The organism is Paracoccus actinidiae (assembly GCF_030863885.1).
GTDB classification, from domain to species: domain Bacteria; phylum Pseudomonadota; class Alphaproteobacteria; order Rhodobacterales; family Rhodobacteraceae; genus Paracoccus; species Paracoccus everestensis.
On the sequence record NZ_CP132956.1, the window covers coordinates 946,282 to 1,001,907 of the forward strand.

Sequence of the window (55,626 nt, forward strand, 5' to 3'; positions counted from 1 at the left end):
CAGTCTTCCTGGCGGCCAGCGAGCGTCGCAGGATTCCGGTGGTCTTCACCTCTACCGCGGCGGTGTACGGCAACATGACGGGGGCATCGTGCCGCGAAGATGACGCCTTGTTGCCGCTTTCCCCTTATGGGGCGGACAAGCTTGCTTGCGAACATCATCTGGGGGCCATGGCGGATATCCGCGGCCTGCCCTCGGCCAGTCTTCGGCTTTTCAATGCTTATGGCCCAGGGCAGGATCCCGCGTCCCCTTATGCGGGGGTGATTGCCAAGTTCTTTTCGAATGTCCTGCACGATCTGCCCCATACCATTCAGGGCGATGGCTCGCAGGTGCGGGACTTCGTCCATGTCCAGGATGTTGTCAGTGCGATCCTGCACGCAGGGGATCTTGCGGCCAGCCGGCCGGGCGCCCATCGTTTCAATGTCTGCACGGGTGCCGGCACCACCGTGGCCGAACTTGCGCAAAAAGTCGATGCGGCGTCCGGCAGGGCGCGGACGGCCGATATTCACGTCCCGGCGCGACCGGGGGATATTCAGGCTTCGCTCGGATGCGGCAAGGCAGCCCGCGACGAACTGGGCTTCACGCCCCGATTTTACGTGGACAAGGGGCTGTCGGATCTTTGGCGGTGGATGACGGAGCGATCGGCCCCTGACAGCCGCTAGGGGCTTTCAAACGGATCCTGCGGATAGCCGACACCGCACAGATACAGCCCGTGCGGCGGGCAGACCGGGCCGCATTCCGACCGGTCACGGGCGGCCAGGGCATCGGCCACCCGGTCTGGCGGCCACGATCCCGCGCCGACCCGCTCCAATGTGCCCACGATCGACCGGACCTGGTTATGCAGGAACGACCGCGCCCGCAGGTGAAATCGGTATTCGCGCCCGTGGGGGATGGGGGTTTCCTCGATCCTGATGTCATCCAAGGTCTTGACCGGGCTTGCCGCCTGGCAGATCGAGGATCGGAAGGTCGTGAAATCGTGACGGCCCCGCAGATGCGCGGCCCCCTTGCGCATGGCGTCTGCGTCCAGAGGGTGCAGAACCTGCCAGGCCAGGCCACGATCATGGGTCGCGGGCGCCCGGCGGGCCTGCAGGCGGAACAGGTATCGCCGTTCGACGGCGGAAAAGCGGGCGTGGAAATCATCGGGAACGCGGGCCGCAACCAGCACCGCCACGGGTGCGGGTTTCAGGTGGAAATTCAACGCCTCGGCCAGGCGGAACGGATCCCAGTCGCGGGCCAGATCGGCATGGGCGACCTGGGCTGTGGCGTGGACGCCCGCATCGGTGCGCCCGGCCGCCGCGATCCGCGCCCCTGCGGCAAAGCCGGGATCCAGGCGGGCCAGCGCGGCCTCGATTGCGCCTTGCACCGAGGGCTGGTCGGCCTGGGCCTGCCATCCGGCAAAGGGGCGCCCGTCATATTCGATCTTCAGGGCAAAGCGCGGCATCGGCGGATCAGCGCACCTTGTCCTGGCCGGGGGTGAGCAGGTCGTCCAGAAAGCGCGCGGCCTCGGTCCGGGGCGGCTCGAGCGCCGCGGGTTCGCTGGCCCGGACGCCTTCCCGCGCCAAACGGTCGCGCAGGACCGATATCTCGATGTCCAGATCGGTGCGGTCGCCTTCCAGCAATCGCCGCGACTTCGCGCTGAAATCCTTTTCCAGATCGTCCAGGAACGTTTCATAGGACGACCGCACCGCCGGATCCTGCGTTTGGCGATACAGATCCGCGAACTTGACCGAGGCATCGCGCGCGCCCATCAGGTAAACGCCCAGGTATCGCCGTGCGGCCGACAGATCGCCGGGATTGCTGCGCACGCGGTCGAACAGGTCTTCGACCGTGGCGGCGAAACGGTTTATCCGTGCGTCCAGCCAGCGGTCGCCCAACTGGCGGATCGCGTCGCGCATCTGGGCCAGATGGGCCTCGGCTTCCTCGATCATCTTCTGGGCGCGTTCCCCCTGAAAGCCGTCGACCCCGTCCATCCCCTTGTCGCGCATCGGGTCGGACCCGAAGGCCAGCCAGTGCAGCGCCAGTCCCGTCACGCCCACCGCCCCGGCGCCGGCCAGGCTGCCGGGTTCCGCGACCCCCAGCCCCACGCCCAGCCCGGCCAGCACGCCCCCGAACAGCTTGCGCGGGATCGCCGGGCGGCGCGCGACGCGGCGCACCTCGTACGCGGCCTCGGCGGCAAGTCCTTCGCGGGTCATCCACATGGCGCTGGCAATCACGCCAAAGGCCGCAAGATTGGCGGCCATGCCTGCCGGATCCTGGAAAAACGCGCTGAACAGGAACGGCACCGCCGCCATGGTTACATATTTCGGGCGCCCGGCCAGCCGGTGGCGGATCGGCGCGTCCGGGATGGGATTCAGATTGCCGTTCTCCAGGGCATCGGGCGAGAACCGCCCGCCAAAGCGTTTCGCCATGGCCCTATCCCGCCCCTAGCGAGGCATAAAGGGTCACCAGAACCAGCAGATAAAAGCCCAGCCGTTGGATGGCGTTCCGCGACATGCCTGTCCTTTCCCCTTGGGCCATCACGGCCCGTCCTGCCCTATATCGGGATTGCCGGGCCGATTGCAAAGATCAGCCACGCGGAAACAGACGGTCAAGCGCCCGGTCCAGCGGCGCGGGGTCGTCAAGGGCCAGGCGCACGGGCAGGGTCATCACCTTGGGCCGGAAGGATCGGGGCAGGCGGGCCGCGTCCTTTTCGGTGGTGACAAGCTGGGCGCCCAGCAACCGGGATTCGGTCTCCAGCCGGGTCAGCAAGGCGGGGGTGAAGGGCTGGTGATCCTCCAACGCCTCGGCCCGGACCAGATCGGCGCCAAGCCCGGCCAGGGTGGCAAAGAACTTCTCGGGGTGGCCGATGCCTGCGAAGGCCAGGACGCGATGGCCCCCCCAGTCCATGCCCATGGGCAGGGGCGCCAAGGCCCCGCGCAGATGCGGCGGTGCCCCCGGCGGGGCGGCAAAGCAGGCCTGCGCGTCAGGGGGGCCGACCGACAACAGCAGATCGGCGCGGGCAAGGCCTGTCGCCACGGGTTCGCGCAAGGGACCGGCCGGAATGCAGAACCCGTTGCCAAAGCCCTTGGCCGCATCGACCACGACCAGCGACAGGTCGTGGGCAAGGGCCGGATCCTGGAACCCGTCGTCCAGGATGATCGCCCCTGCGCCATCGGCCACCGCCGCCCGTGCGCCCGCCAGCCGGTCCCTGGCCACCCAGACCGGGCCGAAGGCCGCCATCAGCAAGGGCTCGTCCCCGGTCAGAGCGGCCTCATGGCGCGCTTCCTCGACCCGAAGGGGGCCAGTGGCGCTGCCGCCATAGCCGCGCGACACCACCTGGGCGGCAATCCCGCGCGTCTGCAGCGCCTGTTGCAGGTGGATCACCGTGGGCGTCTTGCCGGTGCCGCCTGCGTTCAGGTTGCCCACGCAGATCACCGGCACGCCCACCCGCGCCCGCGCGCCGCCCGCCAGCCGCCGGGCGGTGGCACGGGCATAGGCCGCGCCCAGCGGCGACAACAGACGTGCGGCGAGCGTCGGCGGACGCTGATACCAGAAGACGGGCGCGCGTTTCATGGCGTGGCCTTTCCGATGGCGTCCAGGACCGGGGCGCAGATGCGCATGGTCACGTCCGCGCCGCCCGTGCTGACGGTCCAGGCATTGCTGGCAAGCGTTGCGATCAGGTCGGGCTGGGACAATTCGGCGATGGCCGCCGCCAGATCCTCGGGGGTGGCGACCTGCCGCGCGGCGCCCGCGCCGCCAAGCTGCTGCCATTCGGTGGCAAAGCGGTCCGTATGGGGGCCATGGACGATGGCGGAACCCAGGGCGGCGGGTTCGAACGGATGGCGGGCCGCGGCATCGTCACCCCCCAGCGTGCCGCCCAGGTAGGTGACGGGGGCCAGGCGATACCACAAGCCCATTTCGCTCGGACCGTCGGTCAGCATGACATGGACATCATCGGTCGGATCCTCGTCCCAGGACCGGCGGGCGACGGTCAGGCCGCCGGCCTCGATCGCCTGGGCCAGGGGGTCGATGCGGTCGGGATCGCGCGGGGCCAGGAACAGCAGCGCCCGGTGCGATTGCGCAAGCGCCGCGTGATGGGCGGTCAGCACCGCGTCCTCCTCGTCCGGGGGGACCGAGGCTGCAAGCCACGCATGGCGGCCCCGCAGCAACTGGGCCATGACGCTGCGCTCGGCCTCGGAACAGGGCAGGGGATCGCGGATTTCGGCCACCGGGCCGGTCATGGCGACGCGCCTGCGGTCTGCGCCCATGCGCAGGGCGATGGAGTGGCTGGCAGGGTCGGTCACAAGGATCGCGCGCATCTGGCGCAGCAATTCGCGCCGCGCGCTGGCCCGCAGCGTCCAGCCGGTATCCTCGGGGGCAAGCCGCGCTTCGGCCAGGATGACCGGCAGGCCCCGGCGGCTGGCCGCCAGGATCAGGGATGCGGGCAGGTCCGATCCCAGCAAAAGGACGGCGGCAGGACCAGCGGCCATCAGCGTCTCGGCCATGGCGGGGGCGGGATCGCCCGCGTCCAGGATGCGCAGGTCGGGGCGTCCCCGCATCAGGCGGCGCTGCACCTGGGCAAAGGCCGCCCGCGCTTCGGGCGCGACCTGCACCAGCAGCAAGGGGCCGCTGCCCTGCGGGATTTCGGGCGCGGGGGCATCGTCGGGCACGGCCCGGCGGCGTTGTAACCACAGGCCGAACTGCCCGATGCCGGATACCTTGATCATGGCCAGCGCCGAACCTGGGCGATCAGCCTCGGACCTCCAGCTCCTCGGTCGGGCTGGCGGCGGCTTCCTCGTCGCGCAGGCGGTGGAGGTGGGCGATGAAATAACGGGTATGGGCGCTGTCCACCGTCCGCTGCGATTCCGCCTTCCAGGCATCATAGGCGGCCTGGTAATTGGGGAAGATGCCGACGATGTGGATGGCGTCGGTGTCGCGGAACTGGGTGCCCTGCGGGTCGGTCAACTCGCCGCCAAAGACAAGATGCAGACGCTGGCTCATGGGTGTCTTCCCCTGTTGGATGTCGCCCGGACCCTAACGCGGTGGCGCGGCGAGAGGAAGCGGCAAGCCGGGGGTTTCACACCCCCGGGCCCCCGTGGGATATTTTGCCCAAGGCAAAAGCTATAGCCCCGCCAGTTTCATGATCGCGGCCCATTCGTCATCCTTGACAGGCTGGACCGACAGGCGCGAGTTGTTGACCAGCACCATGTCCTTGAGCGCCGGTTCCTGTTTCGCCTGGTCCAGCGAAACCGGGCGGGGCAGGGGCTTCACGGCCATGATGTCCACGCATTCCCATTTCGGATCGTCCGCCGTGCTGTCGGGATGGGCCTCGACGATGACCTGGACGATGCCCACGGCTTCCTTGCCGATGTTGGAATGATAGAACAGGCCCAGATCGCCCGTCTTCATCGCACGCATGAAGTTGCGCGCCTGATAGTTGCGCACCCCGTCCCATTCCTCGCCCGCGTCACCCTTGGCGACCAGGTCGTCCCAGCCGAACACGTCGGGTTCCGATTTGAACAGCCAGAAGGCCATCAGCCGATCACCTTCTTCCATTCGACGACCTCGGTGCTGCCAAACAGCCCGGCGGCCTTGTAGGGATCCTTTGCCGCCCAGTCCTGCGCCGCGGCCAGATCATCGGCTTCGACGACCAGCAGGGATCCGCACATCTGGCCTTGTTCTATAAGCGGGCCGGCCATGCGGACGATGCCGCTGTCGTGCAGATAGGCCAGATGCGCATCGCGCGTATCCAGGCGGGTTTGCAGGGCGCCGGGCTTGTCCCGGCAGATCACGGCGAACAGGGGCATCATTCCTCCTTCAAGGGGCGGGTCATCAGGGATTGGGCCGCGTCGTCCACGGTCATGCGGCCCTCGGCCAGGCGGGCCACCATGGCGGCGATCGGCATATCCTCGCCGATCTGGTGCGACAGGGCCGCGACGGCGCGGGCGGTGGCCGCGCCTTCGACGGTGGTGGTGCTGTCGAACGGCTGGCGCGCGCCAAGCGCCTGCCCATAGCGGAAGTTGCGCGACCCCGCCGAGGTGCAGGTCAATGTCAGGTCGCCCAGGCCCGACAGGCCGGTCAGCGTTTCGGGGCGCGCGCCCAGGCGGGCGGCAAGGCGGGTCATCTCGGCAAAGCCGCGCGTGACGATGGCGGCCCGCGCGCTGTCGCCCAGGCCCGCGCCGATCACGACGCCCGCTGCGATGGCGATGACGTTCTTCAGCGCGCCGCCGAGTTCGGCGCCTGTCACGTCAGTGGTCCGGTAAAGCCGCAGGACCGGGGTGGACAGCGCGTGTTGCAGCGCCTTGCCCACCCCAGCGTTGGCGCAGGCCAGCGTCAGGGCGGTGGGCAGCCCGCGCGCGATGTCAGCCGCAAAGGACGGGCCGGTCAGGACCGCCACGGTTGCGCGCGGACAGGCGTTGGACAGCAGGACGGACGGACCGGTCAACTGGGCAAGGTCGATGCCCTTGGCCGTGCTGACCAGGTGCTTGCCGTCCAGAAGCGCCGCGTGATCGGCCAGGAAGCCGCCAAGCGCCTGGGCGGGCAGGGCCATCAGCAGCGCATCGGCCTGGGTGGCCGTGGGCAGATCATCGGTGATGCGGATGGCATCGGGCAGGGTGACCCCCGGCAGGCGCGGGTTGTCGCGGCCCCAGCGGATGTCGCGCGCCCACAGCGTCACAGGGCCGTTCGCGGACAAGGCCACCGCAAGCGCCGTGCCGAATGCGCCCGCACCCAGGATCGCGATGCTCATGCCTTGGCACCCTTCCTGCCGCTGCCCAGCATCGGGGCCGCGTCCTGATCCAGCGGCCAGCGGGGGCGGGCGGCCAGGTCCATGCCGTCGCGATGACCCAGGGCAAAGCGTTCCGCCCCGGCCCAGGCGATCATCGCGCCGTTGTCGGTGCAAAGCGCAAGCGGCGGGGCAAGGAACCGCGCGCCCGAATCCTGCGCCACGCGTTCCAAGGCCGCGCGGATGGTGCGGTTGGCGGCGACACCGCCCGCGACGGCCAGAACCGGGGTCGGGCTTGCCGCAAGCGCCCTGCGGGATTTTTCGGCCAGAACCTCGGCCACAGCCTGCTGGAACGCGGCACACAGGTCCGCACGGTCCTGTTGGCGCAGGCCTCCCTGGTCCGCGATCAACTGGTCGCGCAGCCGCAGCGCGGCGGTCTTGAGGCCGGAAAACGACATATCGCATCCCGGACGGTCCAGAAGCGGGCGGGGCAGGGCGAAGCGGTCGGGATTGCCGGACGCGGCCTCGGATTCCACGGACGGACCGCCGGGCTGTGGCAGGACCAGCAGCTTGGCCAGCTTGTCAAAGGCCTCGCCCGGGGCATCGTCGATGGTGCCGCCCAGGCGGGTGAAATCCTGCGGTCCGTCCACGCGCAGGAACTGGCAATGTCCGCCCGATACCAGCAGCATCAGATAGGGAAAGCCGATGCCGTCCGTCAGGCGCGGGGTCAGCGCATGGCCCGCAAGGTGGTTCACGCCGATCAGCGGCAGGCCCGCACCGGCGGCGATGCCCTTGGCGCACATGACGCCCGCCATCACCCCGCCGATCAGCCCCGGTCCCGCCGTGACCGCGACCGCCGCCACATCGGACAGCGGGACGCCCGCCTGGGACAGCGCCTGTTCCACGACCAGGTCCAGCCGTTCCGCATGGGCGCGCGCGGCGATTTCCGGCACCACGCCGCCGAAATCGGCGTGAAGCGCGGTCTGGCTGTGGACCACGGATGCCAGGATCCGCCGGTCGCCTGTCACAAGGGCGGCGGCGGTGTCGTCGCAACTGCTTTCGATGCCAAGGAAAATCTGGGTATCGTTCATGCTCTTGCCGGGCGGGGAAATGGCGCTTACGCGTCAGGCCCTAGCATCGGTCACGGGGGATGCCAATGTCCAGCGCCAAGCGGCCTGTCCTGCTGCTGACCCGCCCGCCGCAGGATTCGCGGCGGTTCGCGTCAATGCTGCCCGACTGGCCAGCGGTGATTTCGCCGGTCTTGCGGATCGTGGCGGTGGATCATGACGCCGCCGCCTTGCGCGATGCGCCGGGGCTGGTGTTCACCTCCGCCCATGCGGTGCCCGCGGCCGGGGCGGGGCGGGGACGGCTGGCGCTGTGCGTGGGCGGGCATACCGGGCAGGTTGCGCGCGCGGCGGGATTTGACGTTCGGACGGGCAATGGCTTTGCCGAAAGCCTGCTGCCGCTGATCGAGGCGGCGGGGGTGCCGCTGATCCACCCGCATGGCCGGCATCTGGCAAAACGCCTGCCGGTCCCGGGGATGGTCGTGTATGACCAGCAGGCCGTCCCCTTGACCAACGAGGCGGCGGCGTTGCTGGCGGGAACGGCCCCGGTGATCCTGCCGCTGTTTTCCCCGCGCAGCGCCCGTCTGGTGGCGGATGCCGGGCGGGGGGCAAGGGCGCCGTTGTGGCCGGTGGCGATCAGCGATGCCGCCTGGGCCGCCTGGGCCGCGCCCGCCGCCGGTCATGCCGTGGCCCAGCGGCCCAATGCAGCGGCCATGGCCGCGGCCATCCGCAGCCTGCCTTTGGCGGAACAATGATGCGCAGGGCGGGTTGAGAAGCGCCTCCGGCCTCATTAGGCTGCGGGCCAGGCGCGGCCATGCGTGCTGCCGCGAGACGGGGATACCACGTGAAAAAGCCAGACAAGACCACAAGCGACAGCAAATCCGAAACCCCGCAGGACAAGACCCCCCTGATGCCGAAAAAGGATGCGGCCACGCCCGGCGTGATTGCCCAAGCCGATATCGGTGCATGGGACGGACGTGCCGCATCGGCGCAAGAGGGAGAGATGAAGCCCGTCGAATCGACCCTGCTGGGCGACAAGACCGGCCAGCATCCCCCCGCCGCGCGCAAGCCGGACGCGGCCGGATCCGATGCCCCCCCCAAGGCTGCCATGCCGGAACCCGCGCCGCGCGACATCCCGGTCCAAACATCCGCACCAGCACCGGCGCAAAAGGTCGTGGTGAAAAAGACCGGCTTCTGGCCGGTGTTCCTGGGCGGGGTGGTCGCCGCAGGCCTGGGATCGGCGGCAACAATCTGGGCATTGCCGCATCTGCCGGCGGACTGGCTGCCCGGACAGGCGGTCCCCCAGCCCGTTGCAGCCGCCCCCGAGGTGGATGTGGCTGCAATTCGCAGCGATGCGGTTGCCGCAGCCCAGGCTGCGGCCGCCGAACAGGTCGATGCACTGCGCAGCGAACTGGCTGCGGCACAGCCCGAAGCCGCGGCGGCAGATACCCCCGCCGGTCCTACGCCCGAGGATCTGGCCGCAATGCGCCAGCAGATCGAAGCGCAAGCCGCCCAAATCCAAGAATTGACGGCCCGTCCGCAGATCGACCCCGACATGGCCGCGCGCGTGCAGGCCTTGGCGGCTGAGGCCGATACCCTGGAACAACAGCTCCAGACCGCAGCCCAGGCCGCGCAGGCGCAGATCAATGCAGCCCAGGCCGAGGCGCAGCAGTTGCAGGAAGCCGCCGCCGAAAGCACCCGCCGGGCCGAAGCCGTGGCCGCCGTCGCCGCCCTGCAATCCGCCCTGGACCGGGGCGTGACACCGGAGGAGGCGCGGCAAACGCTGGAAGGCGCGGGGCTTGAGGCGCCCGAGGCCCTGACCCGGGACGTGCCCAGCCTGGACAGCCTGCAAGCCAGCTTTCCCGAGGCGGCGCGCGCCGGCCTGCGCGCATCGCTGCGCGGGGACAGTGCGGCAGGCAATGGCAACCTGCTGACCAATTTCCTGCGGGCCCAGACCGGCGCCCGGTCGGTCGAGGCGCGCGAAGGCAGCGATCCGGATGCGATCCTGTCCCGCGCCGACGAAGCCGTCCAGGCGGGCCGCATTGCGGATGCCGTGACGGAAATCGAAGCCCTGTCCGACAACGCCCGTGCCGCCCCCGCCATGGCCGAATGGCTGGCCGGGGCCGTGTCCTATCGCGATGCGCAGGCGGCATTGTCCGACCTGTCCGCCCCTTCAAACTGAGGTCCGGGCAATGCTGCTGTCCTTGTTGAAAATCCTGTTTTTCTTCGCCGTGGTCCTGGTCGTCTCGCTTGGGGCGGTGCAGTTGTCCGAAACGGGCCAGATGCTGCGCATCGAATATGCCGGCACGGAATACGCGCTGACCCCAGTCAAGGCGGTCGTGGCGCTGCTGGTGCTGATGGTTCTGGCCTGGCTGGTCTTCAAGGCCCTGGGCCTGGTCCTGGCCTTTATCCGCTTCATCGCGGGGGATGAAACGGCCATCGACCGCTATTTCGCCCGGTCCCGCGAACGCAAGGGATACGAGGCCCTGGGCGAGGGGATGCTGGCCGTGGCATCGGGCGAAGGCAAGCTGGCCCAGGACAAGGCCGCCAAGGCCGAGAAATACCTGAACATGCCCCATATCACCAACCTGCTGTCCGCCCAAGCGGCCGAGGTGGCGGGCGACAAGACCCGCGCGGGCCAGGTTTATCGCACGCTGCTGGAAGACGACCGCACCCGCTTTGTAGGTATTCGCGGGTTGATGCGTCAGAAGATGGAAGACGGCGACACGGCAACCGCCTTGCTGCTGGCGCAGAAGGCCTATGCCCTCAAGCCCCGTCACCGCGATCTGCAGGATACGCTGCTGGATCTGGAAATGCGGGAACATGACTGGAAGGGCGCGCGGCAATTGCTGAAGGACAAGCGCCGTCAGGGCGATCTGCCCTCCGATGTGCATATCCGCCGCGATGCCGTGCTGGCCTTGCAGGAAGCCAGCGAGGTTCTGGCCCACGGCAATTCCATCAGCGCCCGAGAGGCGGCGATTTCCGCCAACAAGGCATCCCCGGACCTGATCCCGGCGGCGGTCCTGGCCGCGCGCAGCTATATCGCGCAAAAGGATTACCGCAATGCATCCCGCGTGCTGGAAAAGACCTGGTCGGTGCGGCCCCATCCCGACGTGGCCTCGGCTTATGCCGAGATCGTGCCCGATGAGACGCCTTCCGCCCGTCTGACCCGGTTCGACCGGCTGATCGCCAAGAACCCCAACGACGAGGAATCGCGCCTGCTGCGCGCCGAACTGCTGCTGGCGGCCGAGGATTTCCCCGGCGCCCGCCGCGCGTTGGGCGATCTGGCCGAAAAGCATCCGACCGTGCGCACGCTGTCGATCATGGCGGCGGTGGAGCGGGGCGAAGGCGCGGACGACAGCGTCGTGCGCGGATATCTGGCGCGCGCGCTGACCGCCTCGCGCGGCCCGCAATGGGTTTGCGACAAATGCCACAACGTGATGTCGGACTGGGCGCCGGTTTGCGACAGTTGCGGCGGCTTTGACACGCTGACCTGGCGGGAACCCCAGGCAAGGGGCACCGGCGCCATGGCGGCGCCGGGCGCTGAAATGCTGCCCTTGCTGGTCGGCGCGCCAAAGCCCCAGCCATCGGCCCCTGTGGTCGAGGACGCGGTCCGGCAAGACGAGCCGGTCAGGCCGGTCGTGGAACCCGAGGGCAAGACCTCCAAGGTCCGCAGGGTGGAGATCGCCGATGTGGCCCCGGGGATGGTCCCGCGTGAAAGCGACTATGTGACGGTCGAACCCGCCCATACCATCACCACGCCCGAACCGGTGCCCGTCCGGGTCGAGGTCATGGCCGCAGACCCGCAGCCGTTGGTTCGGCCCGCGCCGGCCGTACAGCCCGAACCGACCCTGATCCGTCCCGATGTCCTTCCGCCCGAGGATGCGGACTGGACCGAGGGCAAGACCCGGCCCTGACCGAAGGGGCGCAGAAAAAGTGCTGCGCCCCCTTTTCCCTTGGGCTGGAACCTGCTATCCGGCGCCGCACAACCAGATGCCGCTGTAGCTCAGCTGGTAGAGCACGTCATTCGTAATGATGGGGTCGGGGGTTCGAGTCCCTTCAGCGGCACCATGGTTGATCCAGGAACGGCCGGTCCTTCGGGGCTGGCCGTCTTGCGTTTCCGGGGGAAAACTGGTGCGGGCGGCGGGACTTGAACCCGCACGGGCTTGCGCCCCAGGGAGTTTAAGTCCCATGCGTCTGCCATTCCGCCACGCCCGCGTTCCCTGTCGCTAACCGGCAGGGGGGCAATTGGCAAGGCTTTCAGAAGCTGCGGGTGGGGCGGTCGAAGACCTTGCGGCCCATCAGGCTGCCGACCAGATCGACCATCAGCTTGGCCGTGCGGCCCCGGTTGTCCAGGAACGGGTTCAGTTCCACCAGATCCAACGACGTGACCAAGCCAGATTCGTGGAGCAGTTCCATGACCAGATGCGCCTCGCGGAAGGTGGCTCCACCGGGGACGGTGGTGCCTACGGCGGGTGCGATCGACGGGTCCAGGAAATCCACGTCCAGCGACACGTGCAGCATCCCGTTCGCCGCCGCGACCTGGTCCAGGAATGTCCGCAACGGGGCGACAATGCCTTGTTCGTCCAGCACCCGCATGTCGTTCACCGTGATGTCGATGGCAACAAGGGCGGCGTGTTCGGCCGGATCCACGCTGCGGATGCCGAACATGCAGATGTTTTGGCCCCGCACCGGATGGGGAAAGGACGGAAAGGGATCAAAGCCCGGCAGCCCCAGCGCATAGGCTATGGGGGTGCCGTGCAGGTTTCCCGATGTCGTCGTCTGGACCGTGTGGATGTCGCTATGCGCGTCCAGCCACAGCACGAACAAGGGCCGGCCCGTGGCGTGCGCGTGGATTGCCGCCCCCGCCACGCTGCCAAGCGCAAGCGCGTGATCGCCGCCCATGATGATCGGCAGCCCGTCGGGCAAGGCTCCGGCCACGGCATCCCGCAGCGCATCGGTCCAGGCGATCATCTCGGGCAGGTGGTGGACGGCAGGGTTGGCGCAGGACAGGTCGGGGATGGCACCCGGCAGCACGTCGCCCCTGTCCTGGACCGTGTGGCCCAGGGCCGTCAGGGTTCCCGGCAATCCCGCCACGCGATAGGCCGCCGGTCCCATCAGGCAGCCGGGGCGGCGCTGGCCTTCGTCGACAGGCGCGCCGATCAAGATGCAATGGGTCATGGTCGCGTCTCCTTGGGCCGGGTGACCCGAAAAGAACACGCCTGGCGGCGAAGGTCCACCACCGGGCGCAGGCCGGTTCGCGACACGGGGTCAGAAGCGGGTGGTCAGCCCGATCTTGAACAGGCGGCCATCCTCGCGGTAATCCACCTCTGATTCGGGCTGGTCATCAAACAGGTTGTCGATGCCCAGGTTCAGCGTGGTGTCGTCGGTCAGGTCGAAAGCCGCCGCGACATCGACCAGGTAATAGGCCTTGCTGTTCTGCCCCGCCGGAACAGACGCCTGTTCGTCATCGCCCACCGTCAGCCCCTCCTCGATTACAAAGCCCGCCTGCTTGCCGACATAGGTGACCTGCCCCGACAGGTTCAGGCGGTCGGTGGCCTGCCAGGCAAGGCCAGTGGTGACGTTCCATTCCGGGGTCGTGGCCATCGGATAGGCGGTGTCGAAATCGCCATACTTGAATTCCGACTTGGCGATATGGGTGGCCGAGGTGGTCCAGGCCAGGTTGTCGGTCAGGTCATGTTCGAACCCCGCCTCGATCCCGGCGGTCTTGCCGTAATCGAAGTTGTCGCGCTGAAACAAGGCGGTGTCATCGGGATTTTCAGGATCGGCCGGGCGGATCCTGCGGGCGTTTATCATGTCCTCGACATCGTTGTAAAAGACCGTCACCTCCCAGCTGGTCCGTTCGCCCTGATAGTTCAGCCCGATTTCATAATTGTCCGAGGTTTCGGGTTGCAGGTCGGGGTTGCCGATGATCGTGCAGGGACCGGGATAGGGTTTGCAGCCGTTGCCGCGCGAACCCATCCGATAGTTCGGGTTCAGGTTGCGCAGGCCGGGCGCGACAAAGGCCTGGGAATAGCCCGCCTTCAGCATCAGCGCGTCGCTGATCCGGTAATTGGCATAGATGCGGGGGGTCACATGGGTGCCGAAATCCTCGTGATGATCCACGCGCAGGCCTCCGGTCAGGCTCAGCGCGTCGGTCACGTCCGTGCGAACCTCTCCGTAAAGCGCCGCCGTTGTGGCCGAGCCTTCGATCAGCGCATCCGCCGTGGTGTTCGGATCGCGCAGCTTTTCATGGGCGATCAACCCGCCTAGGGTATAGTCCAGCGCTTGCCCGCCCAGCGTTGCCGCAGACGTATAGCGCGATTCCAGCGTCGTCGCGTCATAATCGATGGCATCGTCGAAATCGCCCGTATCGGTGTTCCGGCTTTTGTTTTCCGACGCCTCGTGGCGCAGATAGCTGGACAGCTGTCCCCCGCCCAATTGCCATTCGTTCGTTAGGCCGATGCTGTGGCGGGTGACCTCGTTTTCCGTCGGGCCATTGTCGGGCGCCAGGTAGTCGTCGACTGAAGACTGCGCCTCGGCCCCCCATTCCATGCCGTCGCCGGGGGTCCAGGTCAGGCGCGCACCCAGGCTCTGGGTGCGGATCCCGTTCGTGGAATATTGCGGGATCAACTCGCCCCGGCTTTCGGTGAAGCCATAGGCTTCGGGGGATTCCGTTTCCGCCAGCTTGCCCCAGGCCGACAGGGAAAGGTTCCTGCCCAGCGGACCCGACAGATAGGCCGAGACCGACCGGCTGTCGGCAGTGGTGTTGTCGTCCGCAATGCCGAAATCGGTCGTGACCGATCCGGTCCAGGCGTCGCTCGACTTTCGGGTGATGATGTTGATCACCCCGCCCATCGCATCCGATCCATAAAGGGTGGACATGGGACCGCGCACGACTTCGATCCGGTCGATGGCATCCAGGGGAACGATTTGCAGGTCGCCTTGGTAATGGCGGGCGAATGTGTTGCGGCTGCTGATGCGCTTGCCATCGACCAGGGTCAGGGTGCGGCTGCTGGACAGGCCCCGGAACGAGACGTTCGAATTGCCGTCATTGCCGCGCGTCAGGTTCAGGCCTGGCACCGTGCGCAGCACGTCCTTGACATTGCGCGCGCCGCTGGCTTGGATCGCTTTCTGGTCGATTACCGTGATCGAGGCTGGCGCGTCCTGGATGGAGGTCGCGATGCCCGACGCGGTCGTGACGACGATCTCCTCCAATACGGTTGGGGCGGCCTGGGTCTGCGCAAGGGCAGCGGCGGGGCCGCACAAGGCAGTGGCGGAAAGAAGAAGGGCCGAAAGGCGAAAGGCAAGAGGCATGATGAAGTCCAGGCATAAATCCTTGATTCTTCCTGAGTTCGCTGTGCCGCATTCGTGGGTATTTCTGTCGGATTAACCGCCCAGCCTTGCTGCCTCAAGTTTTCGCAGGGGATCGAGGGCCTTCCTGTGGCTTGATGGCCACAGGATCCCTGTCAGGTCCGAACGCCCTTGAAGCGTTCTTCCCACTCGGCGCGGCTTTCGTCGCTGATCTTGGCGAACAGCACCTCTGGCACGGAGAAGGCATGGCCGGGCGCCAGCGCAGTCAGGGCACCCGCCACGTCGTCGGGCCAAGCCTCATCCGTGGTTCCCATCGCCTCCAGCATCGACCTGGCGGCAAAGGGGATGAAGGGCGCGGACAGCACCGCATAAAAGCGGATCAGGTTCAGGCCCAGGCGCACCTGCATCGCGGCCTTTTGCGGGTCGGTCTTGTGCGTGGACCAGGGGGCTGCGGATTGCAGGTATTCGTTGCCCAGAACCCAGATCGCGCGCAGTTCACCGGCCGACTTGCGGACCTCCATCGCGGCCATGAAGCCTTCATAGGCGCGGATGCGGGTGGTCAGCGTGTCGATCAGCCGGGTTTCCTCGGGACCGTATTCGCCACCCTCGGGAACCGTTTCGCCGAACTTGGACCGGCAGAACTTGGTGATGCGGCTGACGAAGTTGCCCAGGACATCGGCCAGATCCTTGTTCACGGATTGCTGGAAATTCTCCCAGGTGAACTCGCTGTCGCCGGATTCGGGGGCGTGGGACAGCAGCCACCACCGCCAGTAATCGGCGGGCAGGATTTCAAGCGCATGGTCCATGAAGACGCCGCGCCCCTGAGAGGTGCTGAACTGCCCGCCGTCATAGGTGAGATAGTTGAAGGACTTGATGTAATCGACCATCCGCCAGGGCTCGCCCGAGCCGATCAGGGTGGCGGGAAAGGACAGGGTGTGGAAGGGGACGTTATCCTTGCCCATGAACTGGGTATAGGTCACGTCATCCGCGCCTTCGTCGCGGCGCCACCAGCGACGCCAGTCGGCCTCCGTCTTGCCATGCGCGTCGGCCCATTCGGCGGTGGCGGCGATGTATTCGATGGGCGCGTCGAACCAGACATAGAAGACCTTGCCCTCCATCCCCGGCCAGGGCTGGTCGCCGCGCCTGACCGGCACGCCCCAATGCAGGTCGCGGGTGATGCCGCGGTCCTGCAACCCCTCGCCGTCGTCCAGCCATTTGCGCGCGATCGAGGTGGTCAGGATCGGCCAGTCGGTCTTGCTGTCGATCCAGTCGCTGATCTGGTCCTTCAGCGCCGACTGGCGCAGGTACAGGTGCTTGGTTTCCCGCACCTCAAGGTTGGTGCTTCCGCTGATGGCGCTGCGCGGGTCGATCAGGTCGGTCGGGTCAAGCTGCTTGGTGCAATTCTCGCACTGGTCGCCGCGCGCCTTGTCATAGCCGCAATTGGGGCAGGTGCCCTCAATATAGCGGTCGGGCAGGAAGCGGCCGTCATCGACGGAATAGACCTGCTTTTCGCTGACCTCGGAAATAAAGCCGTTCTCGGCCAAGCGGCCCGCGAAATGCTGGGTCAGCGCGTGGTTCCGGGGGCTGGAGGACCGGCCGTAATGATCGAAGGACAGGCCAAAGCCGCGCGCCAGTTCCGTCTGCACCCCATGCATCCGCGCGCAGTAATCGGCCACGGGTTCGCCCGTCTTGGCGGCGGCCAGTTCGGCGGGCGTGCCATGTTCGTCGGTGGCGCAGATGAACATCACCTCGTGCCCCCGCGCCCGAAGGTAACGGGCGTAAAGATCGGCGGGCAACTGGGATCCGACAAGGTTCCCCAGGTGCTTGATGCCGTTGATATAGGGCAGGGCAGAGGTAATGAGATGGCGGGCCATGGTTGCGTCCTTTGGGTCGCACCGTCTCTAGCCGTCTTGGGCTGCGATGAAAAGTGCCGGGGCTTGCCGCCGCCCGCCAGACGGTGCAGCGTCACGGCCATGATCGACGAATCCGAAATCACCTTTGGCGGCAGCTACCTGGACCGCGCCGACCGGCTGCGCGGCGACGGCGGGGCCATGGCGCGATATCTGGCCGATCCCGCCAGCCGCGTGCTGCCCTTCTGGCAAGGCAAGCCGCTGTTCGATTCGACGGATGCCGGTCCGCGGCTGGTCTGGTGGGGGGCGACCGATCCGGTCGTGGCGGAACAGGCCGATACGGCGCTGTTCCTGGGTCTGGACGACGGCGGCAGCGCGCATTTCGCCATTGACCTGTCAGGCCTGACGCCGCCCGACGGCGAGCCGGCCACCGACCTGGGCCTGCCCGCGTCGCAAGGATTCATCGACCTGCGCGCCGTGCTGGGCAACCTGGATCATCGCGATGCCGCCATCGCCGCCCCGGCCAAGGGCATCTTCGAATGGCGCCGCAGTCACGGGTTCTGTTCCAATTGCGGGGCGCGCAACATCGTCGCCCATGCCGGCTGGCGTTTCGACTGTCCGGCCTGCAAGCGCCCGCATTTCCCGCGCACCGATCCGGTCGTCATCATGCTGGTGCTGGACGGCGACCGCGTGCTGCTGGGCCGCCAGCCCGGCTGGGACGACGGGATGTATTCCCTGCTGGCCGGTTTCGTCGAACCGGGCGAAACGATCGAGGAAGCCGTGCGCCGCGAGGTTCACGAGGAAACAGGGGTCCGGGTGGGTGCCGTCCGCTATCTGACCTCTCAACCCTGGCCGTTCCCCGCATCCCTGATGATCGGTTGCGTGGCGCGGGCCGAAACAAGCGCGATCACCATCGACCCCGTTGAACTGGAAGACGCGCTGTGGGCCGGCAAGGCCGAGATGGCGAATGCCCTGGCCGGAAAGCACGACCGCATCCGGCCGGCGCGCAAGGGTGCCATCGCCCAGACGATCCTGCGCGCCTGGGTCGAAGGCCGGGTGCCGGGCCTTTAATCCGTCTGCACGCAGGACCGGGTGGCGGCGTCGTCCGTGGCATTGGTCAGGCTGGCGTTGCGGCCCTTGGCCCACCATTCGTATTCGCCCGAAACATAGCGCACGCCCGATGCCGCGATCACATTGACGAAGATCCGCTGTTCCCCGTCAATTGGCAACAGCGCCAGGCTGTTCGGCCCGGCGTCAAGGTAGCTGACCTGCACAAGGGCGCCGCCGTCGCAGAAATAAGTGATGTCATCCAGCGTTGCGCCGTCCAGGGGCAGGGACAGGGTGGTCTGCGCCTGTCCGGGACCGGACAGGAGGGCGGTCATGGCAAGGGTCAGGCAAGACAGGCGCATCATGATCAAACCCCTGTGGCAGGCCTTACCGCCGCCGGTCGCGCCGCGAACTCATCGGTTGAAAGGCCACGCTGACATGGGCGTCGCAATAAGGCTTGCCCGCCTGGCTGGGCAATCCGCAGAACCAGAACTTGTCGGTCGCAGGATCGCCGATGGGCCATTTGCAGGTGCGTTCCGTCAATTCCATCAGGGTCAGCTTCTTGGCACGCTTTTCCACCTCGCGGACGGATGCCAGGGTTTCCGGGCTGATCTCGTTGGCGGAAGGCTGCGGCGGCAGGGGCTGGCCCGCCGGCACGATGGGGCGGCGCGGAACGGGGGTGAAAACGGGCTGGGACACGGGTTCTTCCTCGGCGGGAGCCTCTCGCGCGGGGGCGGCAGGCTCGGACGGCTGCTGCGGTTCGGGACGCGGGGCGGCTTGGGCGGCGGGGGCCGGCTTGCGGTCCGCCTTCTTTTCGGCAACGGGCTCCGGGGCGGGCGCGGGGGCAGGCTCGGGTTCGTCGTTGCGGTTCGACAGGCCAAGGCGGTGAACCTTGCCGATCACGGCGTTGCGGGTCACGCCGCCCAGTTCCTTGGCGATGGCACTGGCGGACTGGCCTTCGGACCACATGCGCTTCAGCGTCTCGACGCGTTCATCCGTCCAGGACATGGCTGCCTTTCCGGGCGTGCATCTGCGCCGCCCCATCTTGAAACCTGCGATTGCCCCCGTCAGAAACGGGATGCCGAGATTTAGCCGCCGATGCGCAGAAATTCAAGGACCGCCTGATGCCGCCCATAATCCGCACCGAAACCCCCGCCATGGGCGTGCGCCGTTTCGGCCGCGTCAACTGGCTGGGCTTGCTAACCCTCGCCAGGCGCGAGGTGATGCGCTTCATGGCCGTCTGGCAGCAGACGATCTTTGCGCCCTTGATGACGGCGGCGTTGTTCGTGCTGATCTTTGCCCTGGCCATGGGGCAGGGGCGGGGACAGGTGATGGGCCTGCCCTATCTGGTCTTCCTGGGGCCGGGCATCCTGATGATGACGGTGATCCAGAACGCCTTCGCCAACACGTCCAGCTCGATCACCTCGGCCAAGGTGCAGGGCAACATCGTGGACACGCTGATGCCGCCCTTGTCGGCGGGGGAATTGCTGGCAGGCTATCTGGCGGGGTCGGTCGTGCGCGCAGGCCTGGTGGGCGCGGTGATCGGGACTGGCATGGTCCTGGTCACGGGGCAGGGGATCGCGCATCCCGGCTGGACGCTGGCCTTTGTCCTGCTGGCTGCGCTGATGCTGGGGGGCCTGGGGATCCTGGCCGGAGTGCTGGCGCAGAAGTTCGACCAGATGGCCGCGATCAGCAACTTCATCATCACGCCGCTGTCCTTTCTGTCCGGCACCTTCTACTCCGTCCAGGCCCTGCCCGAGCCGTTCCGCACGCTGTCGCACTGGAACCCGGTCTTCTACCTGATCGACGGCGCGCGATATGGCGTCACCGGGGTCAGCGACGCGCCGGTGTGGCGGGGGCTGCTGGTTTGCATCATGGTTGTCGCGCTGATCCTGTGGCTGGCCTGGCACTGGCTGAAAACCGGCTATCGGATGAAAGCGTGATTGCGCGAGGCCCGAATCGGCGCTATGGCCGATGCCATGATCGCATGGACCGCCTTTGCAGCCCGTCCCCGACGTTGACGTTTCGTCACCGTCCGATCCCGCCTGCCCTCACATTCCGTCCTGCCAATCGTGGAGTCCCCTATGATTTCGCACGTCCTGCCGACCTATAACCGCGCGCCCATCGCCTTTGACAAGGGCGAGGGGGCCTGGGCCACCGCCACGGACGGCAGCCGATACCTGGACCTGGGATCGGGCATCGCGGTGAACGTGCTGGGCCATGCCAACCCTGACCTGGTGGCCGCGCTGACCGAACAGGCGGGCAAGATCTGGCACGTCTCGAACCTTTACCAGATCCCGCAGCAGGAACGGCTGGCCGACCTACTGGTCGAACATACCTTCGCCGATACCGCCTTCATCACCAATTCGGGAACCGAGGCCGCCGAACTGGCGATCAAGATGGTCCGCAAGTACTGGCACGACCAGGGCCAGGACCGCATCGAGATCCTGACCTTCGAAGGCGCCTTTCACGGCCGTTCGACTGGCGCCATCGCAGCCTCGGGGTCGGAAAAGATGACCAAGGGCTTCGGCCCCCTGATGCCCGGCTTCCGCACGCTGCCTTGGGGCGATCTGGATGCGCTTCGGTGCGCCATCAGCGATAAGACCGCCGCCGTCATGCTGGAGCCCGTGCAGGGCGAGGGCGGCATCCGCCCGCTGCCCGACGCCGACTTGCGCGAGATCCGTGCCCTTTGCGACCAATACGGCGCGCTGCTGGTGCTGGACGAGGTTCAATGCGGCATGGGCCGCACCGGCCGCCTGTTCGCGCATGAATATGCGGGCATTGCGCCCGACATCATGATGGTCGCCAAGGGCATCGGCGGCGGCTTCCCGCTGGGCGCGGTGCTGGCCACGGAACAGGCCGCTGCAGGCATGGTCGCGGGCACGCATGGGTCCACCTATGGCGGCAATCCCCTCGCCTGTGCCGTTGGCGCACGGGTGATGGAGATCGTGGCCAATGATTCCTTCCTGGCCGAGGTCAACCGCAAGGCCGCCCTGTTCCGCCAAAGGCTGGAAGGCCTGGTCGCCGCCCATCCCGATGTGTTCGAAGCCGTGCGCGGCCAGGGCCTGATGCTGGGCCTGAAATGCAAAGTCGCGCCCACGGATGTGGTCAAGGCGGGCTATGCCCAGCACCTGCTGACCGTGCCCGCCGCCGACAATACCCTGCGCCTGCTGCCGCCCCTGAACATCACCGATGACGAGATCGCCGAGGCGGTGGCGCGGCTCGACCGCGCGGCGGCAAGCCTTGGCTGACCTTGCACCCAGATGCGGCATCGGCGGCAGGAACCATCCCTGCCACCTGCTGACCCGCCGACGATAATCGCTTCTTCTTCACGCAAATATCCCGGGGGAACGCGCGGCACGCGCGTGGGGGCAGCGCCCCCTCTTGACCGCGGAACGCCAAGCGGGCTTCCTTGTCCAAATCGCGAAAGACGAAAAGATGAAGCATTTTCTGGACATTCACACCACCGGCAAGGCGGATCTGCGGTCGATCATCGACCAGGCGCTTGCCATGAAGACCGCGCGCAACAATCGTCCCAAGGGCATGACCGACGACGAACAGCCCCTGGCGGGCCGCATGGTTGCGCTGATCTTCGAAAAACCGTCCACCCGCACGCGCGTCAGCTTCGACGTGGGCGTGCGCCAGATGGGCGGGCAAACCATGGTCCTGTCAGGGTCAGAGATGCAGCTGGGCCATGGCGAGACCATCGCAGATACCGCCCGCGTGCTGTCGCGCTATGTCGACCTCATCATGATCCGCACCTTCGAGGAAGCGACGCTGCTGGAAATGGCGGAACACGCCACCGTCCCCGTCATCAACGGCCTGACGAACCGGACCCATCCCTGCCAGATCATGGCCGACGTGATGACCTTCGAGGAACATCGCGGTCCGATCGCGGGCAAGAAGGTGGTCTGGGTCGGCGACGGCAACAATGTCTGCGCCAGCGTCATCCATGGCGCGGGCCAGTTCGGCTATGACTTCACCTTCAGCGGCCCGCCCCCGCTGGATCCCGAACGCGAGGCGCTTGATTTCGCACGCGCCCAGGGCGTCCGGGCCGAGATCGTGCGCGACCCGGCCCAGGCGGTCGAGGGCGCCGATCTGGTCATCGCCGATACCTGGGTGTCCATGCACGACCCCCAGTCGGCCAAGGAACGCCGCCACAACCAGTTGCGCGGCTATCAGGTCAACGAGGCGCTGATGGCGCGCGCCAAATCCGACAGCCTGTTCATGCACTGCCTGCCCGCGCACCGAGAGGACGAGGTGACAAGCGCCGTCATGGACGGCCCCCATTCGGTGATCTGGGACGAGGCCGAGAACCGGCTGCACGCCCAGAAGGCCGTGATGCGGTGGTGCCTGGGCGTCTAAAGCGGTTCGGGATTAACCTGCGACATAGCCAGCTGCCTGAAAGTAGTTCCAGCACTCAGCGGGCGTGACCATTCCGCAGATGTGTCGGAGCGCGTTGAACAGTTCGGTAAAGGTGCGCGCGCCGAGCTTGCGCAGATGCGCTTTGAGCTTCGAGAACGCCTGCTCGATGGGGTTCAGGTCTGGGGAGTATGGCGGCAGGTAGAGAAACCAACAGCCAGCCTGCTTGACGGCTTTGGCTGCCTCGAGGTTCCGGTGTGTCGCGAGGTTGTCCAGGATGACAACAGTGCCGGGCATCAGTTCCGGCACCAGAACCTTTTCGACGTAGGCGGCGAAGGCAGGCCCGTCCATCGCCCCCGTGATGACCCAAGGGGCAATCAGGCCGTTCTGGGTCAATCCCGCGATGAAGGTCTGGCTGTTCCAGTGTCCGAAGGGCGCGTCCATGGCGAGCCGCTCACCGCGGGGAGCGCGGCCACGCAAGCGGGTAAGGTTCGTCTTGATGGACGTCTCGTCAATAAACACAAGCCGTTCCGGCTGACGCCGCATTGCAGGCAAGCGGCGCGTCAACCAATCGTGCCGGGCCTGCCTTACCCTTGCGCGGCCCCGTTCGCTGGCCACCAGCGATTTTTTTTATAGGTGAAGCCGAGGCGCGACAGCAGCGCGGCAATGGAGGAATGGTGAACTTCCACACCTTCGCCATCGCCAGGGCGTCGCGCAGTTCGAAGAGCGTGATGTCAGGATCCTGGGTGACCAGTTCCTCGAAAAACGCCTGGAAGGGCGCGAGCTTGCCTCGCCCAAGAGGGCGCCCCTGAGGCGCGGGATGAGCGTGACCGCGTGTCCGGATCAACTGTGCCCACCGTGCGCCTGTTGCAGCTGACACCTTCAAGCGCATGGCTGCGGCACGGCCGCTCAGGCCCTCTTCGATATACCGCTGGAACCGTGTCCGGAGTGCATTCGGCAAAGGTGCTGACATGATCCATCCTCCCCGAACAAGAGGAACACAAACCGTGCCGTGTGGGAATCCCTCTGCGATTCACGTTTTTACCGAAACGCTTTAGGCCGATAAAGCGAACGCCCGCCATTGCCGGGCGTTTCGCCATTCCTTGGCGGTTTCGAAAAACCTTCACACTGCTGACGCATCACTGTCGCACCGCCCGCCTATCCGCTGCCCGACAGGCCATGACCGGCCCCAACGACCAGCCAGGAGAGCGCGATGCGTGACCAGCAGACCCGCAACATCTTTCGCACCAGCAAGCTGGAGGAAGCCGACGGCCCCGGCCTGAACCCCACCGCCAACCGCACCATGGGCGAGATCATCGCGTCCCGCTTTTCCCGGCGCGGCTTTCTGCGAGGCGCAATGGCCGTGACGGCGATTTCCGCCACGGTCAGCCCGATCGCGCTGTTGTCGGCGGGCGACGTGCAGGCGGCGACGGATGCGCAAGGCCGCGTGCCGGGTTCGGCCTTCGATTTCTCGGAAGTGACGGCAGGCGTGGACGCCAACCATCACGTCGCCCAAGGCTATGACACCGACGTGCTGCTGCGCTGGGGCGACAAGGTGTTCGCAGACGCGCCCGACTTCGACCCGCTGAACCAGTCCGAGGCCGCGCAGGAACGCCAGTTCGGCTACAACAACGACTTCGTGGGCTTCATCCCGCTGGACGGCGCCGATGATCGCGGGTTGCTGGTCGTGAACCACGAATACACCAACGAACATCTGATGTTCCCTGGCATCGTTACCATAAAGGACGGCGAGATCCAGATCGCCGCAGCCGACGAAACCCGCGTGAACATCGAGATGGCGGCCCATGGCGGCACGATCATCGAAATACGCCGCGTGGATGGCAAATGGCAGCCGGTGCTGGACGGCGCGCTGAACCGCCGCATCACCGCCAAGACTGCCATGGAACTGTCGGGTCCGGCGGCGGGCCATGCGCGCCTGCAAACGGCAGCCGATCCCTCGGGCCGCAAGGTTCTTGGCACCATCAACAACTGCGCGGGCGGCGTGACCCCCTGGGGCACCTACATCCTGGCCGAGGAGAACATCCACGGTTATTTCACAGGCGAACTGCCCGAGGGTCACGCCGAAGCCACAAACTATGAACGGCTGGGAATCCCGGATTCGACCTATTCCTGGGGCCGCTTCCACCACCGCTTCGATGTGTCCAAGCACCCGAACGAGGCCAACCGCTTCGGCTGGATCGTCGAGGTGGACGTGATGGATCCAACCTCTACGCCGAAAAAGCGCACCGCGCTTGGCCGCTTCAAGCACGAGGGCGCGGAAAGCGTCGTGGCCAAGGATGGCCGCGTGGTCTTCTATCTGGGCGACGATGAACGCTTCGATTACGTCTACAAGTTCGTGACGGCGGGAAAATACAATCCCGATGACCGCGCCAAGAACATGGACCTGCTGGACGAGGGCACGCTGTATGTCGCGCGCTTCCACGATGATGGCCGTGTCGAATGGCTGCCGCTGGTGCAGGGCCAAGGCCCGCTGACCGCCGCCAACGGCTTTGCGACGCAAGCCGATGTCCTGATCGAGACCCGCCGCGCCGCCGACCTGCTGGAAGCGACCCCGATGGACCGCCCCGAGGACATCCAGCCGAATCCGCTGACGGGCCGCGCCTATGTCATGCTGACCAACAACACCAAGCGCGAGGAAGCAAACGGCGCCAACCCCCGCGCGGACAACGCCTTCGGGCATATCATCGAGATCATCGAACAGGACGGCGATTTCACCGCCACCACCGGCACCTGGGAAATCCTGGTGAAATGCGGGGATCCCAGCATTGCCGAGGTGGGCGCGACCTTCTCGACCGAAACCACGGCGAACGGCTGGTTCGGGATGCCGGACAACGCCGCAGTCGATACGGATGGTCGGCTATGGGTATCCACCGACGGCAATTCGATGGAGGACACGGGGCGCACGGACGGGCTGTGGGCGGTGGATACCGAGGGCACCGCGCGCGGCACGTCGCGGCTGTTCTATCGCGTGCCGGTCGGTGGAGAGTTGTGCGGACCCTGCATCACCGAGGACATGACTACCTTCTTCGTCGCGGTCCAGCATCCGGGCGACGGGGGCGAGGACTGGGAAGGCCATGGCCGCCCGTCCTATTACGAGGATCTGTCCACCCGCTGGCCGGACTTCGACGACGCCATGCCGGTGCGCCCGGCGGTGGTGGCAATCACGAAACAGGGCGGCGGCCGGATTGGATAGGTTCATGGTGCGTGCAAGCACGCACCCTACGCAGGGCCAATATCCGGTAGGGTGCGTGCTTTGCACGCACCGCAAGCCGCAAAAGCAAAAGGCCGCGCAATCCGCGCGGCCTTTCCATTCGACTTCGGCGGGCAATCAGCCGATGGCCGCCGCGCGAACCTCGTCGTCAATCGCGCCCAGATATTGGGCGAAGTTGTCGCTGAACATCCCCACCAGCTTGGCGGCCTGCTTGTCATAGGCGGCGGGGTCGGCCCAGGTCTGGCGCGGATCCCGTCGTCAATCGCGCCCAGATATTGGGCGAAGTTGTCGCTGAACATCCCCACCAGCTTGGCGGCCTGCTTGTCATAGGCGGCGGGGTCGGCCCAGGTCTGGCGCGGATCCAGCAGCCTGTCCTCAACGCCCGGCACGCTGACCGGAACCTCGAAGCCGAAGTTTGGATCCTTGCGGAACTGCACGTCGTTCAGGCTGCCGTCCAAGGCCGCCGACAGCAGGGCGCGGGTCGCGGCGATGGGCATCCGCTTGCCTGTCCCGAAGGCACCCCCGGTCCAGCCGGTGTTGACCAGCCAGCAGCTTGCGCCGTGCTGGGCAATCTTTTCCTGCAAGAGCTTGCCATACACTTCGGGCCGGCGCGGCATGAAAGGCGCGCCAAAGCAGGTCGAGAAAGTCGGGATCGGCTCGACGATTCCGACCTCGGTGCCCGGCGTCTTGGACGTGAAGCCCGACAGGAAGTGATACATGGCCTGCGCGGGTGTCAACCGCGCGATGGGCGGCAGCACGCCATAAGCGTCACAGGTCAACATGATGATATTCTTCGGATGCCCGCCCAGGCTGGTTTCCGAGGCGTTCGAGATCGCCTCCAGCGGATAGGCGCAGCGCATGTTGTCCGTGATCGAGTTGTCCTCGAAATCCAGTTCCAGTGTGTCTGGGTGAAAGACCATGTTCTCGATCACGGTGCCGAAACGCGAGCATGTGGCATGGATTTCCGGCTCGGCCTTGGCCGAAAGGTTGATGGTCTTGGCATAGCAGCCGCCTTCGAAGTTGAAGATGCCCTTGTCCGACCAGCCGTGTTCGTCATCGCCGATCAGCACGCGCGAGGGATCGGCCGACAGCGTGGTCTTGCCGGTGCCCGACAGGCCGAAGAAGACGGCGCTGTCGTCGGGGTTGCCAATGGCGTGGTTGGCGGAACAGTGCATCGGCATGATGCCCTTTTCCGGCAGCAGATAGTTCAGCAGCGTGAAGACCGACTTCTTGTTCTCGCCCGCATAGGCCGTGTTGCCGATCAGGATCAGCTTGCGCGCAAAGTTCAGCGCGATCACCGTCTCGCTGCGGCAGCCGTGGCGTTCGGGATCGGCCTTGAAGCTGGGGCAGTTGATGATGGTGAAGTCGGGGGTGAAGCTTTCCAGTTCCGCCGCATCCGGGCGGCGCAGCAGGTGGCGGATGAACAGCCCGTGCCAGGCCAGTTCAGTCACGACACGCACGTCCAGGCGGTTGTCGGCATCGGCGCCGCCGAACAGATCCTGCACGAAGTAATCGCGGCCCTTCATGTGGTCCAGCATGTCGGCATACAGCCGGTCAAAGGCCTCGGACGACATCGGCTTGTTGTTTTCCCACCAGATCGAGTGCTCGACCTCGGGGGTGCGGACCACGAACTTGTCCTTGGGCGAACGGCCGGTATGCGCCCCGGTGGACACCAGGAAGGTGCCGCCCAATCCCATCTGGCCTTCCTTGCGCGCGACCGCCTCGGTCATCAACGTCGGTTCCAGAAGATTGTAATAAACCCGGCCAAGGCCCTCGATTCCCTGATCCTCAAGCTTGCAGTCCGGGTTTACGCGGGTGGCCATGATATCGACGCTCCTCATTCGATTGGGCTTGCGACACGTTCGTGAAGCAGTATGCGGGGCCTATAACACGGCCTAAAGGGCAAAAAAGAAGTTGGCGCGAACAGTTAGCGTAAACAGGTGATGTTATCGCCAACGGTCCGCATCGAGAGTGTTTCTCAACCCTGTGTTAGCGGAATTCGCAGATGATCGGATCGAAGGAGTGATTCGGAAGTGCAACTTCACGCGACCACAATCTCTATTAATGGCACTGGCTTGATGATCCTGGGACCGTCCGGTTCGGGAAAGTCGACGCTTGCCTTGGACCTTATGGCGGTGGGTGCGATGCTGGTGGCTGACGACCGAACCGACCTGTGCCGCAAGGGTGTTGAAATCGTTGCGAGTTGTCCCCCTGCCTTATCGGGCCGGATCGAGGCGCGCGGGATCGGTATCCTGCGCGCGGACCCTGCCGGGCCTGTCACGGTCGCGCAGGTGGTCGATCTGGGGGCTGCGGCTGGGGATCGGCTGCCACAGTCGCGCATCTATGACGTGCTGGGGGTGGGCTTGCCCCTTGTCACAGGGCCTTATCGACCGCATCTTCATGCTGCGCTGCGGCAGCTTTTGCTGGGCGGGCGTGTCGCATGACGGACGGTCCGCATCCTTTTCAGGCAGGAAAGATGGTCGCCTTGACCGAAGATTCCACCAAGACCCCTGTTGACCCTGCCGTCCCGTCGGACGGGACGCAGCGGCTGGTTCTGGTCACAGGCCCGTCGGGCGCAGGCCGGTCCACCGCCATCAACGTGCTGGAAGACCTGGGTTTCGAGGCCATTGACAACCTGCCCTTGTCGCTGATCCCGCGCTTGCTGGATGGTCCCAGCCGTCCTGAACCGCTGGCCCTTGGCCTGGATGTGCGCAACCGCGACTTTTCGGCCAGCAATGTGATCGAGCTGATCGACCGGCTGACCCGTGACCCTCGCTATGCGCCCGAGGTGCTGTTCCTGGACTGCGCCCCAGAGGTGCTGGAACGCCGTTACAACGAAACCCGCCGCCGTCATCCGTTGTCTCCCGACAGCGGGCCTGCGACAGGCGTCATGGCGGAAATCGACCTGTTGCAGCCGATCCGGGTGCGCGCCGACGTGCTGGTGGATACGTCGGACCTGTCGCCCCACGATCTGAAGGCGGAACTGACGCGGTGGTTCGACATCCGGCCTGATGGCAGGCTGACCGTCTCCTTGCACTCCTTCAGCTATAAGCGCGGCGTGCCGCGCGGCATCGACATGATGTTCGATTGCCGCTTCCTGACCAATCCCCACTGGGAACCGGCCCTGCGTCCCCTAACCGGGCGCGAAGCCGCGGTTCAGGATCATGTGGCGGGTGATTCGCGATTCGCGGAATTCCTGGATCGCGTATGCGAAATGATATTGTTTCTGTTGCCCGCCTATGTTGAGGAAGGAAAATCTCATCTTTCGGTCGGTTTTGGATGCACGGGCGGGCAACACCGTTCCGTCACTTTGGCTGAAATGGTGGCTGCCGTGCTTGCTAAGGCGGGCTGGCCGGTGTCAATAAGGCATAGGGAACTTGAACGTCGCATTCCGGCGCCGTCTTCCCTGGGGGATGCCGCGTGCATTCCCCAGGAAACGGTCCGGCTGCGCGGTTTTGAACGTGGTGGAACGCGTTGATTGGAATCGTGATCGTGGCGCATGGCGGCCTTGCCAGGGAATACCTGTTGGCGGTCGAACATGTGGTTGGTCCGCAAAGCGGTATTGCAGCCGTCGCGATCGAGGATGATCACGACCGCGCGGCCAAGACGGCGGAAATTCAGGCGGCCGCCAATTCGGTGGACGACGGCAATGGCGTGGTGGTGGTGACGGACCTGTTCGGGGGATCCCCCTCGAACCTGTCGCTGCCTGCCTGCGCGATGCGCGACCGCACCATCCTGTATGGTGCCAACCTGCCGATGCTGGTGAAGCTGGCCAAGTCGCGGCACCTGCCGGTGCCCGATGCCGTGGCTTTCGCCAAGGAAGCCGGACGCAAATACATCAACTCCTATAATGTCCCGGTCGAGGCGGCGTTCGACACGGGTTCCCGTTTCGGATGACGGGGCCGATCACGCGCCGGCTGGCCATCATCAATGAAAAGGGCCTGCACGCCCGAGCCAGCGCGAAATTCGTCGATCTGGTCGAACGCTTTGACGCACAAGCTCAGGTGGAAAAGGATGGCATGGCCGTCTCAGGGGATTCGATCATGGGTCTTCTGATGCTGACCGCGCCGCGCGGCAGCCAGATCACCGTCACGACCAGTGGCCGCGAGGCCGCAGCCCTGGCTGACGCCCTGGAAGCCCTGGTGTCGGATTATTTCGGCGAAGGCATGTGAAGCGCCAGGATCCCGTGCCCGACCGCAAGACCTATCATCACGGCAATCTGCGCCAGGCCCTTGTCGACGCCACGGCCCTGCTGATCCAGGAAACCGGCCCCCTTGCCTTTACCTTGTCCGAAGCCGCGCGCAGGGCGGGCGTTTCCCCCGCAGCTCCGTATCGTCATTTCAAAGGGCGCGACGATCTGCTGGAAGAAGTGGCCAGGCAGGGATTTGTCGATTTCGGCGAACGGCTGGAACGCGCCTTTGACGGGGGCCGGCCTCGTCCGCTGACCGCCTTCATGCGCATGGGCCAGTCCTATCTGGACTTTGCCGCCGAGCGGCCGGGATATTACATGGCGATGTTCGAATCCGGGATTTCCATCGCCGGGAATGCCGATCTGTCGGCAGCATCCGAACGGGCGCAGCGGGTGCTGATCGACGCGGCTGAAACCATGGCCGAACGCCTTCCCCCTGATCGCCGCCCGCCCGCCCGGATGGTGGCAAACCACATCTGGGCGCTAAGCCATGGCGTGGTCGAACTGTTCTCTCGCGGCAAGCCCGGCGGGCGCAGCCCCGTCGGCCCGTCCGAGATGCTGGAAAGCGGCGCCATCATCTATCTGCGGGGGCTTGGCCTGATCGGCGAATAATTTTCGGGCAGCCGCTTGACGCTCCGCTGTCTCCACCCATCTATGTAAATGTGATTAACATTAACATGGAGGTTCCCTGGATGCACAGTGCATCATCCCGAATGCCCGCCTATCCGATGTCCTCGCGCGCGGCGGGACTGCTGTCCCGCGCCCGCGACTGGCTGGATGCGCGCGGCAAGGCGGCCTGGATCGTCGCCATGATCCTCGGCTTTGTTGCCTTCTGGCCTGTTGGACTTGCCCTTCTAGGCTATATGATCTGGAGCAAACGCATGTTTGGTTGTAGCAACCGTCAGTCGCGCGTCCGCTATTACGCGCCCACCACCGGCAACAGCGCCTTTGATGCCTATCGCGAGGAAACGCTGAAGCGGCTGGAGGATGAGCACCGCGAGTTCGTGGACTTCCTGCAAAAGCTGCGCGAGGCCAAGGACAAGGCCGAATTCGACCAGTTCATGCAGAACCGCGGCGAAAAGACCGAGGCACAATAACGAAAAAGGGCCGGGACGACCGGCCCTTTCCTTATTCCCCGCGCGGGAACCGCTGGCTTTCCTCCAGCACGTTCAGGTCCATGTGGTTGCGCATATATCGCTCGGACGCCAGTTGCAGCGGCTGATGGTCCCAGGGGTAATAGGCCCCGTTGCGCAACGCCTCATAGACGATCCAGCGACGGGCCTGGGACTGGCGCACCTCGGCGTCATAGGCGTCCAGATCCCAGTGCTGCATGGCCATGGCGCGCAGATGCCCCACCGTGATAGCGTGATCGGGATCGCCCGCAAGGTTCAGGCGCTCTGCCGGGTCAGTTTCCAGATCGAACAGCATCTCGGGATCGGCGTTGCAGGCAACATATTTCCACCGACCGTCCCGAAGCGCGATCATGGGCGACACGCTGCCCTCGGCCGCATATTCCATCGGCACCGGCCCACGCGCCGCATTGCCTGCCAAAGACCGGCCGTCCGTCCAAGGTGCAATCTCGTCCATCGACAGGCCTGCCAGGTCGCAAAGTGTCGGCAGCACGTCGATGGTGCTGACCGGCTGGTCCACGCGTCCTGGCGCCATGCCCGGCGCCGCGATCATCAGCGGCACGCGGGCGGACGCCTCGAAGAAGCTCATCTTGAACCACATCCCGCGCTCGCCCAGCATCTCTCCGTGGTCGGACAGGAACAGAACGATCGCGTCCTGCCGGGTGCGGTCCAGCACGTCCAGAATTTCGCCGATCTTTTCGTCAACATAGGTGATGTTGGCGAAATATCCCTGCCGGGCGCGGCGGATATGGTCGGGCGTGATCTCAAGCGCGCGCCAGTCGCAGGCATCCATCAGCCGCTGCGAATGGGGATCCATGTCGTCATAGGGGATGGCGGCAGGCGGCTCAAGCTCGGGAATGCCCTCGTACAGATCCCAGTATTTGCGGCGCGCCACAAAGGGGTCGTGCGGATGGGTAAAGCTGACCGTCAGGCACCAGGGACGGTAGTCCTTGCCGCGCGAGAGGTCATAGATCTTGCGGCAAGCGTTGAAGGCCACCTCGTCGTCGTATTCATACTGGTTGGTGATTTCCGCCACCCCGGCGCCGGTGACGGAACCGAGGTTGTGATACCACCAGTCGATCCGTTCGCCCGGCTTGCGGTAATCGGGCGTCCAGCCAAAATCGGCGGGATAGATGTCGGTCGTCAACCGTTCCTCGAACCCGTGCAACTGGTCGGGCCCGACGAAATGCATCTTACCCGACAGGCTGGTCTGGTATCCGCCCCGGCGCAGATGATGGGCATAGGTCGGGATGTCGGATGCAAACTCCGCCGCGTTGTCATAGACCCGCGTCCGGCGCGGCAACTGCCCCGACATGAAGCTGGCCCGCGCGGGGGCGCAAAGCGGGCTGCCGGTATAGGTGTTGGCAAAGCGCGTCGACCGTTCGGCCAGCCGACGCAGGTTCGGCGTGTGCAGGAAGGAGGCAGGGCCGTCGGGGAAAAGCACCCCCGACAGCTGGTCCACCATCAGAATCAGGATATTCGGATTCAAGGTCTTATCCGGCAACCGCCGCCTTCACCGCATCCCCGCCCGGCTGGCCGTCCAGCGTGGTCACGCCCTCCAGCCAAGCGTCCGCAGCCTGAGGATTTTCGGCCAGCCATTCCCTGGCGGCGTCCTTGGCGTCCATGCCGTCATCCAGGATCTTGCCCATCAGCACGTTTTCCATCGGCACGTCGAAGACCAGCTGGCTGAACAGCTTGGCGGCATTCGGGCACGCCGCGACCCATTCCTTGCGCGCAAGCGTATGCACGGTCGCCCCGCCGAAGTCCGGCCCGAACTGCGCGTCGCCGCCCGACAGATAGGTGATCTCGATCGCCTCGTTCATGGGATGGGGCGCCCAGGCCAGGAACACGACCGGCGTATCGCCGCTGCGCGTGACCTGGGCCAGCATCGCCTGTTCGCCCGATTCCACCAGTTCCCAATCGCCCAGGCCGAAATCGTCGTTCTCGATCATCGTCTGGATGGACTGGTTCGCGGGCGCTCCGGGTTCGATCCCATAGATCTTGCCGCCAAAGGCATCCTTTTGCGCATCCAGGTCGGCAAAATCGGCCACGCCTGCATCGGCGCCCGCCTTGTTGACGGCCAGCGTGAACTTGGCGCCTTCCAGGTTCTGCGTCAGCACGTCGATGGTGCCTGCCGCATCCAGATCGTCGCGGAATTTCTGCTGGGCGGGCATCCAGTTGCCCAGAAAAACGTCGGTTTGGCCGTTCTTCAGCGCCTCGTATCCGACCGGCACCGACAGGGTGGCGATGTCAGGCGTGTAACCAAGCGCCTCCAGCACGACCGCGGCTACGCCGTTTGTCGCGGTAATGTCGGTCCAGCCCGGATCGGAATAGCGCACTGTGGCGCAGGTGGCCGCATCATCGGCGAAAGCGGGCAGGGCCGATGCCGCCAGCATCAGGGCGGCCGTTGTGGTCAGGGCCTTCATCATACTACCTCCTGTGACGTTTTTGGTTATCGGCTCAATCAAGAACGGATTCGCGCCGCCGTCGCGCCTGAATCCGACATGGGGGTGGCATCACCGTGTCGGAACCGGCGTTTCTCCGCGATAGTCATAGAAACCCCGGCCGGTCTTGCGGCCCAACCATCCTGCCTCGACATATTTGGTCAACAGCGGGCAGGGGCGGTACTTGGTGTCGGCCAGGCCGTCATGCAGCACGTTCATGATCGCCAGGCAGGTATCCAGGCCGATGAAGTCGGCCAGTTCCAGCGGACCCATGGGCCAGTTCGCGCCCAGCTTCATGGATTCGTCGATGGATTTGACGTTTCCGACCCCTTCGTACAGCGTATAGACCGCCTCGTTGATCATCGGCATCAGGATGCGGTTGACGATAAAGGCCGGGAAATCCTCGGCGCTGGCGGCGGTCTTGCCTAGGCGTTCCACCACCTCGTGCAAGGTCTTGTATGTCGCCTCGTCCGTGGCAATGCCGCGGATCAGTTCGACCAGCTGCATGATCGGGACGGGGTTCATGAAGTGAAATCCCATGAACTTTTCCGGCCGGTCGGTGCGGCTTGCCAGTCGCGTGATCGAGATCGAGGATGTGTTCGAGGTCAGGATCGTGTCAGGCTTCAGGTGCGGCACCAGATCCTCGAAGATCGCCTGCTTGACGGTTTCGCGCTCGGTCGCGGCCTCGATCACCAGGTCGGTCCGGCCCAGGTCGGCCAGCCGCAGCGTGGTGCGGATGCGGGCCATGGCAGCTTTCTTGGTCTCGGCGTTGATTTTGTCGCGGCTGACCTGGCGCTCGAGGTTGCGGTCGATCAGCGCAAGCGCCTTGTCCATCGCCTCCTGGCTGATGTCGGTCATCAGGACATCGTACCCGGCCAAGGCAAAGACATGGGCGATGCCGTTGCCCATCTGCCCCGCTCCGATGATCCCAACCGTTTGAACCGTCATGATTGCCTCGCTGTCTGTTGGGCGGGACGATAGGGCCGGTGCCGCGATGCTGCAATGCAAAACCGCCCCTGGTGGGGGCGGTTGCAGGCTGCGGGATATGTCGGGAACGACCGTCCCCTCAGACTTTCTCGGTCAGTTCCGGCACCAGCTGGAACAGATCCCCCACGAGGCCGTAGTCTGCGATCTGGAAGATGGGGGCTTCCTCGTCCTTGTTGATGGCGACGATGACCTTGCTGTCCTTCATGCCGGCCAGGTGCTGGATCGCGCCCGAGATGCCCACCGCGACGTAAAGCGCCGGCGCCACCACCTTGCCGGTCTGGCCCACCTGCCAGTCGTTGGGGGCATAGCCCGAGTCCACCGCCGCGCGGGACGCGCCCACGGCCGCGCCCAGCTTGTCGGCCAGGGCCTCGATGATCGCGAACTGCTCCTTGGAGCCCACGCCGCGCCCGCCAGACACCACCCGGCCCGCCGCCGTCAGCTCGGGCCGATCAGAGGCCGCCACCTCGTCGCCGATCCAGGACGACAGGTTTGGGTCATCAGCCAGGCTCGCGTCGCTGATGGGGGCGCTGTTGCCCGTGCCCGCCGCCTCGAAGCTGGCGGTGCGGATGGTCATGACCTTCTTCGGGTCGTGCGAGCGCACCGTCTGGATGGCGTTGCCGGCATAAACCGGGCGCTCGAAGGTGTCGGCGTCGATCACCTTGGACACCTCGGGGATCACCATCACGTCGAGCATCGCCGCCACGCGCGGCATCACGTTCTTGGCGTCCGTGGTGGCAGGCGCTGCGATGTGGTCGAACTCACCCGCCAAGGCGGCCAGCAGGGCTGCGGTGGGTTCGGCCAGGCGGTGGCCATAGCGGGCATCCTCGGCCACCAGCACCTTTTCGACGCCGGCAATGGTCGCGGCCTCGGCCGCCGCATCCTTGGCATGGGCGCCCGCGCACAGCACCGTCACCGCGCCAAGCGCCGCCACCGCGCCCACCGCCTTGGCGGTGGCGTCGCGGTTCAGCACCCCGTTGGTCACCTCGCCCAGAAGAAGAACAGCCATCAGATCACCCCCGCTTCTTTCAGCTTCGACACCAGCTCGTCGACCGATCCCACCTTGATGCCCGCCTGCCGGCCCTCGGGCTCGCGGGTGGACAGGATCTCCAGCCGCGGCGTCACGTCCACGCCGTAATCGGCGGCCGTCTTTTCCTCCAAGGGCTTCTTCTTGGCCTTCATGATGTTGGGCAGGCTGGCATAGCGCGGCTCGTTCAGACGCAGGTCGGCCGTCACGATCGCCGGCAGCGCCACCTCGATGGTCTGCAGCCCGCCGTCCACCTCGCGCGTGACGCGGGCCGCGTCATCCGCGATCTCGAGCTTGGAGGCAAAGGTCGCCTGGCCCCAGCCCAAAAGCGCCGCCAGCATCTGCCCGGTGGCGTTCATGTCGTTGTCGATGGCCTGCTTGCCCGCGATCACCAGGCGCGGCTGTTCCGCATCCACAACGGCCTTGAGGATCTTGGCCACCGCCAGCGGCTCGATGTCGGTGTTCACGTCGTCGGAGGCCACCACAAGGATCGCCCGGTCCGCCCCCATCGCAAGCGCGGTGCGCAGCGTCTCGGCCGCCTGCTTCACGCCGATGGACACCACCACGACCTCCGCGGCCGCGCCCTTCTCCTTCAGCCGGATCGCTTCCTCGACCGCAATCTCGTCAAAGGGGTTCATCGACATCTTCACATTGGCCAGGTCAACCCCAGACCCGTCCGCCCGAACCCGAGCCTTCACGTTGTAGTCAATCACCCGCTTCACGGGAACTAGGATCTTCATGGGCTACGCTCTCCCTTGTCTTCACGTGTTGGGGGCAGTGTTAGCGACGGATCGACACGGTTTACAATATAAAAGCGTCCCTCGACGCTGCGTTTGCGCCAGCATCCGGCACGCGAAACGCTTTCAGCGGCTGCTCCCCGGCACCCACAGGATATCGTCGGCTCCGCCGTTGTTGGCGACACGGGCTGCCACGAACAGCCAGTCCGACAGGCGGTTCAGGTAACGGATCGCCGCCCCGTTCACGTCGCCGCCGACAGCCAGGTCCGTTGCGCAGCGTTCCGCCCGGCGGGCTACGGTGCGCGAAAGGTGCAGATGCGCCGACAAGACGGAACCGCCCGGCAGGATGAAGCTGCGCAGCGGGTCGAGGTCGGCGTTCATCGCGTCGATCTCCGCCTCCAAGCGGGCAACCTGGCTGTCGATGATGCGCAGGACGGGATGGCCCGCCTGGGCATCAGCGGCCAGGTTCGGACGGGCCAGATCCGCGCCAAGGTCGAACAGGTCGTTCTGGATCACGGCAAGTGGCCCTTCCAGATCGCCGGCCGCGTGCAGGCGGCACAGGCCCAGCGTCGCGTTCAATTCATCCACGGTGCCATAGGCCTCGACCCGGGGATCGTGCTTGGCGACGCGCGTGCCGTCGGACAGCCCGGTATCGCCCCCATCGCCCGTGCGGGTATAGATCCTGTTCAGAACAACCATCAGCGGCCCCCCAGCCAAACGAACAGCATGATCAGCGCCACCGCCACCGCCTGCGCGATCAGGCGCCATCGCATCATCCGGTTGCCGTGCTTGCGGTTCCAGTCACCGCCCTTTGCAAAGCCGCCGATCCCGGTGGCAAGGATCGCCAGCACCGCCAGCATCGCCAACGCAATCACATAGAACAGGGGTTCGTCCGTCATGCTGCCGCCTTTCGTTGGTCCGGACCCTAGCCGTGGCGCGCGAACCAGTCCAGTGCGCGCGTCGGCAACAGCCGGCGCGCGGTGCCCGACATCCAGGTCGGCGTTGTGACATAATACCGCGGGCGGGGCCGGGATGCCGTCAGCGCGTGGACGATCCGGTCGCTGACGGCGGATGGCGGCAGCTCGAAACGGTCCTTGCCGCCGGGTTCGTACAGCCGTTTCAGCAGGGTCGCGCGATATTCGTCCGCGCGGGCGCTGTCTTGCCAGTTCACCCATCGTTCGAAATGGGGGATGGCATTGGCGCGGATGCGGCTGGCGATGGGACCGGGTTCGATAAGGATGATCCTGACCGGGGTGTCTGCCATTTCCAGCCGCAGCACGTCAGTCAGCCCTTCAAGCGCGAATTTCGTCGCGACATAGGGACCGCTCCAGCGGATGCCGATCAGTCCCAGGACCGAGCTAATATTGACGACCCGCCCGCCGTTTTGACGAAAATGCGGGATCATGCGGACGGTCAGGTCGTGGGTGCCGAACAGGTTGGTTTCAAAGATGTCGCGCAAGGCGCCGCGCGGCATATCTTCGACCGCGCCGGGCAGGGCGAAGGCGGCATTGTTGACAAGCGCGTCCAGCTGGCCGCCCGCCAGCACCTGGTCGGCCAGCCGCGCCACGCTGTCGCCATCCGACAGTTCCAGGTGGTGGCATTCCATCCCCTCGGCCCGGCGGGCGGCGATATCGGCATCCTTGCGGCAGGTCGCCACGACCTGCCAGCCGATCCGCTGCATCCGGCGGGCAGCGTCCAGTCCGATGCCGGACGAGCAGCCGGTGATCAGGACGCGTTTCCTCACGGGGCGGTGGCCGACAGAAAGCGGCCCGCGACGTAACCCGTGCGGCCATCGGCGTCACGAACATTGACCCATTCGCCATCCTGAGGCCCGAGCGCCTGCACCCCCGTGCCGCGTTCCAAGGCGGTCACGACCCGGTCCCCTGTCGAGGGTCCGGCGCGGACATTCACCCGGTCGCCAGTGACATACAAGACCGGACCATCGGCAACCGCCACCGGTTCAGGCGTCGTTTCCCCCGCATATTCGGGCGACGGTTGCAGCATGGGCCCGGGAAAACGCTGGACCTGCTCGGGCGTTTGCGATTCGGCCTGCACGACGGCGGCGGCGGGGGTCGCCTGCGGTTCGGGGACGGCAGGCGATGCGGCCCCGGCATCCAGGGCGGCAGGCTGTGGTGGGGGCACGGGACGGCGGTCGGCACGAAGGTTGCCGTCCCCCCAGACCAACAGGATCACGAACAGGCCCGCCAAGGTCGCCAATAGCAGCGCGCCCAGTCTGATCATGCCTTGCCCCCGCCGGTCCTTGCGGACCTTGTTACCCTATGATGCCTCGCAACGCCAACGGCGGCACTGGCGTTCCAACGGATTCCCGCTGGACCGCGCGCCCGTCGCGCCCTATCTGAGTGCCCATGTCCAGCCTGCCCATCGACCCCGACGACAATACCCAGACCGAGCCGTTGAGCCGCGCCATCGGCGAGCGGTATCTGACCTATGCCTTGTCCACGATCATGCACCGGGCGCTGCCCGATGCGCGCGACGGGCTGAAGCCGGTGCATCGCCGCATCCTGTATGCGATGCGCGAATTGCGGCTGGCGCCCAACGGGGCGTTCCGCAAGTCGGCCAAAATCACCGGCGACGTGATGGGCAACTATCACCCCCATGGCGACGCCGCGATCTATGACGCCATGGCGCGCCTGGCTCAGGATTTCGCCATGCGCTATCCCCTGGTGAACGGGCAGGGGAACTTTGGCAATATCGACGGGGACAACCCGGCCGCCGCCCGATATACCGAGGCACGGCTGGCGCAAACCTCGGAAAGCCTGATGGAGGGCTTGTCCGAGGATGCGGTGGATTTCCGCCCCAATTACGATGGCACCTTGCAGGAACCCGTGGTCCTGCCGGCGGCATTTCCGAACCTGCTGGCAAATGGCGCATCGGGGATCGCCGTGGGGATGGCAACCAACATCCCGCCCCATAACCTGCACGAGGTGATCGACGCCTGCCTGCACCTGATCAAGACGCCGGACGCACGCGACGACACGCTGGCGGGCATCCTGCAGGGGCCGGATTTCCCCACCGGCGGCGTGATCGTGGAAAACCGCGAAACCATTGCCGAGATTTATCGCACCGGGCGCGGCGCCTTTCGGGTCCGGGCGCGGTGGGCCGTCGAGGATCTGGGCCGCGGGTTGTGGCAGATCGTCGTGACCGAGATCCCTTACCAGGTCCAGAAATCCCGCCTGATCGAACGCCTGGCCGAACTTATCCAGACGCGCAAGATCCCGATCCTGGCCGACGTCCGCGACGAATCCGCCGAAGACATCCGCATCGTCCTGGAGCCAAAGACCCGCACGGTCGATCCCGAACAGCTGATGGGCGCGCTGTTCCGCGTGAGCGACCTGGAACTGCGCTTCAGCATGAACATGAACGTGCTGATCGACGGGCGCGTCCCGAAGGTGTGCAGCCTGAAGGAAGTCCTGCGCGCCTTCCTGGACCACCGCCGGGACGTGCTGGTGCGCCGCGCCAGTTTCCGCCTGGACAAGATCGCCGCCCGGCTGGAGGTGCTGGAAGGCTATCTGATCGCCTATCTGAACCTGGACCGCGTGATCGAGATCATCCGCCACGAGGATGATCCCAAGGCGGTGATGATCGCCGAGTTCGCCCTGACCGATGTGCAGGTCGAGGCGATCCTGAACATGCGCCTGCGCGCCCTGCGCAAGCTTGAGGAAATCGAGCTTCGCGCCGAACGCGATGCCTTGCAGGAGGAACGGCAAGCCCTGGAGGCCATGCTGGCGGACGAGCGTGCGCAATGGACCCGCATCAGTGACCTGCTGAAAGAAGTGCGCAATCTGTTCGGCAAGTCGAAGGCCGAGGGCCAGCGCCGCACGCAGATCGCGGAAGCGCAGGACATCGCCCCCCTGGACATGGACTCGATGATCGAGCGCGAGCCGCTGACGGTGATCCTGTCCAAGATGGGCTGGATCCGCGCCATGAAGGGCCACCAGCCGCTGGACGGCGAGGTCAAGTTCAAGGATGGCGACGGACCTGGCATGGCGCTTCATGCGGAAACCACCGACAAGCTGATGGTCTTCGCCAGCAACGGCCGTTTCTATACCCTGCCCGCCAACAGCCTGCCCGGCGGGCGCGGAATGGGCGAACCCCTGCGCCTGATGATCGACCTGCCGAACGAGGCCGAGGTGATCGCCCTGTTCCCCTGGCGCGAGGGCGAACGGTATCTGGTTGCATCCAAGGCGGGGGATGGCTTCATCGTGGGCGCGGGCGACATCCTGGCGCAGACCAAGTCCGGCAAGCAGGTGCTGAACGGGGATGCGCTGCTGTGCCGCCCTGTCGGGGGCGATCATGTCGCCGTGGTTGGAACGAACCGCAAGATGCTGGTCTTTCCCGTGTCCGAGCTGCCCGAGATGTCGCGCGGCAAGGGCGTGCGCTTGCAGAAATACCGCAGCGGCGGCGGCCTGGTGGCCGACGACAGCCTGTCGGACGCGGCCTTCATCACGCTGGCCGACGGGCTGCGCTGGCAGGAAAGCGGTGGCCGAACCCGGACGGAACCCGACCTGACCGCCTGGCTGGGCAAGCGCGCGTCCGCAGGCAGCATGGCCCCGCGCGGCTTTCCGCGGGACAACAAGTTCAACTGACGAAGGGCTTACGCCCTTCGGCGCCCTTTTCTCAGGGAGCTTTGCCCCCCGTCCGCCTTTGGCGGACTCCCCAGGATATTTGATCCAAGATGAAGGACGGCCTCCTGCTGGGCCGGCATGATGCGGCGGGCAGGGGGCTTTCACCTTGGACGGTCATCGGCGTCCCCGCCTGTACCGTGATCCCAGTATGGAAGTGGAACTCTTTCAGCTTGGTTAAAATATCCCCGCCGGAGGCAAGAATTCTTTGCCTGGCCTACAGTCCCGAACCGCCCACGGATCCGAAATATTCCCCGGTGATATAGCTCGCCTCGTCCGATGCCAGCAGCACATAGATCGGCGCCAGTTCCACGGGCTGGCCCGGCCGGCCCAGGGGCTGCGACTTGCCGTGCTCGGCCGCCTTGTCGGTCGGCTGCCCGCCCGAGATTTGAAGCGCCGTCCAGTAGGGGCCAGGACAGACCGCGTTCACGCGAATGCCGCGCGGCGCAAGCTGCTTGGCAAGCGACTGGGCGAAGGCGACATTGGCCGCCTTGGATTGGGCATAGTCGAACAGGTGGTTCGAGGGCGAGAAAGCCTGCACGGACGAGGTGATGATGATCGACGCGCCCGCCTCCAGATGCGGCAGGGCTGCGCGGGTGACCCAGAAGGGGGCATAGACATTGGTCTTGATCGTGGCGTCGAAGGCCTCGGTCGTCAGATCCTCCAGCTTGTCGCAGAACTGCTGGCGGCCCGCATTGTTGACCAGGATGTCCAGCCCGCCCAGGCCCTCGACCGCCCTTGCGACCAGGGCCTTGCAGAAATCCTCGTCCCGCAGGTCGCCGGGAATGGCGATGGCGCGGCGACCCTCGGCCTCGATCAGGGCGATGACCTTGTCAGCGTCTTCCTGTTCGTCGGGCAGATAGTTGATCGCGACATCCGCCCCTTCGCGGGCATAGGCAATGGCGGCCGCCGCGCCGATGCCGCTGTCGCCGCCAGTGATCAGGGCGCGCTTGCCCCTCAGGCGCCCGGTGCCGCGATAGCTGTCCTCGCCGTGGTCGGGCAGCGGGTCCATCCGGCTTGCCAGTCCGGGAAAGGGCTGTTCCTGTTTCGGAAAGTCGGGCCGGGGCAGGCGCGGGCCGCTGATCGCGCCGCTGCGGAAGGTTTGGTCGCTGGTCATGATGGGCTGTCCTTTCAGGTTGCCCTGTCCAACAAGCCCCGTCCGCAAGGGTTCCCGCCTACTGCCGCCGGACCCATTTCCAGCCGTTGATCATCGGCCGGACAAGATCCTCTTGCTTCCAAAACCGGTAAAACGCGATCACCGCCCAGTGCAGCAGCACGAGGATCAGGATCAGATCGGCGCCGCGGTGATGCCATTGCAGCGCCATGCGCGAGGTGGCGGAACTGACCTGCGAAGCCAGCGGCCCGACATTGATGTAATCGTCGGGGTCGGCGAACAGGCCGGTCGTGACCTGCAGGACCAGCACTGCCAGCATTGCCAGGACCGCCAAGGCGCCCACGGGACTGTGTCCGGGCCAGTGGCTGGGCCGGGGGCGGACCATTTCCCGCGCATAGCCCAGAACGGCGCGCGGTCCCCTGACAAAGCGGGTAAACCGCGCGGGGGCCGGACCCACAAAGCCCCAGACCAGCCGGAAGACCAGCAGGGCTATGACCCCATAGCCCAACCAGAAATGCAGCGTCATGTCAGAGGGGCCGATCTTGCCCAGAAGCCAGTTCGAAACGACCAGCAGCGCCAAGGCCCAGTGAAACGCCCGCAGCGCCGGATCCCAGATCCTTTCGCGCTGCGCCGGGCGTCCCGCCATCAATCGGCCTTGCGGTAATTGTCGTGGCAAGCCTTGCAGGCGCCGCCGATCTTTTGCAGCACCGGCCCAAGGTTTTCCTGCCCGCCCTTGACGGCGTCCGGGCTGCCCGCCGCAGCCTCGCCCAAGGCGGCGAACTTGGCGCGGAAATCGTCGGGCTTTTCCCAGATCGCGGGCAGGGCGTCGGAGTCGTCGTTATCTTCGGACGACGTGCCTTCGATGAACAAAGCCGGGGCATCGTATTGCGTCAAGGCGACGATGTTCGCGGCAGCCCTGGTCGCGGCAGCCTCGTCATAAGCGATCTCGCCCTTTGCCATGCCGGAAAGCTGTCCCATGTTGATGCCAAGCATGGTCATGAAGCCGTGCCGCGCCTCGATGGCCTTCTCGGCGGCTTCTTCGGCGGATTGCGCAAGCGCAAGGCCCGGCAAGGCAAGAACAAGGGTGACGGCAAGGGCTTTGACGGGGGTCATGGGCTGGTTCCTTACAAGGACTGGCGATGATGACGACACAACTGTCAGGAAAAGAGTGGCAGGATCAAAAGCCTGGATCAATTGGACTGAAGGGCAATTGCAGATTTGGAAAGGCGGCCCCGAAGGACCGCCTGATCCGTCAATTGTAAAGCTTGGTCACGCCCACCTCGGCATGGATGTCGTTGACCGCCGGGCGGTCCAGCTTCAACGCGCGGGCCAGCCGGTCCAGGTAACGTGCTTCTTCCTCGTGATCCAGGTCGATGGCCAGAAGCGACATCAGGTAAACCTGGGATTCCAGGCCTTGGGGAACTTCGCGGGCCAGGGCCTCTGGGTCCACGGGGGCGGCCATCTGGTCGCGGATGAACTGGCGTTCCTCATCGTCCAGGTCGTCGCCCAGCTTGCCCAGCAGGCGCTGTTTTTCCGCCTCGTCCACGGTGCCGTCGGATTTGGCGGCCTGGATCATCGCGCGCAGCATCAGCCCGGCCACGGCATTCTGTTCCGGGGTGGGCGCGATTTCAGGTTCGTCCTGCTTGACCACGGCATCGTTGAACAACTCGCCAAAGCTGGCATCGTTGGTGGGTTGTGAATCCTTGCGGGCCAGGCTCCCAGCCATGCCGCCCGCGGCCGCACCGCCCAGAAGACCGCCCAGCAGGTCGCCAAGACCCCCGCTGCTGCCCGCGCTGCGGGTCTTGGTGCCGCCGCCAAGCTGGCCCAGCAGATCGCCAAGCCCGCCGCCGCTGCTGCCGCTGGTGCGGGCCTTGTTGGTCAGGCCGTCCAGAAGCCCGCCAAGCCCGCCCGACGCACCACGAGAGTTCGGCCCGCCATAGCGCGATCCGCCGCCCGGGCGTCCTCCGCCCAGAACCTGGCCCAGCATATCGCCCAAACCGCCGCTGCCTTGGCCAGAAGCGGTGTTGTTTCCGAACAGATCGCCCAGAAGCCCGCCTTGGCCGGCGCGGTTCTGCGTGATCCTGTCACCCGGCCTGCCTTGCGGGCGTTGCTGCTGCATGGCCGCGCCCAGGCCCTTGGCAAGAATGACGCCGGCCGCGACACGGCCCAGGGTTTTCATCAGGCTCATCGAACATATCCTCCACTGCCGGGTATGGCCGACAAGGCCATTCCGGTTCGCCCCCGAACAGATATGCGTGCCGAATGGTTCCGCAGGGCGCCCGGAACGGTGCCCCCTTAAGGTGCCGGGGGACGCGCGGGCACCCTTGATTTTCCCCAGTCCTGCTTATACATCGCGGCGCACGTCAATTCGGGGCCGTCTTCGCCATGCCCCGCGATCAGGAGGCCATCATGGCAAAGGCAAAGTTTGAACGGACGAAACCGCATGTCAACATTGGCACGATTGGCCATGTTGACCACGGCAAGACGACGCTGACGGCTGCGATCACGAAGTATTTCGGCGAATTCCGGGCTCGACGATCCGCGTGTGAACCCCAACGGCGGGGCCATTGCGCTCGGCCACCCCCTGGGCATGTCGGGCGCCCGCATCACCGGCACCGCCGCCCTGGAACTGGCCCGCACGGGGGGCCGGCGCGCGCTCGCCACCATGTGCATCGGCGTGGGCCAAGGCATCGCACTGGCCATGGAACGGGTATAGGGAAAACGGCGGGCCGCGCGAACTGCCCGCCGGACTGGATCACACCGCCGTCGCGGTCATCTCGTAGGCGAAGGTCTTGGGGTCCAAGTCGTCCAGCATCCCGCCGTCCGTCTGTCCCTGCGGATACATCAGGAAGGGCAGGGCGCCGCCCGCCGCGCCGGGCAGGGCCACGTCGCTTGCGGTGTTGAAGGCCACCCAGTTGCCTTCCCAGTTGCCATGCAGCGCGGCGTTGACCGGGGCGACCAGCGGATCGGCGGGATCCTTGATCCAGGTCTCGGTCTCGGCGCGCATGACCTTCAGCACATCGGCCGGATCCATGGCGACCCAGCCCAGGCCCGACAGCCAGACCTCGGCCCGGCAATGCTGTGCGCCGGTGACGGTCGGGCTGTTCGCGCCCAACTGCTTGTAGCCAAAGGCCGAGGGCGCGACGCGCACGCCATAGACATCGCGCGCCGGAACGCCCGCCGCACGCACCAGCCCCACGAACAGTCCGTTCAGGTCGGCGCATTTGCCGCCGAAATTCGCCGTGGTCAGCGTGGCCTGGATATCGCCCGACCCGCAGCCCGCCACGTCCATGTCGCGGTGGCAGTTGGCAACGATCCAGGCATAGATTGCCGCGACCTTCTCGCGGTCGGTGGTCGCGCCCTGGGTGATCTGGGCCGCGCGTTCGGCCACGACGCCGTCCAGGGGCTTGAAGCTGGAGCCTTGCAGCGCCGCCTGCAGCACGGCCGGATCCTCGGACACATCGGCGGTTCTTGACCAGTCGATCACGCGGCCGCGCGTCTCGACCCGGCTGACCAGTTCCAACATGGGCTGCGCGGTGCCCGCATCAAAGCGGGCGTGCAGCATCTTCGTGCCGGTCGCGGGATCCGTGACGATCTCGGCCGCGGCGGCATTGCCGGTAAAGGTATCGCTGACCGACCGCTGCCAGTCGGTCTGGACGGACGGCACCGGCAGCCAGACCTGTGCCGGGCCGCCCTGGGCCAGCGTGACGTTGGTGCGCAGGTCGAAGCCCTGCCAGTTGCCCGCCTGGGGCGCATAGGCGGGACCGGCAAGGGCCGGGCGCAGCACCGCAGGCATCAGGGGCAGCAGCCCTGCGGCCAGCGACAGTTTCAACAGCGAACGGCGGGTGGAATGGGGCATGGGGAACCTCTGGCGGCTGGATCTTTGGGGGCATCATGCGATATTTCCCGCCGATCCGAAAGGGAGAGATCACTTGAGGCTGTAAAGCTGGCCGGGGAATGCTATCCTGTGGGGTGTGGCGATACACGCACCGTCAATCATCACAATCTCCCAGCCAGAAATAAATTGCATTTTATTACGGCAATGTGCATTGTTGTCCGGATCGCACAGATGCGACATCAGGGAGGATACCATGACATTCTTTCGTTCCCGGCTGGCCGCAGCCTGGCTGATCGCGGCAGGCGCCGCATTTTCCGCCCCCGCCGCCATGGCGCAGGATCTGGAACTGGCCATCACCGCGCCTGCCGGGGCTGGCGGGGGATGGGACGCGGCCGCCCGGTCCCTGCAAGAGGTGATGATGGCCACCGGCAACGCCCGCAGCGTCCAGGTCCTGAACGTCCCAGGCGCGGGCGGCACGGTAGGATTGGCGCAGTTCGTCCAGGGTGCAAAAGGCAGTCCCAACCAGCTTCTGGTCGGCGGCATCACCATGGTGGGCGCCATCCTGACCAACAAGGCGCCCTATGACCTGACCGCCGTCACCCCCATCGCACGGCTGACCGGCGACCCGCTGGTGATCGTGGTTCCGGCATCGTCGCCCTATCAGACGATGGCGGACCTGATGGAGGGGATCAAGGGCGATGTCGAACGCACCATCTGGGCTGGCGGATCGGCCGGCGGCGCGGACCATATGCTGTCGGCCCTTGTCACGCAGGCGGCGGGCCAGGATCCGGCCAAGGTAAACTATGTCGCCTATTCCGGCGGTGGCGAGGCCCTGGCCGCGATGCTGGGCGGGCAGGTCACGGCGGGCATTTCCGGCTATGGCGAATGGCAGGGACAGATCGAATCGGGCGACCTGCGCGCGCTTGCGATTTCCTATCCCGAACCCATCGAGGGGATTGCCGCCCAGCCTTTGAAGGCCCAGGGCATCGACATCGAGCTGGTCAACTGGCGCGGCGTCTTCGCAGGGCCGGACATCAGCGATGCCGACAAGGCCGCGCTGGAGACTGCCATCGCCAAGACCGTGGAATCGCCCGAATGGCAAGAATTGCTGAAGGCGCGCGGCTGGTCTGACTATTACGCGCCGTCGGACGAATTCGCCACCTTCCTTGCGTCGGAAACCGAACGGGTCGGGGCCATCCTGAACTCGATCGGGTTGGTGGAATAACCTGAACGGGGGCCTTTGCGCCCCCGTTTTTCCTTGACCGATTGGGGGACCGTCCGTGACCACATCATCCGCCAGCGGCCTGCACAGGCCCACGCTTGTCATCGGCATCGCCTTGCTTGCCCTGGCGTTCATCACCTGGCGCGATGCCAGTGCCATGCAGATCCGCGCCACATACGGGATGGGCGCGGATGCCGCGTCCTATTTCGTGGCGCTGTTCCTGGCGGTCATGGGGGTGGGCCATCTGATCGCCGCCTTCCGCTGGCAGGACGATCCCGGCGCCACCGACTGGAAGGCGGTGGGCTGGGTGGCCCTGGGCCTGGGCAGCCTGATCGCCGCGCTGTGGTTCGGGGCGGGCTTCATCATCGGATCGACGCTGCTGTTCGTCTTTACCGCCCGCGCCTTTGGCCGCCGGGCCTGGTTGGCCGATCTGGCCCTGGGCCTCGGCCTCGCGACCGGGATTTTCCTGTTGTTCAACAAGCTGCTGACCCTGTCCCTGCCCATGGGACCGGTCGAGCGGCTGTTCTGAGAAAGGGCGGGCGATGGAATCCTTGGCCTTTCTGATGCAGGGCTTCGGGACCGCGATGGACCCGATGAACCTGGCCTTTGCGGCCATCGGCGTGCTGTTGGGCACGGCGGTGGGCGTGCTGCCGGGCATCGGGCCTGCGCTGACCGTGGCGCTGCTGCTGCCCATTACCTTCAAGCTGGACCCGGGCGGATCGCTGATCATGTTCGCGGGCATCTATTACGGCGGCATGTATGGCGGTTCGACCACCGCGATCCTGCTGAACACGCCGGGCGAAAGCGCCTCGGTCGTGACCGCGCTTGAAGGCAACCAGATGGCCCGGCGCGGGCGGGGCGGCCCGGCCCTTGCCACCGCCGCCATCGGATCCTTCGTGGCGACCCTGATCGCCACCATGGGCCTGGCCCTTTTCGCGCCGATGCTGGTCAAGATCGCGATCCAGTTCGGACCGTGGGATTACTTCGGGCTGATGCTGATCGCCTTTGTCACGGTGTCGGCGACCTTCGGATCCTCGCCGCTGCGCGGGCTGACAAGCCTTGCCATCGGGCTGTGGCTGGGGCTGATCGGCATCGACCAGCTGACCGGCCAGGCGCGGCTGGCCTTTGGCGTCCCGAACCTGCTGGACGGGGTCGAGGTGACGACGCTGGCCGTCGGCCTGTTCGCCCTGGGCGAGGCGCTGCACGTCGCGTCGCGTCACCTGTTCAACGACGAAAAGCCCATTGCCATCAAGGGATCCATCTGGATGTCGCGCGAGGATTGGAAACGGTCCTGGAAACCCTGGCTGCGGGGCACGGCCATCGGCTTTCCCATCGGCGCGCTGCCTGCGGGCGGGGCGGAAATCCCGACCTTCCTGTCCTATACCACCGAACGCAAGCTGGCCCAGAAGCCCGAGGAGTTTGGTCAGGGCGCCATCGAAGGCGTTGCCGGCCCCGAGGCTGCGAACAACGCATCCGCCGCGGGCACCCTTGTGCCATTGCTGACGCTGGGCCTGCCCACCTCGGCCACGGCGGCGGTGATGCTGGCAGGGTTCCAGCAATATAACCTGCAACCCGGCCCGCTGCTGTTCGTGCAGCATCCCGATCTGGTCTGGGGCCTTGTCGCGTCGCTGTTCATCGCCAACGTGATGCTGCTGATCCTGAACCTGCCGCTGGTCGGGTTGTGGGTGCGGCTGCTCAAGATCCCGCTGCCCTGGCTTTACGCGGGAATCCTGGTCTTTGCCTGCATGGGCACGATTGCCGCGAACCCGTCGGTGATCGAACTGATGATGCTGGTGGCCTTTGGCATCATGGGCTTCATCATGCGGCGATATGATTATCCCATCGCGCCCGTGGTCGTGGGCCTGATCCTTGGTCCGATGGCCGACAGCGCCCTGCGCCGGTCCCTGCAGATGAGCTTGGGCGATCCGATGATCCTGCTGCAGCATCCGGGTTCCGCCGTGATGATCGGCATTGCCGTCATCGCCCTGCTGGCGCCGTTCCTGTTCAAGGGCTTGGCCCGGTTCCGCCAGGACGAGGATTGAGGTTGCGGGCGGCGCGGTCCCAGAACCGCGCCGCCTGTATTCTTGAAGGAGTCTTCCATGGCGCGCGCCAGCCTTTCGCCCCAGATCATGGCCCGGATCGTGGATCACGCGCGGCAGGCGGACATGAAGGCAGGCCAGCATCTTCCCGCCCAGGTCTTGGCCGACAATTTCAAGGTGTCGCGCCAGCCGGTGGTCAGCGCGCTGAAGATGCTGGAACAGATGGGCATCGTCGAGGCCACGCCCAACCGGGGCTTTTTCCTGGCCTGCAATGCCGTGGAAATTCCGCCCATGGACACGGATGCGGCAGGCGACGACGTTCTTTACGACCGCATCGCCGCCGATAAGCTGGCAGGCAACCTGCCCGACCGGCAAAGCGAAAACGAACTGATGCGCCTTTACGGGGTAACGCGGGGCCGCTTGCTGCGGGTGCTGCGGCAGATCGCGGACGAAGGCTGGATCGAGCGCTTGCCGGGCAATGGCTGGGAATTCCGAGAAATCCTGACCTCGCGCAAGGCCTATGCCGACGCCTATCAATTCCGCGCCGCGATCGAGATGCAGGCCTTGCTGCTGCCCAGCTTTCGCATCGACGAAGAGGCCTTTGACGCCGCCCGCCGCCATCAGCAGCAGCTTCTGGAAAGCTATGAGCGCGAAACCCCCCAAAAGGTGTTTGGCACCAACATCGAATTCCACGAGATGCTGATGACCTGCGCCAACAACGACTTCTTTCTGGACGCCGTGCGCCGGGTGAACCGGGTGCGGCGGCTGATGGAATACAGCATCGCCCACGACCGCAGGCGGATGCCCCAGCAGTGCCGCGAACATCTGCAAATCCTGGATCTGATCGGGGAACGCGACATGCAGGCGGCCGCGACATTCCTGTACCGCCACATCCGAGAGGCAGCGATCATCAAGACTGCCCTGTTTGCCTGATTGCATTTCATGGCGAAATAATGCTATCCTTCCGCGACTGCGGAGGGATCGCGATGCAATTTGCCGCCATGTTCGACGGACACGGAATCATCGACCTGCCGGGTGCGGCGGGCGCGGCGCTGCACCGTCTGCCGCATATCCACCGGCTGCTGCTGGAAAACGTCCTGCGCACCGGCGACGACCCGGCTGCCGGGCGGGCTGCGATCCTGGACTGGCTGGGCCAGGGGCGCAGCACGGCCGAAATCGCCTTTCGGCCCGGCCGCGTGCTGATGCACGACACGACCTGCGGCCCCGCCTTGGTCGATATCGCCGCCATGCGATCCGCCCTGGCCGAGGCGGGGTTCGACCCCCGGCTTCTGAACCCGGTCCTGCCCGTCGATGTCTCGACCGACCATTCCCTGGCGGTCGATGCCTGGGGCGGGCCGGGTGCCATGGCGCGCAACATCGAAAACGAATACCGCCGCAACGGCGAACGCTATCGCTTCATGAAATGGGCCGCCAACAGCCTGTCGAATTTCCGCGTTCATCCACCCGGCACCGGCATCATGCACACGCTGAACCTGGAACGGCTGGCCACCGTGGTCACGACGCGGGGTGGCTGGATGATGCCCGACACCCTGATCGGCACGGACAGCCACACGCCCATGATCAACGGCATTGGCGTTCTGGCCTGGGGCGTCGGCGGGATCGAGGCCGAAAGCGTCTTCTTTGGAATGCCCGTGATGCTGCGCGTCCCCGACGTGATCGGCGTCCGCCTGAACGGGCGCTTGCCCGAAGGAGTGACGGCGACCGATCTGGCGCTGACCGTGACCGAACAGTTGCGCCGCGTCGATCTGGCCGACCGTTTCGTGGAGTTCTTCGGACCGGGGGTGTCCAGCCTGTCTGCGGGGGATCGGGCGGTGATCGCCAACATGGCCCCAGAGTTCGGGGCCAATTCCGGGTTCTTCCCGGTGGACGGGGCAACGATCGCCTATTTGCGCCAGACCGGGCGCAGCCTCGATCACTGCGCCATGGTCGAAGGATACTGCCGCCGCCAGAGGCTGTGGTTCGACCCGGAAGAATCCCCCGTCTTTACCGACACGCTGAGCCTGGACCTGTCGGCGGTCGAGGTCAGCCTGGCTGGTCCCCGCCGCCCCCAGGACCGCATCCCGGCTGGGGGTACCGTTGCCGCGACCCGGTCCATGCGGGGCGACCCCGTGGCGGCGCCCGCAGGTCAGGCCCCGGACGGCGCCGTGGCTATTGCGGCCATTACCAGTTGCACCAACACCAGCGACCCGCGCCTGCTGGTCGCCGCCGGTCTGGTGGCGCGCAAGGCCCGTGCCCTGGGCCTGACGCCGCCGCCCCATGTCAAGACCTCGCTGGCGCCGGGATCGCCGACGGCGGAACGATACCTGGAACGGGCCGGACTGCTGGCCGATCTGGAGGCCGTGGGCTTTGGCATCGTGGGCTACGGCTGCACCACCTGCATCGGCAATTCCGGTCCGCTTCCCGACACCGCGATCCAGGCCCAGGCCCAGGGGCGGTTGCAGGTGGCCGTCCTGTCCGGCAACCGCAACTTTCCGGGCCGCGTGCATCCGCAGCTCGAGGCGGGGTTCCTCGCCTCGCCCCCCCTGGTGGTGGCCTTTGCGCTTGCTGGCAATGTGGAACGCAACATCCTGACCGATGAGATCGCACCCGGCGTCCATCTGGCCGACCTGTGGCCCACGGGGGCGGAAATCGACGCGGCCCTCACCCTGGCCTTGGACAGCGCCGATTATGCCGCAGCCTATGACGGGGCCGAGGCCAGCAGGTTGTGGGGGGATCTGGATGCCCCCGCGACGCCGCTGTTCCCCTGGGATCCGGCATCCACCTATATCCGCCGCCCGCCTTTTGCGGATTTTGCCGCCCCACGCGACGCCCGGATCACCGCCGCGCCACTCCTTGTCCTGGGCGACGACATCACGACCGACCATATCTCGCCTGCGGGGGCCATCCCGAAGAGAGGAGAGGCCGGGCGCTATCTGGTGGAACAGGGCGATCCGGCCCATGACCTGAACGTCTTTTCGTCCCGTCGCGGCAATTGGCAGGCGATGCTGCGCGGGCTGTTCACCAACAAGTCCGTCCAGAACCTGCTGGCCCCCGGGATCCCGCCGGGCAGCACGATCCTGCCCGACGGCACGCTCCTGCCCTTGTGGCAGGCGGCCGGACGGTATCGGGAAGCGGGCATCCCGGTCGTGATCGTCGCGGGCGAGCGTTACGGCATGGGATCGTCGCGCGACTGGGCGGCCAAGGGCGCGGCGCTGCTGGGCACGCGGGCGGTGCTGGCGGTCGGTTTTGAACGGATCCACCGGTCGAACCTGATCGGCATGGGCATCCTGCCCCTGCGTTTGCCGGACGGCGTCACGCCCCGGTCACTGGCCCTGACGGCGCATGACCGGATCGAGATCGACCTGGACCCTGCCCGGCTGGCCCCCCGCGCGCCCGTCCGCGTGACGCTGCATCGCGCATCGGGCACCGTTGACATCCTGGACGCCACCGCCGCAATCGAGACCAGCCTTGAAATCGAAACCCTGGCGCATGGCGGGCTGATGCCGCTGATCCTGGACCGGGTGACAAAGGGACAGCCCTGCACCTGACGGGGGGCGAGGATGCCGTGCTTTCCAAACTGTGATCGCTGGCTGCGTCGAAATGGCCCTAGGATCCCGTAGAACGCAACCGCACAAGGGATTTCAGATGGCCCGACTGACCGCGAAGGACTTTCCACCCGAACTGCTGGAACTGTATGATGGTTATGCCCATGGCCGGATTACCAAGCGTGACTTCCTGGACCGGGCGGCCAAATACGCCGTGGGGGGAATGACGGCGCTTGCGCTGCTGAAGACCCTCAGCCCCGATTACGCGCTTGCCCAGCAGGTCGCCTCTACCGATCTTGGCATCATTGCCGAATACATCACCTATCCTTCCCCCAATGGACACACCGAGGTGCGGGCCTATCTGGTCCGCCCGGCAGCCGAGGGCGTGGCCCTGGATGCGCCCGCGCCCGGCGTGGTGGTGGTCCACGAAAACCGCGGCCTGAACCCCTATATCGAGGATGTGGCGCGGCGCGTGGCCAAGGCGGGGTTCGTGGCGCTTGCACCGGACGGGCTGACCCCGGTGGGGGGCTATCCGGGCAATGACGAGGCTGGGCGCGAATTGCAAAGGCAGGTGGATTCCGCCCGGCTGATGAACGATTTCTTTGCGGCCATCGAATTCCTGATGGCAAGCGACATGACCACCGGCAAGGTCGGCATCACCGGCTTTTGCTATGGCGGCGGCGTATCGAACGCGGCCGCCGTCGCCTATCCCGAACTGGCCGCCGCCGTACCCTTCTATGGCCGCCAGGCCCCGGTCGAGGATGTGCCGAAGATCCGGGCCCCGCTGCTTTTGCATTTCGCCGAAACGGACGAGAACGTGAACGCCACCTGGCCCGCCTACGAGGCCGCGCTGAAGGAGCACGGCAAGCGTTACGAGGCGCATATCTATCCCGGCACGAACCACGGCTTTCACAACGATTCCACCCCGCGCTACGACGAGGCGGCGGCGAAGCTCGCCTGGGACCGGACGCTGGACTGGTTCAAGACCCATCTGTCCTGACCGGCAAGGGTCGCCTGGTTCCCCGCCGGGGCGGCCCGTCGATCACGGCAGGTGACGGACCCGCCCCCCCTGGGGCCGTCGTGCCTGCGGGTGCCCTTTTTCCCCAGGCCTGCGACCGCAGCCAAGCGGGCCCTGAATCCGGCGGTTAGCGTTTGCCCACCGCCCACATTGGTCCGCCGCGCCAGCGGGGAAAGCCGTAGCCGTGGATTTCCACCAGGTCGATGTCGGCGGGGGTTGCGGCGATGCCTTCGTCCAGGATCGCCTGGCCCTCGGCGGCCATCTCGGCGACCAGGTGGCGGGCGATGGCGTCGGCATCCATCGTGGTTGTGCCGGCGATCCGGTCCGCCAGCAGGTCCGCCACGGCGGCCGAGGGCTGCGGCCTGCGGTCGCCCGGGGCATAGTCGTACCAGCCGCCGCCGGTCTTCTGGCCCTTGCGGCCCGCGCGCACCAGGATGTCGCCCAGGGTTTCCTCCACGTCCTGGCCCGCCGCCCGCGCGCCTTCGCGCTGCAGGTATGCGATGTCGAGGCCGCCCAGATCCTGGGCCTCGAACGGTCCCATCGCCAGGCCATAAGCGCGCATGGCCGCGTCGATGTCCGCAATCGGGATGCCTTGGCGGACCAGGGCCTCGGCGCCAGCGCGATAGCGCTTGAGGATGCGGTTGCCGATGAAGCCCTCGCAGATGCCCGACTGCACGGGCGTCTTGCCCAGCATCCGGCCAAGCGCAAAACCTGTGGCCAGCGTCCGGTCCGAGGTTTCGGGCACCGGCACGATCTCCAGAAGCCGCATCACGTTGGCGGGGCTGAAGAAGTGCAGGCCGATGAAGCGGCCGGGGTCGGGCACCCCCTCGGCGATCAGGCGCGGGTCGAGGTAGGAGGTGTTGGTGGCCAGCACCGCATCGGGCCGGCAGGCTTGCGCCAGTTGCGCGAAGACCGCGCGCTTGACGCCGATCTCCTCGAAGACGGCCTCGATCACCAGGTCGGCGTCCGACAGCGCCCCGTAATCCGTGGTGGCGGTCACGCCCGCCATGCGGTCGGCGGCCTGCGCCTCGGTCAGCTTGCCGCGCTTCACCGCGCCCGCGAAGATCGCGCGCAGGTTGGCGATCCCGCGGGCCACGGCCTCGTTGTCGCGTTCGATCAGCACCACCGGCAGGCCCGCATCGCGCAGCGCGGCGGCGATGCCCGCGCCCATGGTGCCGCCGCCGATCACGCCCGCCGTGGTCAAGGGCAGCGGATCGACGCCCTTCAGGCGCGCGGGACGCGGCGCGGCGCGTTCGGCAAAGAACACGTGGCGCAGGGCCGCCGCCTGATCGGACCCGCGCAGGTCCAGGAAGGTCTGGCGCTCGAACGCCATGGCCTCGGTGAAGGGTGCCTCTGCCGCCTTGCGCAGGCAGTCAAGCGCGCGCAGCGGCGCATCCGCCCCCTTGGCGGCTTTCGCGACCGTCTTGCGGCGGTCGTCCCAGAAGGCGGGATCGGGGGCGGTGACCGGGCGGGCCGATACCGGCGGCGGCAGGTCGCGGGTCAGCGCCTCGCGGGCGAAGGCCACGGCATTGGCCTGCAGGTCGCCCGCAAAGACCGCGTCCAGCAGGCCCAGCGACAGCGCCTTCCCGGCCCGCACCGGCTTGCCGGATGTGACCAGATCGACGGCAGCTTCCACCCCCGCCAGGCGCGGCGTGCGCACGGTGCCCGATGCGCCGGGAACGATGCCCAGCGTCACCTCGGGCAGGCCGACGGATGCGCCCTCCACCGCCACCCGGAAGCGGCAGCCCATCGCCACCTCGAACCCGCCGCCCAGGGCGGAACCGTGGATCGCCGCCACCCAGGGCTTCTGCGCCCCCTCGATCCGGTCCACCAGGTCGGGCAGGTGCGGCGCCTGCGGCGGCTTGCCGAATTCGGTCACGTCGGCGCCCGCGATGAAGGTCCGGCCCGCGCAGATCAGCACCACCGCACGGACGGCGGGATCGGCCTCGAGCGAACCCACCGCATCCCACAGCCCCTGCCGCAGGGCCTGGCCAAGCGCATTCACCGGCGGGTTGTCCACCGTCACAACGGCAATCCCGCCCTCGCGGCTAATGGTCACAACTGACATCTCATATCCCCAGATAAGCCGCGCGAATGCGGGGGTCGGCGATCAGGTCCGCCGCCGCG

The 55,626-nt window shown here is 66.3% G+C and carries 52 protein-coding genes, 2 tRNA genes and 4 pseudogenes (2 of these 58 cut by a window edge); 25 read left to right on the forward strand and 33 right to left on the reverse strand.

The genetic code is table 11. The annotated features are described in order from the left end of the window. A protein-coding gene (locus tag Q5701_RS04815; protein WP_306754046.1) for an NAD-dependent epimerase/dehydratase family protein crosses the window boundary here: on the forward strand, positions 1-659 show its 3' portion. 298 nt of this gene lie to the left of the window's left edge; only the last 659 of its 957 coding nucleotides appear in the window; the start codon falls outside the window, past its left edge; its stop codon occupies positions 657-659. On the opposite strand, the gene truA is transcribed toward Q5701_RS04815, so the two are convergent. The 9 genes from truA to tsaD form a co-directional block, all read right to left on the reverse strand. Then, positions 656-1,438: a tRNA pseudouridine(38-40) synthase TruA gene (gene truA / locus Q5701_RS04820; protein WP_306754048.1), complete on the reverse strand. Its 783-nt coding sequence runs from the start codon at positions 1,436-1,438 to the stop codon at positions 656-658. The two genes, Q5701_RS04815 and truA, sit on opposite strands and share 4 nt — an antisense overlap. Before the next feature lie 7 nt (positions 1,439-1,445). Beyond that, entirely contained in the window at positions 1,446-2,405 is a 960-nt protein-coding gene (locus tag Q5701_RS04825; protein WP_306754049.1) for a 5-bromo-4-chloroindolyl phosphate hydrolysis family protein, read from the reverse strand. Positions 2,406-2,562: 157 nt separating this feature from the next. Beyond that, positions 2,563-3,549 (reverse strand): tetraacyldisaccharide 4'-kinase, encoded by a 987-nt coding sequence (gene lpxK / locus Q5701_RS04830; RefSeq protein WP_306754050.1) that lies wholly within the window; start codon positions 3,547-3,549, stop codon positions 2,563-2,565. Then, the gene (locus tag Q5701_RS04835) at positions 3,546-4,703 is read right to left on the reverse strand and encodes a 3-deoxy-D-manno-octulosonic acid transferase (RefSeq protein WP_306754052.1); all 1,158 of its coding nucleotides are present in this window, start codon (positions 4,701-4,703) and stop codon (positions 3,546-3,548) included. The genes lpxK and Q5701_RS04835 overlap by 4 nt, the downstream gene beginning before the upstream one ends. 22 nt (positions 4,704-4,725) lie before the next feature. Continuing rightward, positions 4,726-4,977, reverse strand: coding sequence for a DUF4170 domain-containing protein (locus tag Q5701_RS04840; RefSeq protein ID WP_234853898.1), 252 nt, complete (start codon positions 4,975-4,977; stop codon positions 4,726-4,728). A gap of 120 nt (positions 4,978-5,097) precedes the next feature. Beyond that, on the reverse strand, positions 5,098-5,511 hold the full coding sequence (locus tag Q5701_RS04845; protein WP_306755340.1) for an EVE domain-containing protein: 414 nt from the start codon (positions 5,509-5,511) through the stop codon (positions 5,098-5,100). After that, positions 5,511-5,786: a YciI family protein gene (locus Q5701_RS04850; protein WP_306754054.1), complete on the reverse strand. Its 276-nt coding sequence runs from the start codon at positions 5,784-5,786 to the stop codon at positions 5,511-5,513. Before Q5701_RS04850 ends, Q5701_RS04845 begins: the two co-directional genes overlap by 1 nt. Next, positions 5,783-6,724 carry an NAD(P)H-dependent glycerol-3-phosphate dehydrogenase gene (locus tag Q5701_RS04855; protein WP_306754056.1) on the reverse strand — a complete coding sequence of 314 codons (942 nt, stop codon included), beginning with the start codon at positions 6,722-6,724 and terminating at the stop codon, positions 5,783-5,785. The genes Q5701_RS04850 and Q5701_RS04855 overlap by 4 nt, the downstream gene beginning before the upstream one ends. After that, on the reverse strand, positions 6,721-7,791 hold the full coding sequence (gene tsaD / locus Q5701_RS04860) for a tRNA (adenosine(37)-N6)-threonylcarbamoyltransferase complex transferase subunit TsaD (RefSeq protein WP_306754058.1): 1,071 nt from the start codon (positions 7,789-7,791) through the stop codon (positions 6,721-6,723). Before tsaD ends, Q5701_RS04855 begins: the two co-directional genes overlap by 4 nt. A 65-nt stretch (positions 7,792-7,856) precedes the next feature. On the opposite strand from tsaD, the gene Q5701_RS04865 reads away from it, so the two are divergent. The 4 genes from Q5701_RS04865 (at position 7,857) to Q5701_RS04880 (ending at position 11,835) form a co-directional block, all read left to right on the forward strand. Continuing rightward, on the forward strand, positions 7,857-8,519 hold the full coding sequence (locus Q5701_RS04865; protein ID WP_306754059.1) for a uroporphyrinogen-III synthase: 663 nt from the start codon (positions 7,857-7,859) through the stop codon (positions 8,517-8,519). Between the two features lie 89 nt (positions 8,520-8,608). Next, complete coding sequence (locus Q5701_RS04870; RefSeq protein WP_306754061.1) at positions 8,609-9,946, forward strand: COG4223 family protein; 1,338 nt, start codon at positions 8,609-8,611, stop codon at positions 9,944-9,946. 25 nt (positions 9,947-9,971) lie between these two features. Further along, positions 9,972-11,681, forward strand: coding sequence for a heme biosynthesis protein HemY (locus tag Q5701_RS04875; RefSeq protein WP_306754062.1), 1,710 nt, complete (start codon positions 9,972-9,974; stop codon positions 11,679-11,681). A gap of 78 nt (positions 11,682-11,759) precedes the next feature. Continuing rightward, positions 11,760-11,835 (forward strand) — tRNA-Thr (locus Q5701_RS04880). A gap of 61 nt (positions 11,836-11,896) precedes the next feature. On the opposite strand, the gene Q5701_RS04885 is transcribed toward Q5701_RS04880, so the two are convergent. From Q5701_RS04885 to metG, 4 genes are all read right to left on the reverse strand, one after another. Then, a tRNA-Leu gene (locus tag Q5701_RS04885) sits at positions 11,897-11,982 on the reverse strand. 42 nt (positions 11,983-12,024) lie between these two features. Then, positions 12,025-12,945, reverse strand: coding sequence for an arginase (gene rocF / locus Q5701_RS04890; protein WP_306754063.1), 921 nt, complete (start codon positions 12,943-12,945; stop codon positions 12,025-12,027). 90 nt (positions 12,946-13,035) lie between these two features. Next, complete coding sequence (locus Q5701_RS04895) at positions 13,036-15,081, reverse strand: TonB-dependent receptor domain-containing protein (protein WP_306754064.1); 2,046 nt, start codon at positions 15,079-15,081, stop codon at positions 13,036-13,038. A gap of 152 nt (positions 15,082-15,233) precedes the next feature. Further along, positions 15,234-16,952 (reverse strand): methionine--tRNA ligase, encoded by a 1,719-nt coding sequence (gene metG / locus Q5701_RS04900; protein ID WP_306754065.1) that lies wholly within the window; start codon positions 16,950-16,952, stop codon positions 15,234-15,236. Positions 16,953-17,051: 99 nt separating this feature from the next. Here metG and nudC point away from each other — a divergent pair, with 99 nt between their 5' ends. Beyond that, on the forward strand, positions 17,052-17,999 hold the full coding sequence (gene nudC, locus Q5701_RS04905; RefSeq protein WP_306754066.1) for an NAD(+) diphosphatase: 948 nt from the start codon (positions 17,052-17,054) through the stop codon (positions 17,997-17,999). Here the strand turns inward: nudC and Q5701_RS04910 are convergent. Continuing rightward, on the reverse strand, positions 17,996-18,340 hold the full coding sequence (locus Q5701_RS04910; protein ID WP_306754068.1) for an MliC family protein: 345 nt from the start codon (positions 18,338-18,340) through the stop codon (positions 17,996-17,998). The two genes, nudC and Q5701_RS04910, sit on opposite strands and share 4 nt — an antisense overlap. A gap of 22 nt (positions 18,341-18,362) precedes the next feature. After that, entirely contained in the window at positions 18,363-18,983 is a 621-nt protein-coding gene (locus tag Q5701_RS04915; protein ID WP_306754069.1) for a GcrA family cell cycle regulator, read from the reverse strand. 116 nt (positions 18,984-19,099) lie between these two features. On the opposite strand from Q5701_RS04915, the gene Q5701_RS04920 reads away from it, so the two are divergent. From Q5701_RS04920 to argF, 3 genes are all read left to right on the forward strand, one after another. Continuing rightward, positions 19,100-19,918 (forward strand): ABC transporter permease, encoded by an 819-nt coding sequence (locus Q5701_RS04920; protein WP_306754071.1) that lies wholly within the window; start codon positions 19,100-19,102, stop codon positions 19,916-19,918. Positions 19,919-20,059: 141 nt separating this feature from the next. Next, the gene (locus Q5701_RS04925) at positions 20,060-21,226 is read left to right on the forward strand and encodes an aspartate aminotransferase family protein (protein WP_306754073.1); all 1,167 of its coding nucleotides are present in this window, start codon (positions 20,060-20,062) and stop codon (positions 21,224-21,226) included. Between the two features lie 187 nt (positions 21,227-21,413). Further along, positions 21,414-22,340 carry an ornithine carbamoyltransferase gene (argF, locus tag Q5701_RS04930; RefSeq protein WP_234853883.1) on the forward strand — a complete coding sequence of 309 codons (927 nt, stop codon included), beginning with the start codon at positions 21,414-21,416 and terminating at the stop codon, positions 22,338-22,340. A gap of 12 nt (positions 22,341-22,352) precedes the next feature. Here argF and Q5701_RS04935 read toward each other — a convergent pair. Continuing rightward, positions 22,353-23,310, reverse strand: a pseudogene (locus Q5701_RS04935) (IS630 family transposase). Between the two features lie 240 nt (positions 23,311-23,550). Here Q5701_RS04935 and Q5701_RS04940 point away from each other — a divergent pair. After that, the gene (locus Q5701_RS04940; protein ID WP_306754075.1) at positions 23,551-25,551 is read left to right on the forward strand and encodes a PhoX family protein; all 2,001 of its coding nucleotides are present in this window, start codon (positions 23,551-23,553) and stop codon (positions 25,549-25,551) included. 260 nt (positions 25,552-25,811) lie between these two features. Here the strand turns inward: Q5701_RS04940 and Q5701_RS04945 are convergent. Next, a pseudogene (locus Q5701_RS04945) lies at positions 25,812-27,392 on the reverse strand (phosphoenolpyruvate carboxykinase); the annotation flags it as partial. A gap of 210 nt (positions 27,393-27,602) precedes the next feature. On the opposite strand from Q5701_RS04945, the gene Q5701_RS04950 reads away from it, so the two are divergent. From Q5701_RS04950 to Q5701_RS04975, 6 genes are all read left to right on the forward strand, one after another. Further along, on the forward strand, positions 27,603-28,013 hold the full coding sequence (locus Q5701_RS04950; RefSeq protein WP_306754076.1) for an HPr kinase/phosphorylase: 411 nt from the start codon (positions 27,603-27,605) through the stop codon (positions 28,011-28,013). 32 nt (positions 28,014-28,045) lie between these two features. Then, entirely contained in the window at positions 28,046-29,047 is a 1,002-nt protein-coding gene (gene rapZ, locus Q5701_RS04955; protein ID WP_306754078.1) for an RNase adapter RapZ, read from the forward strand. Continuing rightward, the gene (locus Q5701_RS04960; RefSeq protein WP_306754080.1) at positions 29,044-29,466 is read left to right on the forward strand and encodes a PTS sugar transporter subunit IIA; all 423 of its coding nucleotides are present in this window, start codon (positions 29,044-29,046) and stop codon (positions 29,464-29,466) included. The genes rapZ and Q5701_RS04960 overlap by 4 nt, the downstream gene beginning before the upstream one ends. Beyond that, the gene (locus Q5701_RS04965) at positions 29,463-29,741 is read left to right on the forward strand and encodes an HPr family phosphocarrier protein (RefSeq protein WP_234853878.1); all 279 of its coding nucleotides are present in this window, start codon (positions 29,463-29,465) and stop codon (positions 29,739-29,741) included. Before Q5701_RS04960 ends, Q5701_RS04965 begins: the two co-directional genes overlap by 4 nt. Then, positions 29,738-30,370: a TetR/AcrR family transcriptional regulator gene (locus Q5701_RS04970; RefSeq protein WP_306754083.1), complete on the forward strand. Its 633-nt coding sequence runs from the start codon at positions 29,738-29,740 to the stop codon at positions 30,368-30,370. The genes Q5701_RS04965 and Q5701_RS04970 overlap by 4 nt, the downstream gene beginning before the upstream one ends. 101 nt (positions 30,371-30,471) lie before the next feature. Further along, positions 30,472-30,855: a DUF2852 domain-containing protein gene (locus tag Q5701_RS04975; protein ID WP_306754084.1), complete on the forward strand. Its 384-nt coding sequence runs from the start codon at positions 30,472-30,474 to the stop codon at positions 30,853-30,855. A gap of 31 nt (positions 30,856-30,886) precedes the next feature. On the opposite strand, the gene betC is transcribed toward Q5701_RS04975, so the two are convergent. The 9 genes from betC to Q5701_RS05020 form a co-directional block, all read right to left on the reverse strand. Beyond that, positions 30,887-32,377 (reverse strand): choline-sulfatase, encoded by a 1,491-nt coding sequence (gene betC / locus Q5701_RS04980; RefSeq protein WP_373568616.1) that lies wholly within the window; start codon positions 32,375-32,377, stop codon positions 30,887-30,889. A 4-nt stretch (positions 32,378-32,381) separates the two neighbouring features. Beyond that, entirely contained in the window at positions 32,382-33,314 is a 933-nt protein-coding gene (gene choX, locus Q5701_RS04985; protein WP_306755341.1) for a choline ABC transporter substrate-binding protein, read from the reverse strand. A 90-nt stretch (positions 33,315-33,404) separates the two neighbouring features. Next, the gene (locus tag Q5701_RS04990) at positions 33,405-34,280 is read right to left on the reverse strand and encodes a 3-hydroxybutyryl-CoA dehydrogenase (protein WP_306754086.1); all 876 of its coding nucleotides are present in this window, start codon (positions 34,278-34,280) and stop codon (positions 33,405-33,407) included. A 118-nt stretch (positions 34,281-34,398) separates the two neighbouring features. Further along, positions 34,399-35,325, reverse strand: a complete 927-nt coding sequence (locus Q5701_RS04995; RefSeq protein ID WP_306754087.1) for an electron transfer flavoprotein subunit alpha/FixB family protein — start codon at positions 35,323-35,325, stop codon at positions 34,399-34,401. Beyond that, on the reverse strand, positions 35,325-36,083 hold the full coding sequence (locus Q5701_RS05000; RefSeq protein ID WP_306754088.1) for an electron transfer flavoprotein subunit beta/FixA family protein: 759 nt from the start codon (positions 36,081-36,083) through the stop codon (positions 35,325-35,327). The genes Q5701_RS04995 and Q5701_RS05000 overlap by 1 nt, the downstream gene beginning before the upstream one ends. Before the next feature lie 123 nt (positions 36,084-36,206). Continuing rightward, the gene (locus tag Q5701_RS05005; protein WP_306754089.1) at positions 36,207-36,779 is read right to left on the reverse strand and encodes a cob(I)yrinic acid a,c-diamide adenosyltransferase; all 573 of its coding nucleotides are present in this window, start codon (positions 36,777-36,779) and stop codon (positions 36,207-36,209) included. Continuing rightward, positions 36,779-36,979, reverse strand: coding sequence for a twin transmembrane helix small protein (locus Q5701_RS05010; RefSeq protein ID WP_234853871.1), 201 nt, complete (start codon positions 36,977-36,979; stop codon positions 36,779-36,781). The genes Q5701_RS05005 and Q5701_RS05010 overlap by 1 nt, the downstream gene beginning before the upstream one ends. Positions 36,980-37,005: 26 nt before the next feature. After that, complete coding sequence (locus Q5701_RS05015) at positions 37,006-37,824, reverse strand: SDR family NAD(P)-dependent oxidoreductase (protein ID WP_306754090.1); 819 nt, start codon at positions 37,822-37,824, stop codon at positions 37,006-37,008. After that, complete coding sequence (locus Q5701_RS05020; RefSeq protein WP_306754091.1) at positions 37,821-38,321, reverse strand: SH3 domain-containing protein; 501 nt, start codon at positions 38,319-38,321, stop codon at positions 37,821-37,823. Before Q5701_RS05020 ends, Q5701_RS05015 begins: the two co-directional genes overlap by 4 nt. Before the next feature lie 125 nt (positions 38,322-38,446). Between Q5701_RS05020 and parC the strand changes: the two genes are divergently transcribed. Then, a complete protein-coding gene (gene parC / locus Q5701_RS05025; RefSeq protein ID WP_306754093.1) occupies positions 38,447-40,687 on the forward strand; it encodes a DNA topoisomerase IV subunit A in 2,241 nt (746 codons plus the stop codon). Between the two features lie 253 nt (positions 40,688-40,940). On the opposite strand, the gene Q5701_RS05030 is transcribed toward parC, so the two are convergent. The 4 genes from Q5701_RS05030 to Q5701_RS05045 form a co-directional block, all read right to left on the reverse strand. Beyond that, positions 40,941-41,840: an SDR family oxidoreductase gene (locus Q5701_RS05030; protein ID WP_306754094.1), complete on the reverse strand. Its 900-nt coding sequence runs from the start codon at positions 41,838-41,840 to the stop codon at positions 40,941-40,943. A 58-nt stretch (positions 41,841-41,898) separates the two neighbouring features. Then, positions 41,899-42,483 (reverse strand): cytochrome b/b6 domain-containing protein, encoded by a 585-nt coding sequence (locus Q5701_RS05035; RefSeq protein WP_306754096.1) that lies wholly within the window; start codon positions 42,481-42,483, stop codon positions 41,899-41,901. Continuing rightward, on the reverse strand, positions 42,483-42,950 hold the full coding sequence (locus tag Q5701_RS05040; protein WP_234853866.1) for a c-type cytochrome: 468 nt from the start codon (positions 42,948-42,950) through the stop codon (positions 42,483-42,485). The genes Q5701_RS05035 and Q5701_RS05040 overlap by 1 nt, the downstream gene beginning before the upstream one ends. Positions 42,951-43,089: 139 nt before the next feature. Next, positions 43,090-44,025: a tellurite resistance TerB family protein gene (locus Q5701_RS05045; protein WP_306754097.1), complete on the reverse strand. Its 936-nt coding sequence runs from the start codon at positions 44,023-44,025 to the stop codon at positions 43,090-43,092. 221 nt (positions 44,026-44,246) lie between these two features. On the opposite strand from Q5701_RS05045, the pseudogene Q5701_RS05050 reads away from it, so the two are divergent. Both Q5701_RS05050 and Q5701_RS05055 read left to right on the forward strand, forming a co-directional pair. After that, positions 44,247-44,369: pseudogene (locus tag Q5701_RS05050) on the forward strand (GTP-binding protein); the annotation flags it as partial. A gap of 1 nt (position 44,370) precedes the next feature. Continuing rightward, positions 44,371-44,553, forward strand: a pseudogene (locus Q5701_RS05055) (3-oxoadipyl-CoA thiolase); the annotation flags it as partial. A gap of 39 nt (positions 44,554-44,592) precedes the next feature. Here Q5701_RS05055 and Q5701_RS05060 read toward each other — a convergent pair. After that, the gene (locus tag Q5701_RS05060; protein WP_306754098.1) at positions 44,593-45,696 is read right to left on the reverse strand and encodes a transglutaminase-like domain-containing protein; all 1,104 of its coding nucleotides are present in this window, start codon (positions 45,694-45,696) and stop codon (positions 44,593-44,595) included. 232 nt (positions 45,697-45,928) lie between these two features. Here Q5701_RS05060 and Q5701_RS05065 point away from each other — a divergent pair, with 232 nt between their 5' ends. The 6 genes from Q5701_RS05065 to yghX all read left to right on the forward strand — a co-directional run bounded on the left by Q5701_RS05065 (position 45,929) and on the right by yghX (position 53,481). Beyond that, on the forward strand, positions 45,929-46,900 hold the full coding sequence (locus tag Q5701_RS05065) for a Bug family tripartite tricarboxylate transporter substrate binding protein (RefSeq protein ID WP_306754100.1): 972 nt from the start codon (positions 45,929-45,931) through the stop codon (positions 46,898-46,900). A gap of 55 nt (positions 46,901-46,955) precedes the next feature. Then, a complete protein-coding gene (locus tag Q5701_RS05070) occupies positions 46,956-47,426 on the forward strand; it encodes a tripartite tricarboxylate transporter TctB family protein (RefSeq protein ID WP_306754101.1) in 471 nt (156 codons plus the stop codon). 13 nt (positions 47,427-47,439) lie between these two features. Beyond that, positions 47,440-48,939: a tripartite tricarboxylate transporter permease gene (locus tag Q5701_RS05075; protein WP_306754102.1), complete on the forward strand. Its 1,500-nt coding sequence runs from the start codon at positions 47,440-47,442 to the stop codon at positions 48,937-48,939. Positions 48,940-48,996: 57 nt separating this feature from the next. Next, on the forward strand, positions 48,997-49,869 hold the full coding sequence (locus Q5701_RS05080) for a GntR family transcriptional regulator (protein ID WP_306754103.1): 873 nt from the start codon (positions 48,997-48,999) through the stop codon (positions 49,867-49,869). A gap of 53 nt (positions 49,870-49,922) precedes the next feature. Continuing rightward, positions 49,923-52,484 carry an aconitate hydratase AcnA gene (locus tag Q5701_RS05085; protein ID WP_306754105.1) on the forward strand — a complete coding sequence of 854 codons (2,562 nt, stop codon included), beginning with the start codon at positions 49,923-49,925 and terminating at the stop codon, positions 52,482-52,484. A gap of 97 nt (positions 52,485-52,581) precedes the next feature. Beyond that, positions 52,582-53,481, forward strand: coding sequence for a YghX family hydrolase (yghX, locus tag Q5701_RS05090; protein WP_306754107.1), 900 nt, complete (start codon positions 52,582-52,584; stop codon positions 53,479-53,481). A gap of 145 nt (positions 53,482-53,626) precedes the next feature. Here the strand turns inward: yghX and Q5701_RS05095 are convergent, their stop codons facing one another. Together Q5701_RS05095 and Q5701_RS05100 are read right to left on the reverse strand one after the other, a co-directional pair. Continuing rightward, positions 53,627-55,567, reverse strand: a complete 1,941-nt coding sequence (locus tag Q5701_RS05095) for a 3-hydroxyacyl-CoA dehydrogenase NAD-binding domain-containing protein (RefSeq protein ID WP_306754109.1) — start codon at positions 55,565-55,567, stop codon at positions 53,627-53,629. Between the two features lies 1 nt (position 55,568). Next, positions 55,569-55,626, reverse strand: partial view of an ABC transporter ATP-binding protein gene (locus Q5701_RS05100; RefSeq protein WP_306754111.1) — the end only. Its footprint extends 644 nt past the window's final position; 58 of the gene's 702 nt are visible here — the last part of the coding sequence; its start codon lies beyond the right edge, outside the window — the gene reads right to left on this strand; it ends in the stop codon at positions 55,569-55,571.

Bases quoted from the DNA above. Each gene is read 5' to 3' on its own strand.
- truA (WP_306754048.1), bottom strand. From the start codon at position 1,438: ATGCCGCGCTTTGCCCTGAAGATCGAATATGACGGGCGCCCCTTTGCC.
- Q5701_RS04825 (WP_306754049.1), bottom strand. From the start codon at position 2,405: ATGGCGAAACGCTTTGGCGGGCGGTTCTCGCCCGATGCCCTGGAGAAC.
- lpxK (WP_306754050.1), bottom strand. From the start codon at position 3,549: ATGAAACGCGCGCCCGTCTTCTGGTATCAGCGTCCGCCGACGCTCGCC.
- Q5701_RS04835 (WP_306754052.1), bottom strand. From the start codon at position 4,703: ATGATCAAGGTATCCGGCATCGGGCAGTTCGGCCTGTGGTTACAACGC.
- Q5701_RS04840 (WP_234853898.1), bottom strand. From the start codon at position 4,977: ATGAGCCAGCGTCTGCATCTTGTCTTTGGCGGCGAGTTGACCGACCCG.
- Q5701_RS04845 (WP_306755340.1), bottom strand. From the start codon at position 5,511: ATGGCCTTCTGGCTGTTCAAATCGGAACCCGACGTGTTCGGCTGGGAC.
- Q5701_RS04850 (WP_306754054.1), bottom strand. From the start codon at position 5,786: ATGATGCCCCTGTTCGCCGTGATCTGCCGGGACAAGCCCGGCGCCCTG.
- Q5701_RS04855 (WP_306754056.1), bottom strand. From the start codon at position 6,724: ATGAGCATCGCGATCCTGGGTGCGGGCGCATTCGGCACGGCGCTTGCG.
- tsaD (WP_306754058.1), bottom strand. From the start codon at position 7,791: ATGAACGATACCCAGATTTTCCTTGGCATCGAAAGCAGTTGCGACGAC.
- Q5701_RS04865 (WP_306754059.1), top strand. From the start codon at position 7,857: ATGTCCAGCGCCAAGCGGCCTGTCCTGCTGCTGACCCGCCCGCCGCAG.
- rocF (WP_306754063.1), bottom strand. From the start codon at position 12,945: ATGACCCATTGCATCTTGATCGGCGCGCCTGTCGACGAAGGCCAGCGC.
- Q5701_RS04895 (WP_306754064.1), bottom strand. From the start codon at position 15,081: ATGCCTCTTGCCTTTCGCCTTTCGGCCCTTCTTCTTTCCGCCACTGCC.
- metG (WP_306754065.1), bottom strand. From the start codon at position 16,952: ATGGCCCGCCATCTCATTACCTCTGCCCTGCCCTATATCAACGGCATC.
- nudC (WP_306754066.1), top strand. From the start codon at position 17,052: ATGATCGACGAATCCGAAATCACCTTTGGCGGCAGCTACCTGGACCGC.
- Q5701_RS04910 (WP_306754068.1), bottom strand. From the start codon at position 18,340: ATGATGCGCCTGTCTTGCCTGACCCTTGCCATGACCGCCCTCCTGTCC.
- Q5701_RS04915 (WP_306754069.1), bottom strand. From the start codon at position 18,983: ATGTCCTGGACGGATGAACGCGTCGAGACGCTGAAGCGCATGTGGTCC.
- Q5701_RS04920 (WP_306754071.1), top strand. From the start codon at position 19,100: ATGCCGCCCATAATCCGCACCGAAACCCCCGCCATGGGCGTGCGCCGT.
- Q5701_RS04925 (WP_306754073.1), top strand. From the start codon at position 20,060: ATGATTTCGCACGTCCTGCCGACCTATAACCGCGCGCCCATCGCCTTT.
- argF (WP_234853883.1), top strand. From the start codon at position 21,414: ATGAAGCATTTTCTGGACATTCACACCACCGGCAAGGCGGATCTGCGG.
- Q5701_RS04940 (WP_306754075.1), top strand. From the start codon at position 23,551: ATGCGTGACCAGCAGACCCGCAACATCTTTCGCACCAGCAAGCTGGAG.
- rapZ (WP_306754078.1), top strand. From the start codon at position 28,046: ATGGTCGCCTTGACCGAAGATTCCACCAAGACCCCTGTTGACCCTGCC.
- Q5701_RS04965 (WP_234853878.1), top strand. From the start codon at position 29,463: ATGACGGGGCCGATCACGCGCCGGCTGGCCATCATCAATGAAAAGGGC.
- Q5701_RS04975 (WP_306754084.1), top strand. From the start codon at position 30,472: ATGCCCGCCTATCCGATGTCCTCGCGCGCGGCGGGACTGCTGTCCCGC.
- choX (WP_306755341.1), bottom strand. From the start codon at position 33,314: ATGAAGGCCCTGACCACAACGGCCGCCCTGATGCTGGCGGCATCGGCC.
- Q5701_RS04990 (WP_306754086.1), bottom strand. From the start codon at position 34,280: ATGACGGTTCAAACGGTTGGGATCATCGGAGCGGGGCAGATGGGCAAC.
- Q5701_RS04995 (WP_306754087.1), bottom strand. From the start codon at position 35,325: ATGGCTGTTCTTCTTCTGGGCGAGGTGACCAACGGGGTGCTGAACCGC.
- Q5701_RS05000 (WP_306754088.1), bottom strand. From the start codon at position 36,083: ATGAAGATCCTAGTTCCCGTGAAGCGGGTGATTGACTACAACGTGAAG.
- Q5701_RS05005 (WP_306754089.1), bottom strand. From the start codon at position 36,779: ATGGTTGTTCTGAACAGGATCTATACCCGCACGGGCGATGGGGGCGAT.
- Q5701_RS05010 (WP_234853871.1), bottom strand. From the start codon at position 36,979: ATGACGGACGAACCCCTGTTCTATGTGATTGCGTTGGCGATGCTGGCG.
- Q5701_RS05020 (WP_306754091.1), bottom strand. From the start codon at position 38,321: ATGATCAGACTGGGCGCGCTGCTATTGGCGACCTTGGCGGGCCTGTTC.
- parC (WP_306754093.1), top strand. From the start codon at position 38,447: ATGTCCAGCCTGCCCATCGACCCCGACGACAATACCCAGACCGAGCCG.
- Q5701_RS05030 (WP_306754094.1), bottom strand. From the start codon at position 41,840: ATGACCAGCGACCAAACCTTCCGCAGCGGCGCGATCAGCGGCCCGCGC.
- Q5701_RS05035 (WP_306754096.1), bottom strand. From the start codon at position 42,483: ATGGCGGGACGCCCGGCGCAGCGCGAAAGGATCTGGGATCCGGCGCTG.
- Q5701_RS05040 (WP_234853866.1), bottom strand. From the start codon at position 42,950: ATGACCCCCGTCAAAGCCCTTGCCGTCACCCTTGTTCTTGCCTTGCCG.
- Q5701_RS05045 (WP_306754097.1), bottom strand. From the start codon at position 44,025: ATGAGCCTGATGAAAACCCTGGGCCGTGTCGCGGCCGGCGTCATTCTT.
- Q5701_RS05060 (WP_306754098.1), bottom strand. From the start codon at position 45,696: ATGCCCCATTCCACCCGCCGTTCGCTGTTGAAACTGTCGCTGGCCGCA.
- Q5701_RS05065 (WP_306754100.1), top strand. From the start codon at position 45,929: ATGACATTCTTTCGTTCCCGGCTGGCCGCAGCCTGGCTGATCGCGGCA.
- Q5701_RS05075 (WP_306754102.1), top strand. From the start codon at position 47,440: ATGGAATCCTTGGCCTTTCTGATGCAGGGCTTCGGGACCGCGATGGAC.
- Q5701_RS05080 (WP_306754103.1), top strand. From the start codon at position 48,997: ATGGCGCGCGCCAGCCTTTCGCCCCAGATCATGGCCCGGATCGTGGAT.
- Q5701_RS05085 (WP_306754105.1), top strand. From the start codon at position 49,923: ATGCAATTTGCCGCCATGTTCGACGGACACGGAATCATCGACCTGCCG.
- yghX (WP_306754107.1), top strand. From the start codon at position 52,582: ATGGCCCGACTGACCGCGAAGGACTTTCCACCCGAACTGCTGGAACTG.
- Q5701_RS05095 (WP_306754109.1), bottom strand. From the start codon at position 55,567: ATGTCAGTTGTGACCATTAGCCGCGAGGGCGGGATTGCCGTTGTGACG.